Here is a 57,671-nt window from a genome sequence, read left to right as displayed (position 1 = left end):
AGCACCACGTAGAATACCGGCGTCAGGAACAGGCCGAATAGTGTCACCCCGAGCATGCCGCAGAACACCGTGACACCGGTGACATGGCGTACCTCGCTGCCGGCACCGCTGCTGACCAGCAGGGGGACGGCGCCGGCGATGAAGGCCACCGAGGTCATTACGATCGGTCGCAGGCGCAGGTTACAGGCCTGCAGCGCTGCGGCAACGGTGTTCTGACCCTGCATCTCCAGTTCGCGGGCGAACTCGACGATCAGGATGGCGTTCTTGCAGGCTAAGCCCATTAGCACCAACAGACCCACCTGTACGAAGACGTTGTTGTCACCGCCCACCAGCCAGACGCCGCTGAGAGCCGCGAACATACAGACCGGTACGATCAGGATCACCGCGAGCGGTAACGTCCAGCTCTCATAGAGAGCAGCCAATACCAAGAAGGCCAGCAGCACCGCAATTGGGAAAACGATCACTGCTGTGTTGCGCTGGTTCACCTGCTGGTAGCTCAGGTCGGTCCACTCCAGTTCAATGCCTTTGGGCAGCGTAAGCGCGGCGATCTCCTGCAGCTTCTCGATGACTTCACCGGAGGACAATACGTGGGGGTCGGCGTCACCGATCAGGTCCGCTGCGGGAAAGCCGTTGTAACGCATCACTGGATCGGGGCCAAATGTTGGTACGATATCGACAACGGCGCTGATCGGTACCATCTCCCCGTGCACATTGCGCACCCGCAAGTTACCGATGTCGGCTGGGGTCTGGCGGAAGCGGCTGTCAGCTTGTGCCACTACCCGATACACGCGACCGAGTATGTTGAAGTCGTTGACGTAGACCGAGCCCAGATAGGTTTGCAGGGTCTCGAAGATTGCGGTCAACTCCACCCCCTGAGCCTGCGCCTTGGTGCGGTCCAGCTTTACTTCAAGTTGCGGAATGTTCGACTGATAGGAACTAACTGGAAAGGTCATTCCCGGCGTCCTGCTCACCTCTGCTTGGAATGCCTCCAGTGCTTTCTGTAGGGCCGCATAACCAAGTCCGCCGCGGTCTATCAGAAACAACGAATAGCCCGAGCCGTTGCCGAGGCCCTCGATCGGTGGCGGCAACAGTGCATAGGCACTGCCGTCCTTGATCTGAGCGAACTTTCGGTTGAGTTCGGCATTGATGTCCTCCGCAGTACGCTTACGCTCCGAGAACGGCTTGAGCAATATATAGGAAGACACTAGGTTGGGCGTTGTGGTGCTTTGTATCGCATTCATGCCAACGCTGGATTTGGTAAAGTCTACCCCGTCGACGGTCGAGGCTATTTCCGCCATTTCACGGGCGACCGCTTCAGAGCGGGCCAGCGAAGCCCCTGGAGGGAGCGTGGCGCCAGCGAATAGGTAAAGCTTGTCCTGGTTCGGGATGAAGCCGCTGGGGATTGCGTTGAACAGCGCACCGGTTGCGAGCAGCAATACAGCATAGATCGCGAACACCAGTCCGCGCCGTGGCAGGATTCGAGCAATGCAGCCCTCATAGCGGTGCGAACTGCGGTTGAAGAAACGGTTGAACGGGTGCAGCAGCCAGCCCAGGGCAACGTTCATCCAGCGCGTCAGGCGGTCCGGTGGTACGTCATGGCCACGTAGCAGCTTGGCTGCGAGTGCCGGCGACAAGGTCAACGAATTGATCGTAGAGATCACCGTCGAAATTGCGATGGTCACGGCGAACTGCTTGTAAAACTGACCGGTGACACCGCTCATGAACGCCATCGGAACGAACACCGCACACAACACCAGCCCGATGGCTAGGATCGGTCCCGAAACTTCGCGCATAGCCTGGTGGGCCGCCTTTAGTGGCTTGAAGCCCAATTCAATGTTACGTTCGACGTTCTCTACTACCACGATGGCATCGTCAACTACGATGCCGACCGCCAGCACCAACCCGAACAGCGTCAGCGTGTTGATCGAATATCCCAGCAGATAAAGGAACGCGAATGTACCTACGATCGACACCGGTACCGCAATTAGTGGGATTATCGATGCCCGCCAGGTCTGCAGGAACAGTACCACCACCAGCACGATCAGCATCATTGCTTCGAGCAGGGTATGCTGCACGGAGTTGATCGACTCGCGCACAAACACCGTGGGGTCCCAGACGCTCTTGTACTGCACACCTTCGGGAAAGTCCTTGGACAGGCTATCGAGTTTGGTGTACACCGCACTGGCCACTTCGAGGGCATTGGCACCTGGGGTGAGGAAGATGCCTACCGCTACTTCCTGTTCCTTGCCGCGGAACACGCGCATCGTGTAATCGCCCGAATCCAGCTGCACTCGTGCCACATCCGAGAGCCGGGTAACCTGGCCGTCGCTGCCGGTCTTGATTATGACGTCGCCGAATTCCTTCTCGGTCTTGAGGCGTCCCTGGACGTTGATGGAAATCAGGAATTCGTTATCCTGCGGCGATGGTTCAGCGCCCAGCTGACCGGCAGAAACCTGCACATTCTGCTGGCGGACCGCGTTAATTGCGTCCTGCGCAGTGAGGTCGCGCGCGGCCAGTTTGTTCGGATCCAGCCAGATGCGCATTGCATAGTCGCCGCCACCAAAGAGCATCACATCGCCGATGCCGGGGATGCGCGACAGTTCGTCCCTGACATTTAGGCGCAGGTAGTTGCGTAGGTATAATTCATCATACTTGTCGCTGTTCGAGAACAAGTCGATGTACATCAGTGGCGTCGGCGACTGTTTTTGGGTAGTGACACCATACTGGCGCACTGACTCGGGCAGGCGCGACAGTGCCTGGCTGACGCGGTTCTGCACCCGCACCGCGGCGGTATCCGGATCGACCTTGGCATTGAAGGTGGCGACCACCTGCAGGGTGCCGTTGGAGCTGGAGACGGACTTCATGTAGATCATGTCTTCTACGCCGGTGATCGCCTCTTCGAGGGGCACGGCGACCGAGTCGGCAATTTCCTTGGGATTGGCACCAGGGTAGGTGGCCTTCACTACCACGGTGGCGGGCACCACTTCGGGGTATTCACCCACCGGCAACAGCGGAATTGCCACCAAGCCCGCGGCAAAAATGATGATCGACAGGACTATCGCGAAGATCGGCCTGTCGATGAAAAACTTGGAAAAGTCCATGGCTGGAACCCTTGACTGTTACTTAGCGCTTGGCGCGAAGCTGGGAATGTTGAGTTCGCTTTTGTCTGCTGGCATGACATGGGGTATGACGGTCGTGCCGCTGGCATGGATGTTCTGCAGGCCGGAGACGATTACGCTGTCGTCGGGTTCTAGGTCAGCTGTGATGACGCGTTGCCGGTCGATCAGATTTCCGGTTTTGACATAACGTTTTTCCGCCGTGTTGTCCCTGCCTAAGACGTAAACATAATGCTTGTCCTGGTCGGTCAGGATCGCACGGTCGGGGATTAGCATGGCCACTGCAGGCTCACCAACGGACAGTTGCACCCTGGCGTACAGGCCCGGAATTAGTAGGCGATCGGCATTGTTTACTGTCGCGCGGGCATGTACCGTACCAGTGCTCGCATTGACCTGGTTGTCGATAAAGCTCAGCTCGCCTTGGTACGGGAAGTCTTCGCTGTTGGCCAGGCCAATCCTCACTGAGGCCTTTCCAGAGTTTTTCAGCGCCTGCTGATAGTTGAGGTAACTGTGTTCGTCAGGGTCGAAATCGACATGTACCGGATTTTGCGACACCAATGATGTCAGTACCGACTGATTTGCTACGGCCAAGTTGCCAAGGGTCAACTGGGCTCGGCTGGTGCGGCCATCGATGGGAGCGCGCACCTCGGTGAACTGCAGGTTCAGCGTGGCATTGGCCACCGCCGCCTCGGCGGCGTGCACCTCCGCCAGACCTAGCTCGTGGGCGGTATGCTTCTGCTCAGCTTCTTCTCGGGATACCGCATTGCTCTTGAGCAGTTGTTGGGCCCGTCCGTCCTGCTGGTCGGCGAAGGCCAGCGCGGCGCGGGCCCGTTCTAGTTGGGCTCGGGCGCTGTCCAGCGCGGAGCGGTAGGGACGCTGGTCGATCACGAATAGCAGGTCGCCCTTTTTCACCTCGCTACCCTCGCGGTAGCCCACTTGAGTTATATAACCATCCACCCGTGGCAGGATGGCCACGGTTTCCACGGCGCTAACCCGACCATTGAAGCTGTCCCAGGTCATGACCTTCTGCAGGCTGACGTGTTTGGCCTCGACGACTGGGGCACTGTTGGTGGTGGGCGGGTTGGGTTTTTGGTTGCAAGCACTGAGCAACAGCGCGGTGGTGATGATTACGGGAATGCTGGCTGAATTGACGCGCACAGGATCATCCTAACTCATAGTGTATGGAATAATAGTGTTAGTGGCTGGGAAGTCTGTCGTTGAATGGATTTATGCCGGGGGCCTGTTTCTTTTCCTTTTCCTGTTTGCTGACTTCCTGTTTGCTGACTTCCTGTTTACTAACATCTTGTTGTTGAGCTGGTTGTTGCTGGGTGTCTTCAAGTTGCCTGGCGAACATCGCCCGGGTTCTTTCGTGAAAGCGTTCCAAGGCTTCGGCGCCATCGGAAGCGTGGGCGAAGATAGGGAATGTGCAAATAAGCACAGCAGCCAACTTAGGAATTGTATTCATCGGTCTTCTCAAATGACGCGCACAGTGAGGCGCTAAATTGAATTCAGTTCGCAGCGAAGTTCGGTTTATTCAGGTGTACAGGTAAGGTAAGAGGGTTAGGGTCTCCTGGATAATGGCGCCTCGCCAGGCGGCGAGGTGGGTAATAGTAGGCGTCTGTTCGGTTATACCTATAGCAAATTTCTGACAAAACTCGCTGACCAATCGGCGCCACTTTGGCTTAAAAAAATCCCGCGATTAGCTATCTGCGTTTTGCCTGCCGGCACTTAAGCTAATGCCCTACAGTCCATTCGTGGCCACTCTGGTACGAGCTCCCGTGGGCGACTCTGCGTGTGCTGTGGCGCACTTTAGGAAAAAACCGCCACTGGATAAACCCCGCCGGCCCGTTTTATTCTTACGGAAATTCGTACAGTGGAATTTGACCGATTGGAGGCGATGCCGGGGTTCTATCGGATCATCGAAGTGGACTTGACCCCACATTCCGGACATCGGCACTCTATTAAATTGATGCCTCAGCCATGCCCCACTCCGGCGCTGATTGATCATGAAGGTTGTCCGGGGACAGCGTGCTTTTGGTAGTGAACTGTTGAACACTAGCGGTCGCCACCCATGGTGCGATACGTATCGTGTGGGCCCAATGCCCACTGCAGTAAATGCTTGATGTAGATGATGGTTCGAACGATCGGTAGCTTCATGACGCTGTACTCATGGCCGGATGCACTGGGTTCTGGTTGTCCCGCCGGCGTCGAAGGTTTTCTCTTCGCTCATCTACTACCTTGAGGCGTCAGGTGCTGTCACTGATCACCTCGCCTGGCCGAGTCAGGTAGATATGAATCAATCGCGTGCTTCCGGTGGGGGTAATAGACAGGAAGGGGCCTGCGCCTCGGTGTTCGAGACCGACCAGCTGAAGGCTGAGGGTCTTGCAGGATGGGCGGGGCTTTTATCGGTGCGAGTTTCGATTTATAGGGAGGGGCTTTGAGGGCGGTTGGGATCGCTTGAGCCTGAGGTATGCTCATTTTCTGCAGTTTGCCGTCAAGCGACTCAAGGTTGGCTTCCACTACCAAGAGATCGCCAGCAGTTTCGAATGAACGAATGACGTAAGTTGCAGCTTCTTGGGCCTGCGTTGTCCTGCTTTACACAGCGTCGATGCGGCTCGATAGCGCTTGCTGGCTGCCATACGCCATGTCGAGTCCATCGTCGATCGTACTCACGCTGCTCTGGAGGGCGTCGATGGACACTTTCTCTGAGGGTCCATCCAGGGTGCGAGACAGAGTCGGCAACTGGTACTCGGAGCGCGATGATAGCGCGCAGAATGAGCGGCCCCGCAGCAATGGGCGGATATCACGGATCGGTCATTTTATGGGGGGGCACGAGATCGAGTAAACCCTCGCGCAACTATGATTCTGTTTCAGCAGGAAATACGTAGCCGTCCGACCAAGTCCTCTACCCAGCCGCAAAAAGCAAAGACATGGTGTAGCGGACGATATGGGGCTTGCGGGATATGTTACTGGGAATGAATGGAGAAGGTTTATCCTGCAATCGAGTACTGTCTTATCAGCCCGCTGTCACTGCCTGGACATGACTAGCGCAGTCAAAGCGGAGCCCCCACGATCTATTGGGATGAGAACGGTAAATAGAGGTATCCGTCCGACCAAAACATCTTCCTGACACAACCGCCGAAAGCCTTGGTGTCCACTTAAGTGGACATTATATTTGATCCATCAAGCGAATTTTTTATGCGCCCTCAACGCCGTACCTACAGCAAATCTTTCAAAGCCCAGGTCATTGGAAGTGCTCCGAATCCAGGCCTCCACCGCAAACATCGTCTTGAGCTACAGCCTCAATGCCAACGTCGTCCACAAATGGATTCGGTTGTAGAATCAAAAAGCCTTGGCTCTTCAGCCTACGTTCATCCCGCTGCATCCTCAGATGCTTGATGCTGGAACGCGTGCTCAGCCGTCCGGTATCAGTTTTCCAATCCTGCACCGCGCACTCCCATAAAGATGAATTGGCCAGTGGAAAAAGCTGCCACCTGCACGAATTTTCTTCGAGAGCTGTTGCGATGATTCGCATCGGTATCACCTGGCTCACCACCGAGCCGATGGACATGCATGCAGGCACCGGCGCCGTCAGTGCCCGAGTGATTTCAGTGTTCGGTGCGGCGCAACCGCACTATGCTTATCTGTTCGCCAATTGCCGCGCTAACCGCATGAAAGACCTGGTGCGCAACGGATTGGGCATCGGGTTGGCGGCACGGCGGCTCCACCTGGGCAAACTCGCTTGGTCTGGTATGCCTCACGGTTCACAAATGGAGCTGAGCACCTGACAGCTGCACGCTTTGATACTGGGTCTGCCAAGGCAGAGAGTTGGCCTCGGAAACGCAATTTCCATCCTCTAAGCTGAACCATGCCCTGTCCGGTTGCGTAATTGTCTGATCAGGCTATCGTTGTGTTTACGCTGATCTGGCAAGATCGGCTGCATAACTTTGATCCCCTACCTCTACCAACTGAACCCCGAACAATTGCGTGCATTTGCGGAGCATTTGCTGCAACGCGTCTCGGGGCTCGACGAGCAGTTCGAAACGATGGGCAAGACCTCCCAGGTCATGGACAAGAAGAGCGATCACGACAAAACGGTGATCGAAAAATTCAGCCACGAGATCGCCCAGCTCAAGCACTCCAAGTTCGCCAAACGTAAGGAGCAAATGAGCCCGGAACAGGTTGGTTGACTCAGACGATCTGATCGATACCGATTTCGCTGCCATTGAGGCGGAACTGGAGTCGCTGCAAGTTGCGTTACATGCAGCCGCTGTAATAGAGCGAGGAGGAAATCAAGGGTCTGGAGTCGGACATATGCCGCCGAATACTGCAAGAAAAGGCAGTTCCGGTGATGGGTGTGTTGTGTGCCTTGATGGTTGCCCTGCGCGATACCGTTCACAACGGTTCGACCAATGGCAAAGCCTTGGATAACAGCTTGAAACGCTGGATGGCGCTATGGCGCTACCGCGATGACCGGGCCGTGCCCATTGATAATAATTGGTGTAAGAACCAGGTACTGCCTTGGGCGCCGGGGCGTAAGGCCTGGCTCTTTGCAGGGTCGCTACGCAGCGGCAAACGCGGCGATGCGATCATAAGTTTGATTCAATCGGTGCGGAGCAGTGGGCATGATCCCGATGCCTACCTGAAGGATGTACCGACACGCCCGCCTACGCAGCGGACAGGTGAGATTGCAGCGCTGCCGCCGCAAAGGTGGCTTCCGGCTTAATCCTGCAAGACGGTTTGCTCGTGCATTTACTAATAGAGCTCAAAAAAAAGCCCGCGGGAACGGGCAAAAGGGATGCTTCCAAAGGAGATTGCATTACAGCCATCCAATGTTAAGGCATTGTTAAGTATAGCGATTATTATCTAGTGACACCCAACAAGCTAGGACCGCCAGTCTAGAGTTCGGCTTGACCATTACAAAGGGATGCCGTGCGGTGAGTATTCAGGGGAGCCTGACCTATTCATTGATGAAGCTTAGATCACCTGGCCACAAGCGCCTTTGGCGAATTTCAGACAAAGAAATGCCCGCGATGGGAGGAGCGGTCTTAAAGGGGGGGGGGGGCTCGGAACTCAGATAACGATATTCGCTTCGATGTGAAAGATTTGTGAGATTACTACCGCTATATTTCCTAAGGTATCAGTCAGCAACTTCGGGCTAGCCCCCTTTTTGAAACGCGAGACTCCAGGCTCTCGCAAAGCGGCGGATTCTGACCATCGACGCGCTTCGCGATGGCTATCAGCGTTTGACGATATGTTGAGCTTCGCGTGAACACAAGCCACTTCTCGGCTAACGACATGTGACAAGTAGGTCATGCTGGCTTAAATGCTCAGGAGAGCGATAATTTTGACGAGGCTGGTTGTAGCGGTCTACTAACCCCGGACACCCATTTAGGCAAGAATGCTCGCCACAGAGAGGTTTCCGATGACCAAGCAGCACCGTACCTTTACCCCTGAGTTCAAGCGCGAAGCTGCCTGCTTGGTGCTCGATCAAGGTTACAGCGATGCCGAGGCGGCCCGTTCGCTCGGTTTGGTCGAGTCGGCACTGCGCCGATGGGGTAATTAGCTTCAGCAGGAGCGCGGCGGCGTTACGCCGGCCAGCAAAGCGTTGACGCCAGAGCAGCAAAAAATTTAAGAGTTGGAAGCCTGGATCACGCGCCTTGAACGCGAGAAATCGATACTAAAAAAGGCTACCGCGCTCTTGATGTCGGAAGATCTCGAGCGTACGCGCTGATCCGCCAGCTCAGCGATCATGAGCCCGTTAATTAAGGCGAACTCCGGACGTTGAGCGACTGCGGTTGCCCAGTCGAGTGAATGAGTTGTTCACGAGAAGTCGAAGTGCGTCCGGCAGCCGTACCATCATGGCAATGATGCAAGAAGAGGGTAAGCAAATCGGGCGGTTCAAGGTACGCAGCCTGATGCGTGAGCTGGCGTTGATCAGCAAGCAGCCAGGATCACATGCATACAAAATGGCCACAGCGGAGCGGCCAGATATTCCGAATACCTTGAACCGAGCGATTGATGTCGAAGCGCCAAATCAGGTCTGGTGTGGAGACATCACTTACGTCTGGGCACAGGGCAAATGGCACTATCTGGCAGTTGTCTTGGATCTCTATGCACGCAGAGTGGTTGACTGGGCCTTATCAGAAAAGCCGGATGGAGGCCTGGTGGTCAAAGCGCTGGATGTCGCTTACGAACAACGTGGAAAGCCTCAGGGGCTAATGTTCCACTCCGATCAGGGATCGCAATATGGCAGCCGCCAGTTCCGCCAGAGACTGTGGCGCTACCGCATTCGCCAGGGCATGAGCCGCCGAGGCAACTGCTGGGAAAATGCACCGATGGAGCGCGTATTTCGCAGCTTGAAATCAGTGTGGATACCGACCACGGGCTACCTGACCGGGCAGCAAGCTCAACGAGACATTGGCCAATACCTGATGAGCCACTAAAACTGGATCCGACTTCATCATTTCAACGATGGACTGGCTCCGGCGAAAGCTGAAGAAAAACTCAAAACTGTGTCCGGGATGGATTGGCCACTACAGTGGCTCAAAAAAATCCCGGTTGATAAAAAGGAGCATTCAGCTGGGCAATAGAGCGTCGCACTCTTGGCGTACAAGGTGTTGTCGCGGACTTTTCTTGCGACCGCGCTGCTTTTAGGAGAGGGCTCGGGCTTGACTCAGGGAGTGTCCAGAAGCGCCAACAGATCGACGGGAATTTCTCCGGATTCTTGAAGGTTGCCTGGTTCGGCTTTCCTGTAAACATGCAGCGCCGCGTCATTGATGGCATGGCTCATCCATTGCAGACTGCCCAGCCAATCGCTGTACTTCCCTGTGAAAATCGCCGTTGAAACATCAATTTTGAATTGAATGACGTCTCGCCAATCGTTCGTGGCATGATCAAAAAGCATGGCTCCGCAAGCGCCATGTCGACGTTCACAAAGCCTGCCTCAGGCTTACGACGTGTGAAAGTAGGGTGATCCTTGGGCCGTGGCCCGCTCAATCCCCCTCCGGCTTTCCGAAATCAATCTGCTGGTAGGCGCCATGTTGACGCGGGCGCGATCATGCGTTCAGGCGAGGTGGTGAAAACCCCTGCTTCCAGTCGTTATTGTTCTGTCCAGTCGGCATGGCAATAGATCAAAGAAGGGGGGGGCGGCCGATGGGTGGCTCTCGGACAGCGGCCTGGTCGTAGGCCGTCGACGCCCTAAAGGTTCATTCTGTGTGGCGTGCCGTCTTACTCGAAAGGCAAGCCTGCGATTGAAATACCGTGGGACCCTCAGTCCCATGAGTGCCCGGGGTTTTCATATATTGAGCTGCGTACCCATTGGATGTTTAACGCAGCTGAAGGGAAGGTTACTGTTCCGGTGGGCAGCCGGTTTATCGCGGCGAGCCACTTCTGTGCGCTGGCCGGATTGGGCAGAATGCTTCAACCCGTGGAGCTTATGCGCAAATCATAGCAGCAAAGTGAACTGATCGCGTTGCCGCCCGACTACCCGCCGCCGAGTCGGCCCTTGCATTTACTCTTCACACCCGACCGCAGATTGACACCTAAAATCAGTGGTTTTTTCGACTTCGCGACGCGACCTTTGACGTGATGCGGTGGTGACGGAGGCCTTTTGAAGTAGGCTGCTGTAAATCACCATCAGCAATGGATATTTATGAGTGCGTGATCAGTCAATAGAGTGCCCCCTTGGTTGTTTACCTCACCGTAGGAGCTACAGGTGGGCAGAAATGCTCGCTCATCCTTGACGAAGTAATGTTGAATATCCAGCTGAACACGAAACGCACCTTAGTGACTACATTTGTTGGCGATGGCGACATAAAACCGTCGGCCCGGGCGTCGCTGCGATGGCTCGTTGGGTTGGGTGGAACGGACGACAAATGTTCTTGATCAACTTGTCCGAAGCTTTCTTACCTGACGAAGAATACGGCTCAGTTGACCACACTGTACGCCCAGCAAAACCGTGGATGGCTCGAAAACAGCTGATGGGGCGGGCGAGCTGCGCGCTCAAAACAGAAAAGCCAGCGAGCACGCTCGTCGAGATGCTATCAAACCTGTTTTTCGAAAATACTGATGCATTCAGACGAACTTTCGACTTTGCGACGTTTTGCGGCAAGTTGATTGAAGTCCTTCGTGAGTGAGTATCATCCATATGCTTATGGCTCACACGCCTGCCTCTCAATTGGCGTGTGAGATCGATTAGTTGTTGCCGCACAAATGGCAACCGGTTTAATCGCGTAAGGCGTGATTGTTGGGTGCATAAGTTTTTGCCATCACGTCGCATAGATATAGTATTTACTAGTGTCTTCATAATTGCAGCTAGGTCAATATAACTCTTCTCTTCTTTTTAGCTCTGTTTATTGAAGATTATAACTGCTTGGCACTATTTCCTCGTTAAAATAACTTCGTTGGCAGTGGCGTGAGTTGAAAAATGACGGGCTGGCTCCTCGTCCGTCTGAAGCTTTGGCTGGTCGATTCGAATACAACATGTCAATACCGCGCCCACCAGATACAGCAAAGCATAGACCCACACCACCCCTTGGACTCCAAGCCAGGAAATCGTTAGCGTTGCAATGGCCGGCCCCATAAAGTTCGACATTCCAGCGGCGAGGTTGTGGGCGGACATAGCCGCCCCTTGCTGTTCCGGGGCAATGGCAAGAAATACAGGTCCAATGGGAACGAACGCTGAGACGCAAATACCCAGTGCAATTGCGGCGGTACTGGCCAGTCCGAAGTGAGCGCCATACATCAGAGGCAAGTAATAGAAAGCCAGGGTCGCCAGCGCGCAGCCAACACAGCCGAACCAACGCATCTGCCATAGCCAGCCGATTCGGTCCCCGATCCATCCCCACATCACGTTAGTGAAAATGGTGACAACGAACATCAGCCCCCACAGATACAACCATTGCTCCATGGTGAAGCCTACGGCTTCCGAAGTGAGGTAAAGCGGCATAATCACAGGGAATCCAAACAAGGTCAGGTTGCAGATGACCCGTACAATGGCTGCAATCAAAATGCTGCGTTGATCGAAGAGGATGGTCACCCCTCGGCTCAGGTCGCGCAAACGGTCGGCGAAGCTTGCCGGCGTGCCTTCCCGTGCCTTGCCTTGATCCTCAACTACGAACACAATCAATACCGCAGCCAGCGCGACCCACAATGTTGCCATCCAAAGTGTACCGATAAAGCCAATCCGCGAAATGCTCAGGCTCGGCAGATACATCCCGAGAAAACCGATACCGATGGAATACATGGTCCAATACCAACCCATCGCTGAAGCAAGGCGGGCCCCGGGCGTCACTTGAGCAATCCAGACCAGGAATGCGTAGATGAACAAGGGGTAAGCAAGCCCACGAATTCCATAAAAAAGCACCATTAATGGGTAGTTCTGTGCGCTCAGGCCGAGCGTCAGAAATAGCGCATGGAAGATCAGCCAGGCCACGACGCCGATCAACATGATTCGACGCGGACCGAAGGTTTCGGCCAGCACGCCGGAACTCCAGCTGGACAAAGCGGCGAGCAGACCATAAACAGTAAAAAGAAAGGATGCTCGGGTGGGGGAGAAGCCGAGATCGACAATGTAACGAGACAGGAAGGCGAGTTCAATGCCATCCCCAGACATAAATAGGGCAATGGCGACGTAACCCCAGATAAGACATATAGGCATGCCGAACAGCAGCCCTCGGGACGCTTGGCGAGTGGCCATAACGCTTTCCTTTATTGTATTTGTAAGTTAAACAACGCCGAAGAGGCTGTAGCGAAATCGGCAGGTAATACTGCAAGGATCTCATCGTGTAAAAGATAACTGCTACTAAGTATGAGCACGAAAACTGATACTATTTTGTAGTTGTGGAATTGGAGCCGCTCCATAATTGCATGCCCTTATACAGGCCCTGCTCCTTCGTCATCCCGTGCAAGGAAATGTCTTCGTCCGGTTGCGGACGCATGATCAGCTTGTTGCTGATCTGCTGGCGTTGCTCGGGGGCTAAGGTATAGTGCGATGGTTCAATGTAGTGGAGGATGATCTGCGATCTCTTCTGCGGCATGCGTTTGTCGCGAGCTATACTGGTCGAATACTGACATCTAGCTAACGTGCGGATTTCCGCGCCCAAGCGCGGCTTTTGCTGGAGCTAATGCGCGCAATCAGAGTTTTTTGCAAATAAGATTAGACGCCGCGAGGAAATAGTAAGTCCCGTTGATCGTCGGTTGAAAAATGCGATGACGTGCCCAAGTATTGGACGGCAGGTTCCTAGGGGAACTCTGATGAAGATTTCTTGAGCTTGGCAAAATGGCGGAGCTTCACCCGCTACCACTCCGATGAAGCAAATTGCCTTTGCCCCTGCCGAGTACTTTGGAGTGCGCAAGCAGGCCGCAAAGTATTATTCCCGCCGAGATGGATAGGATCGTCCTGTGTAAGGATTTATTTGCCCTGATCGAGCCGCATCATCCGAAGGGGAGTGGTTAGCGTCCGACCTATCCCCTGATGACGATGCTGCGTATTCATTTGATGCAAAACTGGTCGGCTACAGCGTTCTGGCGTTGAAGGAGGCGCGTATGAAATTATTATTTTCAACTTCCGTCGGTTGCTGGAACCGGAGTAGAGCGCGCTCTGAGCGTTAAGGTCGCCATGTGGTAGATTGACGCCCGGCGTGGCGTGTACGGGAAGCTGGGCAAACGCTGTATTCCGTACGAAACCAAATGCTAAATCAAAGAAGCAAAGCTAGTGCCGTCAGAGCGAAGGTTGAGCTCCGTTCTGGGCAATTAGGTGCTAATTCAGTCATGTGAGGAGCTTTTTCGTGGTATGGGCAAAGCTGCGGCACTGTTGGTGCCGCCGTTCATGTTGTCGAGTCTGTTGATAAAGCGTAGATATTTACTGGCGGGTGTTGGTGAGGTGTGTCTACGAGGCGCTTGCGGTGGCTAAAAAATCCAGAAATTAACCGGTGATCTGATCGTCTTTGATCCATCGTTGTGTTCAAAGCTGACGGTATCTGAAGAAAGCTAGAAATGCTTGGCTGTTTCAGGCTATCCCTAGAGGCTCTCCTATAGTTTATCATGCTTGTTAGCCCGTTAGGCTAAGCGTTGTTACTCTGTGGCATATGCGCGATTGGATGAATGGTGTGGCTATAACTGTCGCGAAAATAGACCTTGTAAGATGCAATAAAACAAAAAGCAGTCTAATGTGAACCGCTCAGCGAAAATTACTGACCCTTCCTTCGAGCTGATGGACGACCACAACGGGTTGTCCATCATCTATCGCCAGCACGGATTTCCCTGCCCGCTGGTGCGTTGGCATTTCCACAAGGAGTACGAACTGCACCTGATAGTCGCGAGTTCCGGCAAGGTGTTCATCGGCGATTACATCGGCAATTTCTATCCGCAAACCCTGTTCCTGACTGGCCCCAACCTACCTCACAACTGGATCAGCCAGATTGTCGAAGGTGAAGTGGTGCCCAAGCGCGACATGTTGGTCAACTTTTCCGATGAACTGTTCGACAAAGGCCATCAGGTGTTTGCCGAGCTCAAGATCCTGGTGCCGCTGTTGAAGCGTGCGCAGTACGGCATCGAGTTTCGTTGCAAGCACACGATTGGCATGGCGATGGACCTGATGCAATGCATTGCCAGCACCCGAGGTATGACCCGCCTCGGACACTTTTTCATGCTCCTGGAGTTGCTCGCCGCCTGCGAAGATTATCAACTTTTATCAGGTGCGACGACGCTGCAATTGGCCGACGAGCACCACATCGATCGTACCAATCGAGCGGTGGATTACATCTTTGCCCATTACGCCCGGGATCTGCCGCTGGAGGAAGTGGCTGAGCACCTGGGCATGAAACCGACCTACTTCAGCCGGGTGTTCAGGCAGGCCACCGGGCGCTGTTTCATCGAGTTTGTCAATCGCCTGCGAATCAGCAAGTCTTGCGAGCTACTGGCCGATGGCGTTAAATCGGTGACTGACGTGTGCTTCGAATCAGGCTTCAACAATATCTCCAATTTCAACCGGCGCTTTCAGCAGCAGAAGGGCATGACGCCTTCGCATTACCGGCGGTTGGTGGTGCAGCGGTTGACCGAGCAAAACCAAAGTTGAGTTCGCTCCCACGAGTGCTGTATTTCAACCCGATAACCTATACGAATTCGATCGTCTGTCATCGCTGTACAGCCCTTCCCTGTGTCGTTCGCTGTAAAATTAAGTGCAAAATAATATCAATCTAAATGCGAAGGATGATTTGTTTTGCCCGCAATTGAAGTCTGTAATTAGCGCATATTCTGCCAACCGTCGAAAGATACGAAAACAACGTCAACACCATGAAAAAATCCGGTACACAGGTGGCGTCAAGCAACGGTCTCAACGAAAACCTTGCGCTGTTCAACAGCGAAAAATGCGTAATCTGGGTCGATGCCAGTGTCGCCGGCTCGTTCGTCACCGACAAGAACCAAAGCAAGGTCAGCGACCACGTCGGCTTGAGACATGCGCCCCACGAGGTTACCGACAAAGGCTCGGCCTGGTTGTACTTCTGGGCATTGGCGATCCCTACCAGCTACAAGGCCAAGGAGGCGGCAAAAACCTTCAGTGCCTGGGCTACGTTCAAGGAGTTCGGGGCGTTGGTCGCGGAAAAGATGGCGTCGCCAACGAGCCGCCCGGTAGCCGAGCCTCGGCCTACAGCGAGGCGTGCTTGAACGCCGCGCCATTTGTCAGAGTCACGCTGGAGTTGCTCATAGCCGCGGCCCCGAGCAAGCCGAGCGCCAAACCGGTGCAGTACATCGGCATTCAGTTAGTGATCATCCCGGAGTTCCTGGGCATTGGCATCTAGGTCGGCAAATTGTTGTTCTCGGCGCTGATCGACCAGGCCCTGGCCGCTGCCCAGCAGGCCACCGAACGGGAGATGAAGCGCGCCGGGTACCCGAAATAACCACGCAGTCCCGCTCCCACATTGGAACTTCACTGGTCTACACGACTCGGTTCTTACGCCATGAATATTTCAAATGCCAAAGCTCACCCGGATATTAAGTCGCGTGGCCAAACTTGGCCGGTTTCTGGTCAGTCCCTCGGTGGCCTTGTTGCTGTTGTGGATGATCGTGCCGCTGGGCATGACCCTGTACTTTTCGCTGACCCCCTACGACCCGATCAACCTGCCGATTGTGGTGTGGATGGTTTACACCTACTTCAAGGACATCCTCGAAGCTGCCCCCTGGATTGCGCACACTCTGGCAGGAGATGGTCCGCGTTCTGCTGCCGATTGCCAAGGGCGGCCTGGCCTCCACCGTGTTGCTGTCGCTGATCCTGTGCTGGAACGAGGCATTTTAGTCGCTGAGCCTGACTTCGTTGGCCGTTGCGCCGTTAACTGCGCTGATCGCCTCCAACTCCAGCCCCGAAGACTTGTTCTGGGCCAAGTTGTCCGCCGTGTCGTCCCTGGCTTGCGCGCCGATCCTGAATTTTGGCTGGATCAGCCAGAAACAGCTGGTGCGCGGTTTGTCCTTCGGCGCAGTGAAATAAGCCCGCTGTTCATAAATCCCCTTGTGGGAATGGGCTTGCTCGCAATAGATGTCAATGATAACCCGTTGTCTGAAGGATAGTCGCGAGCAGGCTCGCCCCCACAAAAATCCTGCACGGCGCACCAAATAAGTTCAAATGGAGGCCCACCATGGCCAAACTGAAAATCAAGAATCTGCAAAAACGTTTCGAAGGCTTTTCTATCATCAAGGGCATCGGCCTGGAAGTGACCGACAAGGAGTTTGTGGTCTTCGTCGCCCCCGCGGGCTGCGGCAAGCCCACCCTGTTGCGGCTGATTGCCGGCCTTGAGGAAGTCTGCGGCGGCACCATCGCGCTTGGCCGCGACATCACCGAAGTCAGCCCGGCCAAGCGCGACCTAGCGATGGTGTTCCAGGCCTACGGCCTGTATCCGCACATGAGCGTGCGCAAGAACATGTCCTTTGCCCTCGACCTAGCCGGGGTGCCAAAAGCCGAAGTGTTAAAAAAAGTCAGTGAAGCGGCACGTATTCTCGAACTCGGGCCGATGCTTGAGCTTAAGCCGAAGCAACTGTCCGGTGGCGAGCGGCAACGCGTTGCGATTGGCCGGGCCATCGTGCGCAACCCGAAAATTTTCCTGTTCGATGAACCACTGTCCAGTCTTGACGCCACGCTGCGGGTGCAGATGCACCTTGAACTGCTACGCCTGCACAAGGATTTGCAAGCGACCATGATCTACGTGACCCACGATCAGGTCGAAGCGATGACCATGGCCGATAAGGTAGTGGTGTTCAATGGTGGCAGGATCGAGCAGGTCAGCTTGCGTCTGGATCGTTACCATCAGCCGGCCAACCTGGTCGTCGCCGGTTTTCTCGGCACGCCGAAAAAGGGATTTCTCAAGAGCAGCGTCAGCCTTGTCGAGCGCCAGGGCTGTGAAGTTTTGCTGGATGCCGGCACCCGCATCACATTGCGAGTGAGCTGCGCCAGCCTGAGCGTCAGTGGCGCGGTGACTCAAGGTATTCGCCCGGAGCATTTAGAACTGGCCATGCCTGGTGACTGCACCTTGCAGGTCACTGCCGACGTCGGTGAACATCTGGGCAGCGACACGTTCTGCCACATGCGCACGGCGTCCGGCGAGGCCTTGACCATGCGCGTGCTTGGCGACCTAGCCAGCCGCTACGGCGAAACATTGAGCCTGCATTTGAATGCCGACCACTGCCATTTGTTCGATGGCAACGGCGTGGCTGTTACCCGACCACTGCGCGCTGCCGCCTGATTTCAGGGATCCTGTATGAAACTCACTAAAAAAAACCTCAACCGTTTCGCCCCAGAGGTGATTCTGCCCGCCTACAACCTGAGCGACACCCGTCAGGGCATCGCCCATATCGGCGTCGGCGGCTTCCATCGCGCCCACCAGGCGTATTATACCGATGCGCTGATGAACCTGGGCGAAGGCCTCGAATGGGCAATCTGCGGCGTCGGCCTGCGCGGCGAAGACCGTCGTGCCCACGACCACCTGCACGGCCAGGACTGTCTGTTCACCCTGTTCGAACTGGGAGACAACGACGCCACCGAAGTGCGGGTAATCGGCTCGATTCGCGACATGCTGTTGGCTGAGGACAATGCCCAGGCACTGATCGAAAAACTCGCCGACCCGCAAATCCGCATCGTGTCGCTGACCATTACCGAAGGCGGTTATTGCATCGACGACAGCAACGGCGAATTCATGGCCGATCTGCCGCAGATTCAGCACGACCTGAGCAGCCCGGCGGCCCCGAAAACGGTGTTCGGCTTTCTCTGCGCCGCTCTGGCCAAACGCCGTGCCGCCGGCACGCCAGCCTTCACCTTGATGTCCTGCGATAACCTGCCGCACAACGGCGCCGTGACCCGCAAGGCTTTGCTGGCCTTTGCCGCTTTGCTCGATGCCGATCTAACGGGCTGGATCGCGGCTAACGTCAGCTTCCCCAACGCCATGGTCGACCGCATCACGCCGATGACCAGCGTTGAACATCGCCTGCAACTGGCCGACCAGCACGGTGTTGACGACACCTGGCCGGTGGTTTGTGAACCCTTTGCGCAATGGGTGCTGGAAGACAAGTTCGTCAACGGGCGCCCGGCCTGGGAAAAGGTCGGTGTGCAATTTACCGACGATGTCACGCCTTACGAAGAGATGAAGATCAAGCTGCTCAACGGCAGCCATCTGGCCCTGACGTATCTGGGGTTCCTGAAGGGTTACCGGTTCGTCCATGAGACCATGAATGACTCGCTATTCGTACGCTACATACGCGCTTACATGGAGCTGGATGTGACCCCGCAGTTGGCGCCGGTGCCGGGAATCGACCTGACCGAATACCAGAACACCCTGGTCTCACGCTTCTCCAATCGGGCGATTGCCGATCAGCTGGAGCGGGTGTGTTCGGATGGCTCGTCGAAGCTTCCAAAGTTCACCGTGCCGACCATCAACCGCTTGATTGCCGAGGGCCGGGATACCCGGCGCGCGGCGCTGGTGGTGGCGGCCTGGGCTATGTATTTGAAAGGGGTGGAGGAGAATGGCAATATCTACTTGATTGCGGATCCGCGGGCGGCGTTTTGTCAGGTATTGGTGGCCGATGATGCATTAATCACTCAGCGATTGCTGACAGTTGAGGAGATTTTTGGTGTGCAGATTCCTAACTCTCCCGAGTTCGTGGCGGCGTTTGAATGGTGCTACAACAGCTTGCGGGATGTGGGAGTGACACAGACGTTGGAAAAAGTTCTCACCATTCCCTGCGGTTCTCCAGAACCCATTGTGTAAGGCCAGTCGGCCGAGAAATCTCTTTAATCAGAAAGGAAAGGACGATGGTATTGCCTCGGGCAATCGTATTTGGTGAAGCCCTGACTGACATTGTACAGGGCGTACCCGGACAGTGGCAGGGTTTTTCGGGCGGTGCGCCTTGGAACGTTGCACGAGCGCTCAGTCGCCTGAGTGTCAGCAGCTCCTTTGCAGGGGCCGTCAGTACGGACTCGTTGGGCGACGAGATAGCCCTACAGTCAGAGGTGGCAGGGCTAGATATGCGATTTATACAACGAGTGGACCGAGAGCCCTTGGTCGCCATCGTTCCGTCAAGCCGCCCGCCTAGGTACTTTTTTGCCGGGGATGCCGATCTGTTTTTCGATACGGGCCTGCTGCCGCAAGGTTGGCTTGACCATACCGAAGTTTGTCATTTTGGCTGCATCAGTCTGGCTCGACAGCCATTGGGAGATCGTTTGGTCAGCCTCGCCGAACAGGTGAAACGCGCTGGCAAACGAATTAGCTTTGATCCGAACTGGCGCAATTTGATGGACAGATATTACCGGGAGAGCACTTTCCCAACGATGACCGCCCTGGCTGACATGATCAAGCTGTCCGATGAAGACCTTCGTCACCTCTATCCCGGATTGACCGAACATCAGGCCATGGATGAGTTACGTGCGCTCAACTTTAGGGCGCAGATCCTGTTCACCCGAGGTGCAGACGGAATGATTCTTCATACGTCGGACCGTCAATACGAACAGCCCGCGATTCTTGGGGACGTTGCCGATACTGTGGGGGCGGGCGATGCGAGCATGGCGGGTTGGTTGGCTGCAGATTTGCTGGGAATCACCGATCTGAAGGAGCGTCTGCGTTTTTCAACTGCTTGCGCCTCCCTATCGTGTCGACATACCGGAGCCTATGCACCAACGTTGGCAGAAGTTAAAAATCTACTTACCTCGCTACCCAGTGGCTGAAGAAATGGAAAAGAGGCTGACGTATCGATGCGTATTTCAGCATTACACTAATGTCGAGCAAGCATGTTTCCGTTAGGACGCGTGAAAGAAAATAGTTACAGAGATGCCTATTTCTTGATTCAGTGCTTGCTCTTCAGTTTAATGATCTGTTGGCGCCTACGCCGAATTTCCCCAGTTGCTGAGATTTCACTGACCCAGTCTGACTCCTCGCGAATCCTTGTCTGTGCTGGACTTTTGAAGGTTTGGAGGTGGGGCAGTCTTGTCTCGGCACGTAGGTCAATTCATCGTCGGCGTGAACAGCCCAGCCCGAAGAAGTAAAAGCCTTGCCACCTTGGTGGCGAATTGCAGCTTGTAAATTTCCAGAGCGTCATACCTGTGATAGCCGAGTTTCGCATCTCGAACGAGAAGATTGATCATTTCGTTAATCGACTCTTGCACGTACCTCTGCTTCCAAGGCATTCAAGATTCAAAATCTGGCTGATTGCATAAGCACTGATTGGAGCCGCCTCCATCGTGGTGGAGAGTGCGTGTAGCCTGCCGCATCAGCCTGATGCTAAATCGAAGTAAATAGGATCATGTGGGTGCCTACTAACGGATAGATGTTAAATGGCCACTTTTTAAGTATAAAGGCATTTGATTTGATATCTGGTAGCGATAGTCCTTGATCGTGATGAGGGCCTTCGTTAGCAAAAGGATTTGTTGGAGCTCAGGGATGGTTGCGGTAAAGCATAAGGTTTTGGTCAGTTGGATCGGCGCTAACGATTTGAAAGCGGTGATCGGCGAGGGGGCGGGGCCTGTCTGTTCGGCCCTCGCTGCTGTCGATTTCGATGTCGTCGAACTCTTGTGTGCGTACCCTGCGGAGCAGGTTGAGCGTTATCTTCGCTGGCTCCGCGAGCAAGTCGATATTCCCGTCACGGCCTATGTCGAGCCGTTATCCTCCCCTGTGCATTTCGGCGAGATTTATCACGCGGCCAATCGGCATCTGCAGCGGTTGGTGGGAGAAGGGGCACATCTTTCCATCTTGCTGAGCCCCGGAACACCTGCGATGCAGGCGGTGTGGATCCTGTTGGGCAAGACCCGTTACCCCGCAGTCTTCTATCAATCTTCGTTGGAACAAGGTGTCCAGCAGGTTGATATCCCCTTCGAAATCGCTGCCGAGTATGTTCCAGCGGCCAGCGCAATCAGCGGCAACCAGTTGGCCAAACTGGCTGAGCAGCAAGTGCCGGTGGATGCCGCGTTTGACAGCATTGTCGCGGAAAGTGGTCGCATGCTGGCCATCAAGGCACAGGCCCACGTTCTTGCTGAGAAAGGCGTGCCGGTCCTTATCTATGGAGAGACGGGTACCGGCAAAGAGTTGTTTGCCCGAGCCATCCACAACGCAGGAACGCGCGCTAGCCAGCCGTTCGTAACTGTCAACTGCGGTGCTATTCCCTCTGAACTGGTTGATTCCGTGCTCTTCGGCCACAAAAAAGGTGCGTTTACCGGCGCGATTGCAGATCGGCTTGGGGTGTTCGAACAGGCTCATGGCGGGACGCTATTTCTTGATGAGTTCGGTGAACTGACCTTGGCCGTGCAGGTGCGGCTATTGCGTGTACTGCAAGAGGGCACATTCACGCCGGTCGGTGCCAGTCGTGAAGTGCAGGTGAATGTGCGCCTGATCACCGCCACTCACCGCAATCTGATGGCAGACGTCGCACATGGCAGTTTCCGTGAGGACCTGTTTTATCGCATCGCTGTAGGTGTCCTGCATCTGCCGGCGCTGCGCGAGCGCGAGGGTGACCTGCGGCTCTTGACCGATGCGCTGCTGGCCGGTATCGGCAGCCAAGATCCCAGCCTGAAGGAAAAAAAGGTTTCGCTGGAGGCCAGGGAACTCATCCAACGGCACCCGTGGCGCGGCAACGTTAGGGAGTTACACGCCACCTTGCTGCGCGCTGCGCTCTGGTGCCAGGACTCGCTGATTACCCGGGGCGATATTGACCAGGCGTTGTTCAAACTGCCGGCGCAGGACAACGACCTGATGACGATGGATGTGTCCCAAGGGGTGGACATCAACCACATCATTTCCAAAGTCGTGAGCCACTACGTGCGTGGCGCATTGGCCTCAACGGGCCAGAACAAAACCCGAGCCGCCTTGCTCCTGGGGCTCAAGAGCCAGCAGACCCTGAGCAAGTGGATCGAAAAGCACTGTGTCGAATAACAAGCGAGGGTAAGAAAAATTACTTTGAAGTAATGAATATTATTTTTTTCGGGCGTTATTGATCCTTGCATTTCGTAACTTATTGTTTTTAAAGAAATAAATTATTCTGGCACGAAGCTCGCTATAACCAGGACGTCACTTACTGATTACCAAGGAACCGTTGAAATGTCAGAGCTCAAGAAATTCCAGATCCAAGCTGCCCGTCCTTTGCCTGTGATTGTGCTGGCGGACACCAGTGGCAGCATGTCGGAGGGCGGCAAGATCGAGGCGTTGAACAGCGCGCTCCAGGACATGATCGCCACCTTTGCCCATGAAAGCCGCCTGCGCGCTGAAATCCAGGTGAGCGTGATCACCTTTGGCGGCAGCAGCGCAGAGTTGAACCTGCCCTTGACCCCGGCCCATCAAATCCAAAGTTTCAGCCAGCTCACGGCGGATGGCGCCACGCCCTTGGGCGGCGCATTGCGCCTGGCCAGCCAACTGATCGAAGACAAAGACATCGTGCCGTCCCGCGCCTACAAACCGGTGATTGTGTTGGTCTCCGATGGTTACCCCAATGACGAGTGGGAGACGCCTTTTGCGCAATTGCAAAATGGTGAGCGCTCCTCCAAGGCCACGCGCTTCGCCATGGGCATCGGTGCCGATGCAGATGTGAGCATGCTGGCCGACTTCGCCAATGATCAGGAAGCGCCGCTGTTTCAAGCCTCTGAGGCACGGGATATTCATCGCTTCTTCCGTGCCGTGACCATGAGCGTCAGCGCCCTTAGCCAGTCGTCGACCCCCAATCAAACGCTCCCGTTGGAGCTGCCGTCTGCCGATGATCAAGACTGGGAATTCTGATGCGCCTGGCAGCGTCTGGTGCCAAGGTCATCGGGCCGGGGCACCTGCAGGACGGCGTGGTCAACCAGGATGCCATGGGGGTCTATGGCGTGCGTCAGGGGTGGTGCATCGCGGTCTGTGACGGCCTGGGCAGCCGGCGCCTGAGCCACATCGGCTCCAGCAAGGCGGTACGCCTGGTCAAGCAACATACCAGGCAGGCCTTCGCCGTTTCTGCACAAAAACTGGGCCAGGCCATTCGCTTGTCCTGGCTTGAGCATTTCGGCACCCGCTATCGCGATTACGAAACCACCTGCCTGTGGGCTCGGGTCGATGCCCGCGGCCGTGGGCAGGCCGGGCAGATAGGGGATGGGCTGCTGCTGCTCAAGAGCCGAGGTGCCTTCCGGGTGATCAGCGCGGCGCGCCAGGGGTTCGGCAACCAGACCGACACCCTGGCCCAGGCAGGCGAGGGGCTGTGGCAGACTTGCGAGTTCGAATTGGTACTGCCCGGCGATGGCGTGCTGCTGATGACGGACGGCATCAGTGACGATCTGATCCCCGAGCAGTTGGAACCCTTTTTCGATGTGATTTACCGCCGCCTTGCGCGCAGCAACAGACGCCGCATGCGCACCTGGCTGGAGCGAGAAATGCACGCCTGGTCCACGCCACTTCACGGTGATGACAAGAGCATCGCCGGTATCTTTCGAACGGATCACAAACAATGACCGCTACCCAGCGCAGTACCAAGCATGTCCTGGATGAAAAGGGCACTCGCTACGACTTGTTGAGCGAGATGAGCCGTGGCGGGCAAGGTGTGGTGTATCGCACACAATTGCCCACTGTCCTGGTCAAGGGCTTTATCCATACTGACCTCGATGCCAAGCAACGCTGGCATCGTCATATGGCATGGTTGATCCGCCAGGACCTCAGCGACCTGAAACTGGCGCGACCGCTGGCACTGCTCAAGCCGCCGCGCTTTGGCTATGTCATGGAGCTGATGGACGGGCTGGTTCCATTGCAAAGCCTGTTGGACAGTTTTGTCGCCGCCGAGGACGATGCCGCCAGTGATTACCTGGCCCAGGGCGGCCTGCGTCGGCGGGTGCGTATTCTGTGCCAGTTGGCCAGGACCTTGAACCAGCTGCATGGGCGCGGCATGCTCTACGGCGACCTGTCCCCGGCCAATATTTTTGTGTCGGATGATCCCGGGTTTGCCGAAACCTGGCTGATCGACTGCGACAACATCAGCCTGCAGGCCCACAGCGGCCTGACCCTTCACACCCCCGACTATGGCGCGCCGGAAGTGGTGCGCGGCGAGGCCATGCTGTCGAGCCTGACGGACTGCTGGAGCTTTGCCGTCATCGCCTATCGCGTGTTGACCCACAACCATCCCTTTAAGGGCGAACTGGTCGAACTGGGTGAGCCGGAGGAAGAGGACGCGGCACTGCGAGGGGAGCATCCATGGATCAATGATTCGGATGACCCCGACAATGCCTGCTTTGCCAACCTGCCGTTGCAATTGGCCGAACACAGCCGCTTGCCCGCGCTGTTCAGTCGCTGCTTCGAGCAGGGCAAGCAAGATGCAATCGCCCGCCCGGGTATCGCCGAATGGTTGGAAGCCCTGGTGGAGATCGACGAACGCATGGTTGAGTGCGCCGAATGCACCTCCACCTCGTTGATGCCGGGCACTGGCGTTGACCCTGCGCACATGGCCTGCTTTTTTTGCGATGCACCGGTCGACGCCAACCTGGTGGTGTTCGAGGAGTTCATCTGCCTGGCGCCGGAAGAAAGGGACGCCGAACTGCCTGACCACCGCATCGCCACCGGTCGCCGTGTGTACCTGCAACCGGGGGCAAACCAAGAGCTCAAGCGGTTGTTACCCTCGTTCAGTTATGACCGTTGGCCCACCGACCATGTACGCCTCGAATACACCGGCAAGGGCCTGGGGATCCACCAGTTGCCAGACGGCGAGCTGTACCTGCAAGGCGAGGGCGATCCCAAGCAACTCGGGGAATTCCAGGGGCTCAAGGCGGCACGTCGTGGCCAGTATGACCAGCCGTACCAGTTGCATATCGGCCCTCCCGGGGAAACCCATGTCGTCTGGCAATTCCGGTGGTGATGAACGATGAACCTTCAAGAATTCCCATTGTTTTGCGCGGATGTGTTGAGCCTCTCGACGACTGAGGAAACCCAGTCCTTGCGCGTGAACGAAGCGATCACCGTTCAGCGCTACCAGGATGATTGGCTGGTGGTGCAGGGCGACGAACGTATCGTGGTGACCTGCAATCCGTCGCAAAGCACCCTGTTCGGCCCTTTGGCGTCACGGGACCAGGTGCGCTGGATGCTGGCAGCGTGCAAAAAAAACCGATTGCAGGTGCAGTACTGCGCACCTGCCGATGTATCGGCCATGAACCTAGAGTTCAGGGTCGACGGGCTGATTGCCGACAGCCTGTATACCCATCAGGAAATCGGCCAGAACGATGTCGAACAGGCCTGCCAGTGGATGCAGGAGCAGTTTGTGGTCAAAGGTGCGCTCGAAGGTGATTGGCTGGCCCTTTCGCGCTTCAACAACACCGCAGCCAAGGGCAGCTTCCAGGTGTTGGGCATGGGGTGGCGCGCCGATATCGAGCGCACCGCCGACGGTGCGCTGCTGGTAAAACGCGTGGCTCGCCATGTGCGGCGCAGCGATTCGTTTTCGTTACTGGTGGGTGACTTTGCCTTTCGGGACGCGTCGGTCGCGGCGCAGCTCAATAGCCCTGCCCAGCAAGTGTTGCTCAACGCTATGCTGCGCGACAATGCGGGCTACCTGGAATTGTGGAACCTGTACAACGACAAGGAGTGGCAACGCGCGCTGCAACAGGCCCAGACCCTCAAGGCGTTGCGGTTTGTGCGCTATGAAAGTTTTCAGAACGGGCGAGAAAACGCCTGGCGCTTGTGGCCCAAGTCCCCAGAGGCTTACCAACTATTCTGCGAGCGTCACAAGGGCCTGGACTTGTCCCGCGATACCCAGTTCGACCTGGGGGACGCGCCGCCGGACTGGTCGGAAGAATTGAGCAATGAAGCGCCGTCCGCCTCGTTTGCCCCGACACCCCGTGGGCGGATCCGCTTTGAAGCACAGTGTCTGGTGTTCACGCCGGTGTCGACCCATAACGACGTTAAACCCAAGAGCCCCGAGGGCTGGCTGTACCTGTCCGTTGCCGGTAACCGCACCGTTGGCAAGCGACGCCTTATCGCCAAGCAGTCCATTGATTCCGGCAGGCGCTTGCCGTCACTCAGGTGGTTGCTCGAAGGTTTGGCCATACCGGCGGAGCGGCGCCGCACGCTCAAGGGCCTGACAGCCTACGCCAACGAGTCGTTTAAAGGTGGCCAACCCACAGACAAACAGATCGATGCGTTGGACAAGGCACTCAATACGCCGGAACTGGCGATCATCATCGGCCCTCCCGGTACCGGCAAGACCCAGGTGATCGCAGCCTTGCAGCGCAGGCTGGCGGAAGAAACGCGCGAGCAGAACATTGCCGGGCAGGTTCTGATCAGCAGCTTTCAGCATGATGCCGTGGATAACGCCCTGGAGCGCAGCGACGTGTTCAAGTTGCCGGCCACACGCATCGGCGGCAAGCGTCGAGATGTTGAAGAAGACAATCGCATCGATCCCTGGCTTGAACGCCAAGTCGAGCATGTCCAGGGCAAAATTGCCCAGGAGTACGAACGCTATCCGGAATTGGAGCCCGTCAGCCGCCTGTCACAGGCCTTGTTGATGACCCGTGTCTCAAACCTTTCACCAGCAGAACGGGCCGATGCATTCAAGGACATGTTGGCGACGGCCCGTTCACTGGTGCAACACGGCCTGCTCCTGCCGGCGCGCTTGGAACAGGCGTTGCAGGACTATATCGATCAGATCAACCCTCTGCCTCGCGGACGCGGCGCCGACGCAGTCGACAGCGCAACCCTGCGCCGCATTCGCGCCCTGCGGGTTAAGCCTGGCGCCTTCAGTGATGACGGTGCCGACCGTGCGTGGGACTTGCTCAGTTGGTTGAAGCGCCACGATGTAGCGCTCGGTGAGGGAATGCGCGAGCTGCTGGAGCAAGCCGCCGATTGCCGGCAGGCCTCGCAGGATTTATTGCAGCGCCTGGCCGAGGGCAAGAACCGCTTGTTGGATCGCTTCCTGCCGGATTACCGACCTGCGCAACTCAAGCACCAACTCGATGCCCTGGGCGTCAGCTTGATCGACCAATTGGAACAGCATCTGCAAGACAAGATTTCCCAGCGCAAGCTGGGGGTGGCCTGGGTACTGGAGCAACTGGCTGGCAGTTTGGAAATGGACCGTGCCGCCGCCGTGGCGGCGGCCCAGGAATACTCCATGGTGGTGGGCGCCACCTGCCAGCAGGCGGCCGGACGCCAGATGGCCAGCCTCAAGGCCGTGTCAGACCTGGACAGCATGGACATCGAGTTCGACACCGTCATCGTTGATGAGGCCGCGCGTGCCAACCCGCTGGACCTGTTCGTGCCCATGGCCATGGCCAAGCGGCGCATCGTGCTGGTCGGCGATGACCGCCAGTTGCCGCACATGCTGGAGCCAGAAGTCGAGAGCCAGTTGCAGGAGGAGCATGCACTCACAGCGTTGCAGCTGGAGGCCTTGCGCTCGAGTCTTTTCCAGAGGATGCGCCTGATGTTGCAGGACCTGGAGAAAAAAGACGGCATTCGCCGCGTGGTGATGCTCGACACACAGTTTCGCATGCACCGCGTGCTGGGGGATTTTGTCAGTGCACAGTTTTATGAAAAAGTCGGGTTAGAGGCGGTCAAGACCACGCGCAAGGATGATGATTTTGCGTTTGCGCCGGACTTTATCCGGGCCTTGGGCAACGACGGTGGGCATTACGAAAACAAGGTCTGCCAGTGGATCGATGTGCCGGCCAGCGCGGGCCTTGCGCAACGTCTGGGAGGGACTAGCCCCATGCGCGAGACCGAAGCCGAGCGGGTCGTGGAAGAGGTTAAGCGTTTGATGATCGCGGGCGGTGAAGCCCTCTCCGTGGGGGTGATCACGTTTTATGCCGCACAGCGTGACCTGATCATGGAAAAACTGACCCAGGTGCAGATCGATGGTGTGCCCTTGATGGAACGCAAGAGCACCGGCATCGAGCCCCATGAGCAATTCAAGTGGGCGAAAAAAGTCCGCAGTGATGGGTCTGAGTACTCAGAAGAGCGGCTGCGGGTTGGTTCGGTGGATGCCTTCCAGGGCAAGGAGTTTGATGTGGTGCTGTTGTCCTGTGTACGCACCGGCCCGCAAGGTCGGCGCGGGCCGGCCGGGCGTGCCGAAGATAGCCCGGAGAAGTCCCGGGAGACCCTGCTCAATGAGCAATACGGCTTCCTGCGGTTACCCAACCGGATGAACGTGGCCATGAGTCGCCAGCGCCAGATGCTGATCTGCGTCGGTGATGCGGCACTGGCGACCCATGTCGATGCAGAGGAAGCCGTGCCTGCCCTGGTGGCGCTGCACCAACTCTGTGGAGGTGCGCATGGCAGCCTTCGGTGAATCCGGAACCTACCTCAAGTTCGGCGAAAGGCCCCACGGCAGCGCTCGTGCCGTGTTGTGGCCGGTATGGGTGCATCGGGTGCTGTACCCCGAAGTCACGCGTGCACGGTTGAACCTGTTCCAACGTGCCGTATTGGGCCTGATCAGGGCCCAAGTGGTGCGGGCAGAGGCGATTGCCGAGCTGACCAACCTGCATGAAGACCTGGTCAAGCTGATCCTCGCCCAAGCCGTCAGCAATGGCTGGCTGGTGACCCGTGCGGATGCCGTTACCCCTAAGGGCTTGCGCATGCTGCTGGACGAGGAGGAGGCCAGTGCCAATCTCAAATCCGGGTACCTCTTCCAGGACGCGCTCGGCGGTGAACTGTGGCCGCGCTTCGAGGCACAGCTCAAGGACATCGTCCCGACCGAAACACGTGGACAGTTCCCGGTCTTTGCCCTGAACAGGAAAACCGGTCAAACGACTGCACCTTTTCTGCTTCTGCCCAACCAGCGTGTGCAGCCGGCCTGCAGCACGCCAGCGTTGATGAAAGCCTATCGGGATTATCGCGAGGACTACCGGGCAACGCTGCAGCTGTATGGCAAGGCCGACCTGCCCGAGCAGATAAAGCTGCAAGGGGTGGAGCGCCAGGACGCCCAGGCCCGACTCGCTCATGTACTGGTGTGGATTACGCCAGACCCGGATGGTGGGCAGTTGTGGGCAATCAGGGACCCGTTCGACCTGCGTGACCAGGCCTGGTGGATGGACAGCCGCTTGTTACCGTTGGTGAAGGCAAACCAGGGGCTGCTCAAGTACCTGTCCAGCCTGGTGGAGGCACCTCGCGGCGACGAGCAGAGCGTCGAACAGTGGCTGGCCGATCTGCAAAAGCAGGCGGATCTTCGGGTGTTAACCGAGTTTCCCTGGGTCGAGCGCCAGACGGATATCAAGCGTTACCTGGCAGCGCTGCTGTCCCGCCAGGAAAAACTGGCCCAGGGCGATACCGCCGAGAATGAGCTTGAAGCGGCCATGACCGAGTGCCAGAAGCTGTTGGAGGTGGTGATGCAATGGCTGATCGGCACGTTCCCGGTCGATCCTGCCCTGATGCCCAGGGGAGAGCAGCGTGCTGACTATCGCGTCACTCGCCAAATCCTGACGTCGTTTCGGTTGCCCGCGTTCAACGCCGAGGTCGTTGGGCAATTGGCCCGGCAAAAATTGGATCAGGTCATCTCGGCGTGCTCCAGCCCCAGCAGCTCCCTAAAGGCACTGCTCTTTGCCGCCGGTTGGGGCGCCAGCAGCCATGCCGGGCATCCCTTCAAGACGCTGACCGAAGAGCAGCTGCAACTCGAACAGCTCCTGGCGCTGGCCACCCTGCGTAACCAGGGCAGCCACGCCCACAGCAAATTTACCGGCAAGAAAGTCACCCCCGTGACCGTGCCGATGGCGCAACAACATATTCAATACGCCCTGGGCTTTACCGAACGTTTCAAGGAATGGATGTAATGGCCAAAAATAATCGTAACGCCCCTTACAGCGCCCCGATAGGCGGCGCATCCGCACCAGCCAAGACTGCCAATCGCGTGCAATTGGAGAAGCAGGTGCCAATGTGGAGCGCCTCCTTCGGGAATGCCTCCAAGCTGTATTCCGGTGTGTCCCTGGCCCCTGATTTTTCGGTGGATGAAGCCTTCTTGAGCAAGCTGGTCGCCCACATCAGCGATGACGACAGCAAGGCGTTTTCGACCTGGATCGAGCGCTTCGCCCAGTTCTGTAAGGACCTGGGCAAGCGCGCAGATACACTGCTCGAAGAGTATGAGGAGCGCTGGGAACTGACCAACCAGGCCGGCCGGGAATGTGATGCGCGGATGCAACAGCTGGATGAACGTCAGGCCGTCCTTGAGGTACAGCATGAGGCCCAGGCTCTTCGCCAGGCCGAGTTTGAACGCGTGCGGCAGCGACAGGCGCAAGCCGATGGCGAATTGGCGCAGCGCGAGCGTGAGGTCAAGCTGCGTGAGGTCAACGCCGAGGCCGGGTTTGCCGAGCAGAACCGCCTGGCGCTGGTGGTCCTCGAAGAGCGCCAGCGCATGTTGGGCGAACAGCATGACAGCGAAATTGGGCTGCTTCAGGAAGAAAAACAGGCCCTGAACCAGGAATTGCGCCAGCTCGCCAGGCAGCTCGCCGATGTGAAATTCCGTTGCACTGAAGCCGAGGCTGCCCGTGCCGATGTGTTGGATACCCGTGAAGATGCGCTTGCACAACGCGAGCAGCAGGTGGAGGACCGCACGCGCCGCCTGGACCGGGAGTGGGCCGCCGTCAAGGAGGCCAAGGCGACCCAGCAGGATCAGGTTGCGCGCGAGATGGAGCAGGAGCGCAACGGCTTCGCACGCGAGGTGGAACGCGTGGAAACGCGCGAGCGCAAGGCCTGGGCAATGGTGGATAAGAGTGCAAACGAGCTGTCCGAGTTGCAGTTGTTGAAAGCTCAGTTGGGGGATCAGTCGGCGACGGTCCTGCTTGACGAACTGAGTGCACTGCGTGAAGACAACAGGGCGCTGCTTACCCGGCTGGAACAATCCGATGCCGCAGAGCTGCAGGGCGAAAACGATAAACTTCGCCAGCATGTGGCGGACCTGGGCATGCAGATTGCCGACATCATGCCCAAATACGAGAAGGCCAATCGCGAAGTTGGCATGACGCGTGTCGCGGCCACTGACCTTGAATGGAGCGAGCGAAAAAGACGCGTGCTGGAGACTCATGCAACCGTCCTGGACGCCAGGATAAATGACCTGGCCACCACCGTTGAGCAACTGACCAACGCACAGAAAACCCAGACGCCATTCCCTGCCATGTCCTTGATGGACACCCACAAGGACTACCGTGCTGGCGCTGAGTTGGAGGAGGTGCAGGACCTCGGGCCGTTCGCGGTTGAATTGCAGCACCGCATCGCCACTGCAGAAGCCTCGGTCAAACTGTTCTATCCCATTGAAGACATCCGGGTGTTGTTGGGCGGCTTGGCCATGAGCCAGCTTCATGTGTTCCAGGGCATTAGCGGCACAGGCAAAACTAGCTTGGCCAAGGCGTTCGCCAAGGCCATGGGCGGCTTCTGCACGGATATCGCCGTACAAGCGGGTTGGCGTGACCGGGATGACCTGCTGGGCCATTACAACGCCTTTGAGCGGCGTTTCTATGAGAAGGATTGTCTGCAAGCCTTGTACAAGGCGCAGACCCCTCGCTGGGACGACGCCTGCAACGTGGTGCTGTTGGACGAGATGAACCTGTCCAGGCCCGAGCAGTATTTCTCCGAGTTCCTTTCGGCGCTGGAGAAGAATGATCCAAGGGAGCGCCTGATCAGTCTGTCGGAAGTCGCGCTGTCGGGTGCGCCGCTCAACCTCAAGAACGGCCGGAAAATACTGGTGCCGAATAACGTCTGGTTTATCGGTACCGCCAACCATGATGAATCCACCAGCGAGTTGGCCGACAAGACCTACGACCGTGCCCACGTGATGACCCTGCCCAAGCAGGATGCGGGGTTTGTCATCCAGCCTTACGAGAAGAAGCGGTACTCATTCTTTTCGTTGCAAAAAGCCTTCAATCGGGCGTGCTTGCTCCATGAGATGCCTGTAAAGGACCTGCTCGGTAGGCTGACCCGCGATGAATTTACCCAGCAACTGGCCAGCCATTTTGACCTAGGTTGGGGCAACCGCTTTGAGAAACAGGCACTGCGGTTTATTCCGGTCATGCTGGAGACCGGAGCGAGTGAGGGGCAGGCCCTCGACCATCTGCTGTCCACCCGTGTGATGCGCAAGGGCAAGGTGACTGGGCGCTATGACGTTGGCACCACAGATGTAACGGAGTTGATGAGCGCGCTTGAAAGCTTCTGGATCAAGGCGAACCTCAAGGGCGACCCGGTCAAATCCCTGGACCTGCTGACGGCGGACATCAAACGCCGGGAAGGGCATCGTTGAACTGGTTTGACCGACTGCTGGGCGAGCCCGTGGCCACGCTGCCCGGTCTGGTCGAGCCCGGGCGCTTCTGCTGGGCCGGCAAATCCGGCGTGACGATCAACGGCCACACCCTACTGCGGCAAGACATCCTGGTGCCCGATGGCAGCGACCGCTGCCTGCTGGACGAAGCGCTGCATGGGTTCGTGCCGTCGAACGCCCTGCTGTCTCCTCAGGCCGAGCTGTTTGCCAGTGCGCTTGAGTCCCTAGATCCAGAGTTTTCGCGGCAGGCAACCTTGAGGTCGCCGTTGATGCCGGCCGAGGTGATCAATGAGCAAAGCCATCTGTTGCCGTTCGAGGTGTCGCTGCTGGACGTGATCAGCAAGGGCCACTTGCACCAGGTATCACTGCGCCCGCGCCTGGATCTTCACTACGAAAATGAGGTCACGGATGTAGCCCGAGCCAAGCGCATGGCCAAAGGCGCGCTGGTGCACCTGGCGTCTCACTCGGAGTGCTGGCAGCGGCAAACCTTGAGCGGTGTCATCCCAAGGAAAGTGTTGGCGCGTTTCAGCGAGGACGACTACAACACTTACGAAAACCGTGTGTATGCGCGCCTGCTGGACCGTATCGAGCGGCATCTGTGGCGACGCATCGCGACCTTGGAGCAGATCCAGGGCACCCTGAGCAAGGCGCTGGAATTCTATGGGGCCGATGGCCTTGATCATCGCCTGGCCATTGCCATTTGCGCACTCTGGGGGCAAACCTTCAGTAACCAGGAAATGACCAGCGAAGCTTCACATTTACTGGGTGAAACCCTGCGGCAATTGAAGGCGGCCTCCAAGGCGATAGCCGGATTGAAACAGACTGGGTTGTATCCGCTGGTGCCTCGGTCGGCGCAAGCCAGCGGTGGCCTGCACTTGACCAATATCCTCAGTCACGACGCGCACTATCGTCATGTGGCGGTCTTGTGGGAGGAACTACGCAAGGTACAGGGGCGTGCAGGCAAGCCCCCCCAGGAGCGCCTTCAGCAAAATCGCCAGTTGGCGAGTGCTTACTCACGCTATGCGGGGCTAATGTTGCGCCACGCCCTGGCCCCTTACCTGGATGGCAAGGATGAGGCGCAATGGGCGGGACGAACCCTGAGCCTTCGCAGTTCAGGCCTGGAGTGGGAACTGGTGAGTTCCATCCTGGGTACGGACGCCAAGGTGTTGCTGACGGTGGTGCCCTGGTTCAGCTTTACCGACCGCCCGGACCATACTCCTGGCCTGCCCCAGAGGGTCATTGCCTGGCCCGCATTGGGGCAGGTGAACAACGAGGCGGCGCTGGAGGCGGGTTGGATAGCGCTTTCGCCCTTTGATCTCTACGGCGTGGAGCGCTTTGGCCATCTGGTTGATGCGATTCTCTGGCAGCCGCTGCTGCAGGCCTATGGCACGCCGATTACCAAGGTGCCGGGCACCGTGATGCGCGGGGCGGGGGGAGCGATGAGCGCCATCAGCCTGGAGATGGGATCGGCCCAGATGGTGCTTCGCGAGGTCTTGTCGGAAAAACACCTGGCCCAGTTGCAACAGGCACTGACCGCTGCGAACGCCGGTCAGCAGGCCGAGGCCCTGGGGCTGCGTCAGCAGGAACTCGTGGCGCTGCAGGCCTGCCCGGTCTGCGGGTCGTCCGTGCGGCTGGTATTCCAGCAGCCGGCCGGCTTCAAGGCCAACTGTGGCGACTGTGCAACCGAGCGCTACCTGCGCCACCAGGCAAGCCAGTGGGTGTATGAGCAGAAACTCAACGCAGAGATAGATTTCCGCAAGGTCGGGCGCCGGGCGACACACATCCAGGGGCCACGGCGCCCTTGACTTCATTTTGCTCTTCGTACGTATAAGGCAATTCAGGCATGGATCTGCAAGGTCATCTCCTTTACATCGACATCACCCAGATATGCGGAATCGGCTGTGCATTCTGCATGTATGCCGACAAGCACAAGACCGGCATCGGCATGGAGCTTTCGACGCTCGCCCGGGAGAACCTAGCGGCCCTAATCAATGCCCCGCAGGTCAAGCGCATCTCTATCAGCGGGGAAGGCGAGCCGCTCAATAACATCAAGGTATTCCACGAAATCCTGCACCTTTCTAATGGTGGGAAGGCGTTCGAGTTCATCACCAGCGGGTTCTTTCCCCATGACAAAATGCTCGATTTTTATGACACCACCGTCCAGATCGTGTTGAGCCACGGCGACACCTGCAACATCCGCTTGAGCGCCGACAGTCACCACATCGAGAAAGTCAAATGGCGCGCCCATGGGCTGAGTCTGGATTACCTGCGCACGCGGCGTCCGGGGGGCTTGAGCTTTTCGTTTCGCTCCATCGACACGGACCGGGTATTCACCCGTGACTTTCTGGTCGCCGAATTGGCGCGCTGGGGTATTCACGCAACCATTGAACCCTGCAATGCGCTGGAGGATGTGTTGAAGGTGGACGGCGAATCATTCGGCATCGACTACAAAAACCTCGTCCATCCCGCGCCAGGCACACCCGAAGGCTATCTGGATCTGCTCGACTACATCCAGGCCATCGAGATCAAGGTCAAAAAGCGCTTTACCTTTGGCAGCCTGAACAAACCGCCGCTTGCCAATGGCATGGACCTGACGGTCAAGCCCAACGGTGATTTATATCTCTACGGTATCGAGAATCAGCGTCTGGGCAACATCCATTTTGATCACGTACGCTGGGAGCACCTCGCCAGCCATATCAGTGAAACCCCTTTGGCCCGGGCGCTGTATACCCAGCCGCTGACCGACCTGCTGGCACGGTTTGATGACCGCGAGTTGGTGCAGGCGATTATGGCGAAAGCGAACAACCCTTACTGGCTGGTCAAGGAGTTGGCGAACCATGATGGCCTGCTTGAACAGATGGTGTGCCCATGATCGACTCCCACAGCCATACCTTCTATTCCAAACATGCCATTGGCACGGTCGACGAACTTGTCCGGGCTTCAATCAAAGCCGGTGTGAGGGTATTGACCATCACCGACCACGCACCTTTTCCGGTGGACTCCGATAACCGTCTGCTGGAGTCCGAACTCGACAGTTACTTTGCCGATATCCAGCGGGCGCAGGCGGCGTACCGGGGTGAAATCAAGATCTTGCGTGGCCTTGAGTTCGACTATATGCCGGGCTCCGATATCTATAACCGGGCCTTGCTGGCGCGCCACGAACTGGACTTTGTGATTGGCTCCATTCACTACGTCGAAGTGCCCGGCGAACCAATGGTAAAGGTGTGGGAGCTGCCGCGCCTGGCTGCCCAAAACTTCCTGGATCGTTATTTCGCGGACCTGGAAGCACTGCTGAGGAGCGGCCTGTTTGATGCCGTGGGGCATGCGGACACCCTGTTGCGCGGTGTCGACGAAGAGGTCGTACTGCGCCATTTCGAGCCTTTACTGCCGCTGTTTGCGCGCAACGGCGTGGCGTATGAGCTAAACGCTTCGGGCATTCGCAAATCGAGCCTGGACAACGCATCGGGGCGTGAGGTGCATGGGCGCTGGTCCTATCCGTCGCGCGCCCTGTTGCCTCACCTGATCGAGCACCAGGCGGCGTTCACCGTCGGCTCTGATACCCATGACCCGCGAGATGCCGGTGCTGGCATCCGTGAACTACTCCAGAGCCTGCAACCGCTTGGCTTACAGAGCATTTGCTACTACGAGAGCCGCCGCCGAGTCGATGTCCCCCTGGGAACCTTGACTGCGACCGTGGCTATTTCCGATGGATTGATTCAACCGTGAACATGATGACCGAAGCACCGCTCCCGACCTGCTGGCGTGAGATCGCCAGCGCTCCCGTAGAAACCCAGTTGGGTCAGTTTGAACAGGCGCTGGCATCGACCCGCTTCGAGGATGCGAAACGGGGTTTTCGCGCTTTCGCTGCCGACCTGCTGGCCCGCGGGCTGATCAGCATGCCCCGCTATGTCTCGGTACTTGGCGGTCATGCTTTGCACTGCCTGACGCAGGATGGCGCGGGCTCGTTCCGCGACATGACGACCGGGGCGGATGCCTCGGCGCTGGTGGCGATCTACAGCCGCGCCAAGTATGGAAGCATTGAGGATATTCGCCACCTGGCCTGGTTGGTCATTGACTACTGGTGCACGCAATTGGACGACCCCTACTCCCATTGGGCCCGGCTGTTTCTCAACGCCAAGGCCAGTGGTGACAACGTGGTGTTGATGACCACCGGCTGGCGCAACGTGCCGTCCACGGCGAACGTGCTCTATGAGATCGTGGTCAGCGAGATCAATGTCAAACTGGCTCATATGCATTTGCCCACGATCATCAACGTCAAGCTTCCACGGATCGCGCCGCCTTGTGAGAACTACGCCAGCTTGAGCACCGAAGAACGTGAACGCGTCAACCTGGTCCAGGACCATGTCATCCCCGCAGAGAACTTCTACCGCTGGAGTGGGGTGCATGTGATCTTTGGCGACGATGTATTGGTAACCGGTTCGACGGCGGACAAGGTGCTCTACGAGTCCATGCTCAGTGGCGCGAAGTCGTTTCAGTCGATTTACCCGGTGGCAATTGACCCACGGGTGGCGCTCGGGGACGCCAAGGTCGAGGAGCGGCTAAATAAAGTCGTGATTACCCACCTGCTCGATGACACCCTCGCTGCGCTGCTTTCTGCGCCGGATTACCAGCCGATCCTGCGTACGCTGCGTCTGGTGTTTTCCAGCGATAATTTCGCTGGTTTGGCCGCGTTCTTACCAAGGGTGCCCGCCCGCAATTGGCTGCGCCTGTACACGTCCGCGCTGGGCAATGAGTTTCTCGCACAGCCCGAGTGCACGCCGTCGTTGCTCATACTCAAACGCTATCTTGTCGACGCCGGGCTATTGAGGCCCGATGGTATGGCGGTCTGGGGTTGAGCGGCAGCGAGGTGGAGGACATCCGTTTTGTGAGCTATTGGGAGACGGCACCGGGGCATCGCGCTCAGAAGAAACGTTAAGGAAAGAAGGGCCATGAGCGTTAACAATAACGAATTTTGCGATCTTTCCCACAAGGAAATTCGCGCTTTGCAGATCCCGGATACGGTCGCGGGCTTCTTGCTCTCGCCGTTCCACCTGAACGAGCGCGATGGTTACATTCTGGTGCCCACAGAGGCATTCAAAGAAATGATTGACCTCATCACTGCGCACGCCCAGCTGATCCACGCCGAGGCGCTGGCTCAGACGTCCAATTAACTCGGAAAACGCCCAGGTACGCCCAAGCCCAGCCATGTGCTGGGCCGAAGCCGTAGGAGAGGGACGCTTTTCGCTCCCCTGGGCCGAGTAGGGAAACATGAAACGAATTTTGGTTGCCGCATTGCTATCGCTTACGAGCTTAACGGCATTTGCTGATGGGGAATCGTTACTGAAAAAGTGCTCACTCGTAAGTGAGCCCCGGCCTGTTGCAAAGACTACAAACGCTGAGTTTATTCTGATAGGTCAATGCCTCGGGATGGTAGAGGGCGTTGGTAATACAATCGCGGTGTTGGGTGAAGCTCTGCCTGAGGCGCGGCTCTGTTTCCCAAAAGCGTACACCACCAAAGATGGTGTTCGTGCAGTTGTTGCCTGAATCAAAAACAATCCCAAAGATTGGTCTGACTCAGATACTGGGATGGTAATGATCGCGCTCGCTACCGAGTATGGATGCGGATGAAGCCATTCGACTATGATCAAACAATTCTTGGAAAATGCTCAACTGCCCCCCAAGCTCTGGCCTAACAAACTGGGGCCGAGGACATAGAAGGACACCAATCTTGGCGTCTAAACAATGAAGGCTAATTAGCATGGACGATATGGACGAGCTTGAGAAAATTGACTTGGCCAAACTGGCCCTACCTGGTCACATCAATGATGCGGTTGTCTATCAGCTGAGGGAAATCAGTCGGGTAGGAACTGTCGGCCAAATCCCATTTGAGGAAGGGAGGGCCGATGGTATTTGTGTTGGTCTGCGTCTGGCCGGCGCACTGGACAATGAGCAGGAACAAGCACTGAAAATGACGCTCACCAAGGCAATCATGCGCAAGCAGCGTGAGCTACGTCCGTCGTAGAGGAAAACGACCAGGTACGCCCCAAGCCCCGGCCGCGAACCGGGGCCGTAGAGATAGGCACGATTCAAGCGTCCAGAATCGTTGCGTTCATTTTGAACGCATCTCCCCGTGTTAAGCCCAGAGAGGAGTAGTTTTATGACGAAGACCATAGACAAGGAGTTTGTGCGGCAACGCGACGACGAACTGATCACGCAGGGCTTGAAACTGCACCAGCGGCCGTTTCACGTGGTGGTGGCCTGGATGAAAGCCAATAGCATTTCCGGCGATGTGTTCGACAAGGCGATGTGGGACCCGCTTATGGCGATCTACCATACGCTCTATCCCGCAGGTGATTTCTCGATGCCAGCGATGCTCAAGGGCAGCGTGGCGCTGCGTGACCAGATGTACCCGGTTCTAATCGCCATCGGATATGGGTCCGTTTCAGTTGACCTCCTCGACTGCATCGAGATACCGCACGATGAGCTGGAGTTTATTTTCCAACAATACCCAGAACAGGGTTGGCGTGCCTTTTATGGCGTCGCCGACCTGTGGGATTTCGCCTATGGGGTTAGTGATCTGGAGCATGGGACTGGGGATGCGCCTCAGCTACTCGCTAACGCGCGCTCGTCCCTCGCGGCGACCGCTCGTATCCTCGCCGGTGACATCGATATCGACGCTGCCGTACAGACGATCTGCTTGACCGCCGAACTGGCGCTCAAAGGGGCACTTGCCGCGCGCGGCTGGACCGAGGCGCAATACCGGAAATTGTCGCACCACCTTGTCAAGCTAGCCGACGCGCTGATCGGCGAGGTTTCGACTGCGCACGACGATCGCCTTCGCGGCGCTATCGCGCATTTCCCTGACTATGTCGGTACCCGATATGCATCGCACGGCATGACCCGGATCGAGCTGATGGTACTTGCGATGCGCGCTCAGTTTGTGGCTGCCGAGACGTTGCGCCGTGTGTCTGATCGCGATCTCGCGTCGAAGCTAGAAGCTGATCCTAACAACTTGCCGCGACCAGTTCTTTGGTGCTGATGAGGTTGCGCGCTGCGCTGTCGTTCAATGAACGTCAGATGATCAGGTCATTCCTGGCCGTTTAAAAAGGTCTTCTACTGACAATCACTGATAGAACGGAAATCGTGCGCAGTATCGCGAAACGGCTTAGGGTGTCATTTCGCCTCCAGCCGGAACCGACCTCAGGTAGACCCATGATTGATGACAGCTCCGAAAAAATAGTGATCGATGCCGGCCTGTTTAGATTTCCCGGGCAGGACTTGATGAAGAACATCAATAAGGCCTACACGCTGTATTACGACGAAACGAACAATATCCGAAGCCTACCCTTGACTGGAACCGGATTCAATCATGAGGTTCTGGATTGCTTTGTACTCGGGGGTGTAGCGCTGGGGCCAGGGGCCAGCCTGCCTGATATTATGCCCTGAGGGCACAATTGAGAATTCAGCCATCAGTCAAAGAGTTGAAGCTAAAGCACCTGGCCCAGGGGGATTACATCACCTGCCTCAGCTCCAACAAGCTGGAGCAGTTCCTCACATGGCTTCTGGAGTCGCAAGCTTACATTCACTTCTCTAACTTCAGCATCTTGAACTGGTCGATAGTCGACCTGATTGACTCGCTGCTAGATCATGATCAATTCGAGACCTACACATCCATTCGGGACGATCTGAAAAACGATCTGCACGCCATAGTGAGGCTAGAGCCACTTGGGTATTTCCGGCTACTAAAGACCTTCGACTACCCGAACGTACCGTCAGCGCGAATACCCGAATTCCTAAAAGCTGTACGCCAGTTTCTCTTCAGTGGCGGCTTCACGTTCAGAAACATGGCAAGAATTGCGCTCTCAGACCTTCTCCAAGAGGCTTCCAGGGTCACTACGCTGTTGTATCTTTGCGGCAACGAGAAGGATGAGCTGGTGAGTGGTTTTGATACAGCCTTCATCCATAGACTTGCCACATTCGTGAGATCGGTTCACGTATTTGACGAAGAACCGCGGGTCCGGGAAAGCCTTGAGCGCAAAGAAATTTCGTGGGGTGGCCAGCCCGTAAGCTACCGGTTCGCAATTTCACACAATGAACCTGCCATACAGATCTCGGACATTCTCTGCGGGCTACTGGGCAAACATTTCAGCTTTATGGAGAAGTGCAGCATTGATCACCTGGAAGAAGCGAGTGCAAAGCTGTCAGTGCAACAGCGCCGCAACGCTGATCTGGTGGCTAAGCTGATCGACAAAGCAGATAAGGAATGCCCTGCCTTCATCTTTAATCAGGCACCTCATGAGAGCAATGCCAAAAGTCTATGGTTCTTGCATGGGGTGCTAGGGGTCGAGTGTTCGAATCACTCCGTCCCGACCATATTTTTCAATGAGTTAGCCCAATCTGAAAAGGTTGGGCTTTTTCATGTCTAAAAAATACTCCCACATTTACTCCCACGGATATCTTGGATCTCGGTAGATATGCCACTTGAGAGGCGTTCGACTCTCGTATCCCCGGGCAGCTCGTATCAGTGCAAGAGCCAGAAGGTGCGAAGACGCTTGTTAAAGGGGTGCCGATTGTAAAGCGGTTGCGGTTGATGCTAAGTCGCGCCGCAAAGCGTGGTAAGCCCAAAGCCTGTAAATACAGTCAAGGTCGTTCTCTCCGAAGAACATTTCAATAGGGCTCTACCTGGGGTTTAAGGGCAGTAGAATCATAAATTTGCCCCCAAATATGCCCCCTGTCGCAGGTGATGGATGGGAAATCGCTATTAGGGAGTTATCGCCATTTTGTCGGCCATCCACAGTCATCCAGCGCTCGGTGTCGGGACGTTAACATTTTACCATGGCCGTCTGGTGCAAGGTTTTGATCTACTGGCGTCATCACACGTCTCGTGCTGCTGGCGATGGTGGTTGAGTCGGGATCGTGGCTCCATCGCGCGTTTCAGAATACGATATGGCCAGAGCCTTACAGGGAAGAGCGAATGGGCAGCACTATACAGCAGCATTTGGACGCTCCAGAGGTCTCACTCGATCAGCACGTGGATAGTCGTCGAGCCGAACTCGCACTCGCTTTAGAGTCACGCCAAGCTATTTACCTAGATATTAAGTTTTGGATTTTACTTAGGAACGTCGTAGCAGAGCAGGGCAGCACAGAGCGGCAGCGCGAGCTGTTGACGATTCTGAAGGAGCGGGTCGCTAGCGGTTTGGCGTTCTGTCCCATCAGCGAGAGCACGTTTGCCGAGCTACTCAAGCAAAGCGATCATCGCACAAGGGGGGCTACGGCAGAGTTGATTGACGAGCTGAGTCTAGGCGTTGCGCTGATCCCGTTTGACACGCGTTCATCTATGGAGCTTGAGCGCTTTATCTCATCGACAAGCATGACAGGGAACTCTCCGCCCTTGGGAGGGATGGTATGGTCCAAGCTGAGCTATGTGCTGGGAATTGTTCATCCAGCAAACACCGGTTTCGATGCAAATACTGAGCTGGCGGTTCAAAAGGCATTCTTCGATCATATGTGGGATATTCCATTATCCCAAATGGTGGAAGTTCTTGGTGATGGCATGCCACTTGGACCTGAATACCGAGATCTCGCTGACACCTTAAATGCAGCTAGTGCACACCATGCCCGGGACCTTCGTAGTTTTCAACAAACTTACCAGATTGAGCTGCGAGGAGCCCTTGACTTGTTCGCGCCAGTAGCCGCTGACATAGCTCGAAAAATTGCTGAACGGGCCATGAGCCAATCAATGCCGAGAGAGGGATCTGAGTGGGATGGTCTTGTTCGACAGTGGTACGCACTGCTGATCGCAGCCTTCAAGAAGGATGAAGTCAAAGACGCCCTTAGGACGATCCACATCAACACTTGCCTTCACGCGGCCGTGCGATGGAATAAAACGCAGCAACTGGAAGCAAATGACTTCTACGATTTTCATCATGCGGCTGCGGCCCTTGGATACTGCGATGTGTTCCTCACTGAGCGAGGCCTGAAGTCGATGGTCACAGCCAAGCACATTGCTCTTGATGCTCGATACGCTTGTAAGGTCGTAGCGAGTGTTGATGAGGCGATTACGGTGCTTCGTAGTCAGGTTTGATTGTCTGAATCAAGCATATCGTCATTCCGCATCGTGCGCTCCTTGATGAAGGGATACTAAGTTACAAGGCGCTGATGCGCTTAAGTGGATCGGAGAGTAACCATGGCAGGAGCTGAGGCGCAGGCCGGCTTTTATTACCAGAATTTGGTCGCAGCACTGCAGCTGCTTGAGTTGATCGACATTGGCTCCAGGGTACGCAGTGTCACCTTAGAAAACCCCGCTCGCGCGAAACACATCGATGACCTCATCATCGACACAGATTCGGGGGCCCGATTCGTTCAGGTTAAGTGGTCAGAAGATCAAAGTACCTCATTCACCTTGGCTAGCTTGGTCGCGGAGGATGAGGGCGGCTCACTTTGGGAAAAGCTGGCACGCGGATATCAGCAGATTCACTCTGAGCAAGGGGAGAAAGTCGTAGAGCTCTTATCTACGCGAAGGGCTGGTATTAACAAACAGCCTGCGCAGGGCTTTGTTCAAAGCCTGCAACAGTTCATTACTGAGTTTCATGAGCCCTATATATCGAGTGCTCCGGGCATGTCGATAGAGTCTGTTCCAGCATATCAATATTACGAACAGACTATTGAAAAGCTCAAACTAGCGTCAGGCATCTCCGACGCTGAAATATTCGCAGCGTTCTTGAGGTCTTTGCGATTCAAACTCTCGCAAGATGACCGCGATACAGTTTCGGCTCGTGTTAGGACTCGTTTGAGTCAGCTCGGTATCGAGCAACAACAGTTCGGCGTTTTGCTAGATGAATGTGTCAAATGGTCTATTGGAAGCGCGAGGATAACGGCAGACCTTGTTTTGGAGAAGTTGGGTCTGTCGGATCGCTTTGCAGAGCGCTTGAGCCATCGGTTCCCTGTCGATGAGGAATTATGGGTGCCAACCCCAGAACTTTTCATGGCTCTGGACAGGGCGCTAGAAAGTCTCTCCTCTGGTTTCATTGTCGTGGTTGGTGAACCAGGGGCTGGAAAGTCAACGGCGTTGACGAAATTTCTCCGTGCAAATTCGAGCATAAAGTTTGGATACTATTGTTTTATCCCGGACGAGCGGGCCGTGGGAAATGAACGATTGCAGGAAGATGCCTTTGTTCGTTCTGTATGCTCTGGTCTGAAGGATGCATATCCTGACTTTAAGTTCCCCAAAGCCTATGCGCCAGCATCGGTCGAACTGTTGAACGATTGGTTGCAGGAGCTTTCTAAAAGCAACGAGCGAGTTGTGTTTCTGATTGATGGGGTTGACCATGTCGATCGAAAAACTCGCGAGTCCCTACTATCCAAGCCCTTAACAAGTGTTTTGGATGGGCATCTTCCAGATAACGTATTGATCATAGTTACAACAAGATACGAGCAGGCGCTACCTTCTGCCATTGTTAGTCACCTTAGGCGGGAGTCCGTTAGACGAATAGTTGTCAAGCGGTTTGATCGTCTGCAAGTGTCTGAATTTATGCTGCATAGAGGCGTCTCGCATGACAGTGAGTTGCTAGAGCAAATCTTTGTTGTTTCGGCTGGCGTGCCAATCTACTTGGAATATTTGGCAAAAATACTATTCGATATGAATATCGCGGAGCGCCGAAAGTATCTGCGACAAGCGCCCACGCTGCGGAACGACAGGATTGATCACTTTCATGATCACATGTGGCAAGAATGGTCTGCGGACTTAGACACGGTTTATTTGATTGCCATATTGGTCGTTCGGCAAGAATACACCACACCAGAAACGCTAAGAAAATTGCTCGGAAGCGTTAATCATCCACTTTCTCTCGCGGTGGTAAAACAGAAGTTACAGGCAATCAGCTACGTATTGAAGGTGTCAGAAGCAAAAGGGTTTGCGATCAATCACGCTAGCCTTGCCGAGTTCGTAAGCGAGCGTACTGCCGATTATAGATCTGAGATCACACGTGCAATTCTGGATTGGTATGAAGCGGAGCCTACAACTGATGAATCTTGGCGTCATAGATTTCGGCATTTATTAGATGAGGGGCTTCACGAAGAGGCGCTTAATGCCTGCGATGACGATTGGGTGAATCGGGCTTGGAGTTGTTACAGACCAATGAGTGAAATCCAGCGGAATCTGGATCTGATTTGGCGAGCAAGTATTCAATCTAACGATCTCGTTTCCTTCATACGCATCGGTTTCTTAAGGCAACAGGCAGGGTTGATTGAGCAGAATGTGGAACTCAAGCCTGTCGAAATGGCGATGACTCTTATGGACATCGGGCTGTCGGATGGCGCGTTGAGTGCGGTTTGGGACGGCGAGTTTTGCATGGTCTCCCCCGCTGATTTTGCGCTATTTGCTGAGCATTATGCATGCCGGATCGGCCGTACGCTCCCTACAGCTATCGTTCGCGAGTCACTTGCCACCCGCGGCAATTCTGGTTACCCAGGAACCGCTGCTATATATCGTGTGGCTAGTTTAGTTATGGAACCTGCGGCGCTGTTAGGAGAGATCGCTCAATTGCGTTGGCAGTCAAAGCGCCAAGGAAGTCACGCGATTGCGGCTGCGGAGGCTATAGAGAATGGCAAACTCAATCTTGAGTTGCAATTAAAGGTACTGCAGAGCCTTGTTGATCGCGTCTCAATCGACAAGCTAATTGCTATCTCTAGCCAGAAGCTGCCAGATTGTATCCTAGGCGCTGCATGCCAAGCAGCATTGGCGGTGGCATATTCAAAGTCTGGCTCTATCCCCGACGCCATCGTTGTTGCGGAGGGCATAAAACTAGAGTGCCTACCCCATGAGTTTCTAACGTGGGTGCAAGTTCAGTTTGCGCGTTACCTTATTCCTTTTGTCGGTGTAGAAAGCATTTCCATCCCCACAGTGCCGAACACACTGGCTAAGAATCACCATTTTAATCCAGATCTGATTGGGATGTTCGAAGCGTTCCGAAGCTTCATGCTCAATCGAGTCGATGGTGCAGCCGCACTTCGTGCGAGTTGCGTCCACTTGAGGGCGCCTATTGGTGACATCGTTACTTCGCTGATTTCATTGGCTGAGTTTTGGGTGAAATCAGCCTCAGGGAAAGCAGTGGGTGATGGCCTTGTATCACTTAAGGCAATTTGCGATCGGCTTGCGATTCATCCGGAAACTTTCCAGAGTGATTCAGACACCCACTACCATGGTCACTTATATGCTGGTTCTGCCCACGAGCTGTATCAGCATGTATGGGATTGTGCCGCCGAGTTCTTAGACAAAGAAGACCAAACTGCTCTGGGCTCTTACTGGCTTGAGGTTAATGGTGGTGAACGATGCAGGCGTTTTCCATCCGCTACCCGCAAATTGGCCGAGTCCCTGATTGGTAACCGTGCAGCAGTCGCTGCCCAGATTCAGCGCAGGCTCTTGGATAGTGTTGAAGCAGCAGCACGTGCAGAAGAGGAGACGATGACGCTCGTGCCAGCTCTTCTTGACGTTGCGCGTACTTGGGGTGCCTGCGGATTCAGGGAGGAAGCCGTCCGTCTTTGGAACGATGTCGCAACCGTTGCATGCGGTGTTCACAACCGCAAGGACTATCAGTTCAGTGAAATACTCATCCCCCTGAAGCTTGCTCACGATAAAGACCCTGAAGGCAGTCGACATCGTCTAGCGGAACAGCTCGAACTTGCCCACCATTTAGAGGACACGGGGGCCGGGAAACAGGTGGCGATTGCTATCGAAGGTCTGTTGGGCCTTGTTGCGCAATGGTGGCCAGCTGAAGTCTTTCGGGGGGTGGTAGCCGAGGAGCGACAAATATTTCGTGAGCGTGCACTAGGTGGTGTGTTGTCGGAACTTAACGCCGTGTCGTCATTCGATAAACGGATATTGCTGGCAGTCCTGAAAACGATGTCTCGCTGGCAGAACTATGGGCACTTCGATGATGAGACGCTGCCCGCAATGCGGGGTTTCTTTGCGGCATTACTCAAACAACGCAGTTATGACGTAGCAGATGAGACCTATGAGTTCGCACGTCAAATGTTTTTGGTCGAGAAAAATCGGCCTCGGCTGTTAAGCGAATGGGCCGTGATGCGAAACGCTATTGAACCTGCCAACGAGGATGCGCAGCGTGACGAGGTGATGTATTGGGAGCCTGAGGAACCGTCGGAGGAGCAGTCAGAAACAAACTATTCCGACGATTTCAGAACGCAAGTTAAAGCAACATTGGAGAGACTTGACCCGGGCGACACCGCAGCATTCCGAGTGAAACTGGAGGAATTTGCTCATCAAGAGCTGAGGGAGAGGACAGCGACCAGGTTGTCTCAGGAGCGTGATGATTGGCGCCGAGCGCTGCTCGCCACGTCTTCGCTGAAATCAGTTCCCCCCGACCTTGATCAGGAATTTGAGGTATTCCTCGAATCATTCGAGCAGCAGATTCTTGGTCTATATGGAAGGGACGATGCACATTTGCGCGAGGCTGCCGAAGAAGTCGTTCGTGAGACTGTTGACGGGTTTTCGCTATTCGTTGGAGTACCACAACTGAGTTTCGCGCGATTTAAGGAGGCTTTCGATCTTGATGCCTGGCTTGACAAATTGCTTCGCCCAGTCGGCATTGGCTACCGTGTTGAAGGCGAGCTTCGTGCGTTGCTGCCAGACAGAATTCAGGGGGCTTCGTTTACTCAACTGCCCAGTTGGTTGGCGCTCGCTCGAGAAAAATTGACATCTGACGCACGCGCGCTGGCCTTGGTTGAGGTCGCGAAACGCTATCGTCTGGCGAACCCGGAGGAAGCATTTGAGTTACTTGAAGAGGCACGGGACTCCATCGCGGATTTCTTTTTCGAGCACTTGGATCTGTGCCGTGAAATATGTGAGTTGTCACTTGAAATTGATGCAAGTAGGGGCTGCCGCTTCATGCTCGACAGCTTCAGACATCAGTACAACAAGTACCCCACGTCACTGGTGTACAGGCTTGGAGGGCTCATTGATAGCTTGAATTCGGCAATGGCCTTGGACGGCGTTGCACTGTATGACACTTGGGCTCTTCACAATCGGCGCCTCACGGCCGGTCTGATATCAAAGCCTATAGAACATCACTGGATATCTGCCGAGGACGGGTTCGGTTTCGAGGGAGAGGCTGTCGGCTATTTGTTGGCGCTTCTAAAGTACCCTGAGATTGATGTTCGGCTACTGGCCGTGGAAGCCTTGGTGGAGCTGTGTGGCAAGAGACCCGATCTGATTGAATTCATGCGTAGTTACTGGCACATCCTGACCGACGGGCAGCGAGAGTACGTGATTTCGATGCTCGACTCGTTGGGTCGGTTGCACCCAGAGCTGGTGGAGCAATGGGCGTCGTGGTTATATGACGCAGCTTCTGGCGAGGCGCATTACAACATCCGCGCTTCGCTGGCTTTGGCGCTTAGTGGAGATAAGCGTCAGACAAGCCCAGCTCACCCCTTGGCTGAAAAGGCGCATGCGTTGCTTTTGCACCCTAGTATTCCAGAGGTGCTGAGTCCGCAACTTGTTGGTGGCGCCCTTTTTCCAGTTCCTTGGACCCAATACCAAGGTTGGGTGATCAATACTCTTTCGAAAGGCTTCGCCCACCCGAAGTTGATGCGCTCGGAGGCGTTGCGAATTCTCCATGAGACGTATCCCGACGCCCACGAAGGGTTGGAGCAGGAATCTGCGGTACATCGAGCGCATAACATCAATACCAACTTTGATGAGTTGGAGATTGCGGCGACGTTTGACGAGGCATGCCGATCATCGGTAAATCGCGCTGTTTCTCGCCTCATGGATGCGCGTGAGATCAATCCTACTTACCTCTCAGAAGCAGCAGAGGTATTGAGGTTGCGGGACCCTACCGATAGCTTGGTCAAGCCTGTCTCCCGTCCCGAGAAAGTAGACTGGCTGAGTGTCGCGGCATGTGATGCAGATTTCATGGAATTCGCTGACCTTGATGCTTGCGTAGAGGCCGCCCTTAGCGTTGAGGACGGCTTCGCCCGGTTGTTTGAGTACACTGAGCAGCGCAGCGGCGGCGAGATAGGCAGTCAATGCCAAAGGGCATGTGTTGTCCGAGTCGAAATGTTCGGTTCCCTCGCGACTGGGATGGAGCTTCCTAGCGCCACATTGTCTGCGTTATACGCGGACTCACGGATTCGCAATCGCAACTTGTACCGATTTGAGTTGCCTTGGCGTGAAGGGGGCGTTACGGAGCCGATCGTGCCGCTAGTGTCCTCTTCGTTGCGCGTTTTTCGAGGTAGGCACACTCGTGAGCTTGCGGCACTTTCTGGTGTCTGGAGGACGTGTTTTCCAGATGTTGAAGAGTGTGCCGACTATCTTGGTACGCGACTTAGGGGAGCCATGTTTAGCCGTGGAGTCGAGTGGCAGGAGGCCTTTGATCAAGGACGCCGATTGCACGAGCCTAAATCATCGGGTTTTCTTCTCGAAGTTGATGCTAATGCTCTGAAGAAGCTTGCGTTGGCAATGAATCTTCGGTTGTTTGCTCGGGTAGAGGTTGAGAGAACAACAGACAAGTACAAGCGAGAGGCAGAGATGCAGTGGGAACGCCGTGTTGGCGTGGTTGGCTTGTTCTAGGCGGTGTCCCAGGACTTTTATGCATCAGGGAAGGGCTGCACTTCGCGCTATTTACTGGGTAACTGACACGGTTGATAGATCGCAAATTGACTTCGCTGCCCAGCTCCTACGCTCATAAGTAAACATCAAACAGGTATGTGCGTACTGCCATCATGCAGAGAATGTCCGCCTCAGCCCGTGAGTGGGTGAGGCAGGAGAATCTCCTCGACTATTACAGGAAAGGACTCGAATGTATCTCCGCGCCTTGGAAATTGATGGTTTTAAATGTTTCAACACAGGCTTCACCATTGAGTTGCATGATGGCCTCAACGTCCTGGTAGGGGAGAATGGGGCTGGTAAAACGGGGATCATCAGTGCAATTCGGCAGTTGTTCAATGACTCCGAGTCGGGAAAGCGAAACATCCATGAGCGAGACTTCTACCGCGGCTTCGAGCCAGGGGCATTAGCTACCGAGGCTATTCGTATTGAGGCCACGTTCAGCGGGCTGGACCAAGATGAGAGCACAGCCTTTATCGATTGGTGCGGCCAGGAGCCTGAGGCCAAACTTACCTTCACTGCAACGAACCGGGAGTCGCGCGGCCGATATCGATACTCCATCTGGGGTGGGCATCAGCGGATCAAGCCTGTAGAGGTCGAAATCCTCGATCTGATCCACTGCGTCTATCTCCCGCCGTTGCGTGACGCCGAAGTCAAACTTCGCGAAGGTCGCCAGTCACGGCTTGCCCGGTTGATGAAGGCGCTTTGCCGCAAGGAGATCGACGAGTGCCGCAAGGCAGGAGTGGCTCATCCGCTCGAGCAGCGGGTTGGAGAATTCAATCAAGAGTTGGCCGAGAGCGATGACTACGCCATCAAGCAGGCCAACCAGCGGATTGGAGACAACCTCAAGGAAGCCTTGGGCATGAATCTCTCTCAGGGCACGCTCATCCAGTTTTCGGAGGTCAATTTCTCGAAAATTGTTGAGGGTCTCAGACTGCTGTATTACCCAGACCTTAATGGCGCCGATGCTACTCAATTCAGGTCACTCGAAGAGAACAGCCTCGGGTACAACAACTTGCTGTACATCGCATCGATTCTGGCGGAGCTGATCCTAGAGGTAGATGAGGACCGAGGTGAAGAGACGTTCCTGCGCCTACTACTGATCGAAGAGCCAGAGGCGCATTTACATCCTCAATTGCAAATCCGTTTGCTGAGGCACTTGCGAACAGTCGCGGCAGCGAAGGGGATCCAGGTCATTGTTACCACTCACTCCACCGTCATCTCGTCAGCGGTGTCCGTCGACAACATTATTCATCTGTCCCGCAAAGACCAGCCGATCGCAGTCCCTCTGCGTAAGTGCGGGCTTTCCGATCCAAGCCGTCGATTCATTGATCGCTGGTTGGACGTTACCAAATCGAACCTACTGTTTTCGAAAGGCGTTATCTTGGTTGAGGGTATCGCCGAAGCGATCGTTGTACCGGAGTTGGCTCGTATCGTGCTACGAGCATATGGGAAAGGCCGAGATTCCCTAGACGACTACGGCGTATCGATCATCAACTTGAATGGCATCTACTTCAATCACTTCATGCAGCTGTTCTGTGACGCGGATGAGAAAGTCCAAGCCAGCAATGTGCCGGTTCGATGTGCAGGGCTCACCGACAATGATCCTCCCAAGTCGGTCGAAACCATTGAGGACGATGAGGGTAAAAAGACAATTGTTCCTTACTTGCCTCATCAAGAGAGCTTTATGGCAGGCAGTAACCATGCCCTCAAGCTTATTCCGATCATTGCAAAATCCGAGTACGGAAGACTTTACGCCGGTAAGTACAAGACCTTCGAGTATGACATCGCCCTCGAGAGCAACAACCTGAGCAGGATGTTTGCAGTCGCCGCGAATCATTGGCCCACTCAAGGCACTGTCAAAAAGGGACTGGACGAGGCATCGGAATTGAATTTTGGCGACATGCCGAACGCTCAAAAGGCAGAGTACGCTGGGCAACTGCTGGATCGCATCGACTCTGATGACATGGGTAAAGGCCTCTATGCTCAAGTCCTGGCAGATGCCTTAGCGGAAAACTTGGAGGATTTCGTGGTGCCCGAATACATTCGTGCAGCCATCCTCTGGGCTTGTGAGGCACAGCCAGAGGGCGCCGAATGACGTTCCCCACCGATGAGCAGCGGGCTTATATAGGCGCTTCGCTGGAAGAGAATATCTACCTAAAGGCTTGTCCGGGAAGCGGCAAAACTGAAGTCCTTGCCGCCATGGTGTGCAAGTCGATTCAGAAATGGCGGCGGTTTCCATCCGGAATCGCTGTGTTGACCTTTTCCAATAGCGCGACTGATGAGTTGAAACTTCGGCTCACCGAACATTTGGGAGAGCCACTGGCACATCCCCATTGCGTCTCTACGTTCGACAGCTTCCTTCTCACCCATATCGTGGCAAAAATAGCGAGTCAGATAACAGGTTATCCGGGGAGGGATGGTGACTATCGCATCCGGCTCATCGATAAGACAGCCAACATTTTTCGCACGAAGACCAAGATATGTGGGAGGACGATTTCAGCGTGCAAATATGACTACGACCTGGACAGTAAGCGCTTCGTGTTCGCTACAGGAGAGCTGACGGATGTCCAGCTCAATGCTGCGGAGCTGAGTGCTGAGACCAAGCAGGATCTGGTCGATACCAAAAAGCGGTTTTGGAAGGGCGGGTTCGCAACCTACCGGGACATCGACATGATTGCCCTCATGGCTTTGAGAGGCACTCAGTTCGAAGAATATCTCGCCAAAGTCGTTCGCCGGTTCCCTATTACGGTCGTTGACGAGTGCCAGGACCTGTCCGCGGAGCAGTTGGACATTGTCAGGCAATTAGCTAGGCGAGGAATGAAGTTTCATTTTGTGGGTGACTTGAATCAGTCTATATACGGGTTCAGAAAATCAAATCCAGAGCGCGTACGGAAACTGCTGGATGATCTGCAATTCACTGAGTACGAACTAACTGCCAATTGGCGAAGCGGCCAGGCGATTGTCGATCTTTGCAGTGATCTGCTGAATGTCGCAAAAAGTGCTGGCAACCCAAACATCGAGCCATTGAAGCCGAAGCTGATTCAGTATCAGCAGTGCCCATCGGAGCTAACTCCCCTGATCATCGCCCTTGCTCAAGGCTATCAAGATGTGGTGATCGTTGCTCGGGGGCACAGCACACTCCAACGTTTCTCACGCGGTGGAAAGTTCAGTGTGTTGGAAGACTTGGCTTTGTCCTGTGTATCGATCGAGAGCCAAAACCTAGAGGAGGTGAGGCGCGCACTGAAGTCTTTCGCAGGATGGTTGGCTTTCAAGCTGAATCTCGAAGTCACTCCCGCGAGCCTCTATTGTCCGATTGAGATAGAGTCCAAGCTTGCGTGGCGCCGATTTGTTTTCAATTGCCTCAAATACCTGAGTGTTTGTGGGGCATCAGATATTGGTCTGACTTGGAAGCAATGGGCAGCACTCGCGAAACGTGCAATTCGGCAGATCCCTGACCAACCTTTCGCGTTGGAAGCTATCGCTGCAAAGCTTACAGGCCTTAAGGAGGTAAGCTTAGTCGCACCAGCGGGTTTGGGGTCCCAAGCGCTATCCGCTCGACTATCCATGGCGCATCAGCAACCGGCATCGACACGCCGCTACGCCACGATCCATCAGGTGAAGGGTGAGACTCATGATGTGACTGTTGTTGTCTCGTCGCTCAAATCGGGTTCCCAATCGCATTGGAAGGATTGGCTTAAAGATCCGCTTTCAGAAGCCGCGCGTTTTGCCTACGTCGCTAGCTCCAGGCCTCGTCACCTATTGATTTGGGGCGTGAAGGTGCGTAACCGTCCGGCCAGCACCCTCTCCTGACAGCCCTCCAAATTGGCCAAGATAGTGGACACCATTTTTTAGTGGACACTATCTTGGATACAGTTGCCCCAGCCCGTCGAGCCGGTCGCCGCCCCAACTTTCCGCTGGACTTTAAACGCCAAGTCGTCGAGGCCACCTTCCAGCCTGGCGCCTCCGTGTCATTGATCGCTCGCGAACATGACGTCAATGCCAATCTGGTCTTTCGCTGGCGGCAGCAATACCAAGAAGGGCTATTCGGCCCGGTCAGCCAGAGTGCTTCGTTTTTGCCAGTCCAGGTGATCGAGGCGCCAATGGATCTGCCGCCAGTCTTCCAGCCACAGGCAGAGTGTCATTCCGAGATCGCAGTTGAGGTAGGAAAAGCCAAGTTGCGTATCACCGGAGCACCAGACCCGCAGACGCTGCAACTCGTCTTGCAGCAGTTAGTGCGATGATTGCCCCTCCCGCTGGAACCCGTATCTGGATCGCCGCTGGCGTCACGGACATGCGTCGTGGCTTCGACGGTTTGGCGGCCATGGTGCAGACTCAACTGGAAGCCGATCCCTTCTCCGGTCAGATCTTCGCCTTTCGCGGACGGCGTGGTGACCGGATCAAACTGTTGTGGTGGGATGGCGACGGCTTGTGCCTGTTTTGCAAACGGTTGGAGCAAGGACGCTTTGTCTGGCCGCAAGCAACCAGCGGCAGCGTGTCGCTGACGACCGCGCAGTTGTCGATGCTGTTGGAGGGCATTGATTGGCGCCGGCCAATTCGTACAGCACCCGTCCTCGCGGTCTGACTTGCCGCGCTGAAAAAATCCCCAGTAATATTCGGGCATGACCCTCGTGACCGACTCCCTGCCGAATGATCTTCAAGCCTTGAAGGCGCTGATCGCTGCCCAGCACGCAGAGATTGAGCGCTTGAAGATGATGATCGCCAAGCTGCGTCGTACGCAGTTCGGTCGCAGCTCCGAGCAACTGGAAGCGATGATCGACCAGCTCCAGTTGAGCCTTGATGAGCTGCAAATCAGCCAAGCCGAAAAGACACCTCCAGTCGAGCCGGCACCTCGCGCAGTTTCGCGCCGTAAACCATTGCCTGAACACCTACCTCGCGAAACCCACGTTCATCAGCCCGAGTCGCAATGCACTGGCTGCGGTGGGACGCTTCGCCATTTAGGTGAGGATGTGTCCGAAGTGCTGGAGTACGTTCCGGCACGTTTCAAAGTCATTCGCCATGTCCGTCCGAAGTGGGTTTGCCGCTGCTGCGAGCACTTCGCCCAGGTGCCGGCACCGAGTCGCCCGATCGCCCGAGGTCTTGCCGGCCCAGGGTTGTTGGCCCATGTGCTGGTCTCGAAGTTTGTCGATCATTTGCCGTTGTATCGGCAGTCCGAGATCTACGCCCGTGAGGGCGTGGAGCTGGAGCGCTCAACCCTGGCCGACTGGGTTGGCCAGAGCAGTCAGTTGCTGCGACCACTGATCAACGCCCTTGAGCACCACGTCATGAGCGGACACAAAGTCCATGCCGACGACACGCCGATTGGCGTGCTCGCGCCGGGCAACGGCAAGACCAAATCGGCGCGCCTGTGGACGTACGTGCGGGACGACCGACCTACGGGGGACGCGACACCGGCGGCGGTCTGGTTTGCCTACTCGCCGGATCGCAAGGGGCAACATCCCCGCGCGCATCTCAAGCGCTTCAGCGGGATCTTGCAGGCGGACGGCTATGCCGGTTTTGCTCAACTATATGCCACGGGCACCATTGAGGAAGCGGCGTGTTGGGCTCACGCCCGGCGCAAGTTTTACGAGGTCTACAAAGACCTGGCTTCACCACTTGCCGCCGAGGCGCTGCAACGGATTGCGGCCCTGTATGCCATCGAAAGCGAGATTCGAGGGCAACCGCCCAACCTGCGAAAAGTGGTTCGGCAAAGCCGAGCCAGTCCGCTGCTGGAACAACTCCACGCGTGGCTCAACCAGACGCTGACTCAACTGTCGAAAAAATCGGCATTGGGCGGTGCGATTCTCTATGCCCTCAATCGGTGGCAGGCCTTGGTGCGCTATTGCGATGACGGGCGAATTGAGATCGACAACAACGCTGCCGAACGCGCGCTACGTGCTGTCGCGCTAGGCAGAAAAAATTATCTGTTCGTCGGTTCCAACGCCGGCGGCGAACGAGCGGCTGCGATTTACAGCCTGGTGGGTTCAGCCAAACTCAACGACCTGAACCCGCAAGCCTATTTGACACACGTGCTGGAGCGCATCGCCGACCACCCGATCAATCGGGTCGACGAACTGCTGCCCTGGAACGTTTCTCTCGCCTCCACGGAACTCTGCGAGGCCGCCTGATCCATGGTCAAAACTGTTCGCTTGCCAAAACCCGAACCTGATTTGTTGCTACTGCACATTGAATTGAAGTGGATCGAACCTGCCATCTGGCGCCGTGTGGCGGTGCCCGAGAACATCACCTTAGGCAAATTGCACGCGGTGATCCAGATCGCAATGGGCTGGCACGATGACCATCTGCATGAGTTTGAAATAGCTGGTGAGAGTTACGGTATTCCCGACTCCGATGGATGGGGGCCTCCCGTGAACTCGGAGACCCGCAAGACTCTGATCAAAGCGTTGAACGGGAAAAGGACATTCCGCTAGGTCTATGACTTTGGCGATGGCTGGGATCACCGGATCAAAGTCGGAAAGAGAAATCCGATGCCCACTCCGTAGGACATTGAGTCGAAATCCAATCACGATGTTCTCATTGGAAGGGTCTGCAACAGATGTCGATTAAGCTCCTGGCCCACGCCGAACGCCTCTTGGACGCTTACGATAGTCAATCCTTGATGCTTGGAGGCCCAATCTTCTGCCGCTGGGATAGATGCGAAGAAATGCACATGGCAACAGAAGGACTGACGAACGTCGGCCGCCTCCTGCGGCAATACCAGTGACACTGCCACGTCGGCAGGTTCAACAGCCTGTATCTCGCTGGGTGAAACCGTAAGCGAAACGGGTGCTCCAGTTGCAGCGCAATGCGACGAGACGCGAGCTGTACGGCCGATTAACGCCGGGAGCATCAGGGTGTCCAGCGCGCACCAGGCATACAGCCGGCGGTTGTCAATTTCCAAGACATGCGACGTCTCGCGCAAGGTGAGGACATAGCCGATGATGTTCCCATCGTTGTCGTATTCGGTACTGGTGGCTTGTTCGAGCACAGCCGCCACTTGCTCAGCGGGCCAGCCAAGAGTCCTGGCAAGCGTAGTTCGCGAAATCGGGCGTCCCTTGGCAAGTTCACCCAGTAGCGCGACCAAGAACTCCGCAAAACCTTTGGGCCGGTTGGTCGGGGTGAGACGTTCGGCGATCTCGGTAATGTAGCGGGCAAATTTCATGGTGCTCTCCATTCATCCAGCGCAGCAGGACAATTGCTTTACGTCCTTGGTGAAAGTCTGCGCCGCGAGCTTCAGGCCCTCGACCATGGTTAGGTAGGGGAACAACTGGTCGGCCAGCTCCTGCACGGTCATGCGGTTGCGAATAGCCAGCACCGCCGTCTGAATCAGCTCGCCCGCTTCCGGGGCCACCGCCTGCACGCCGAGCAACCGACCAGAACCCGCTTCGGCGACCAGCTTGATGAACCCTCGCGTGTCGAAGTTGGCCAGCGCACGCGGCACGTTGTCCAGGCTCAGCGTGCGACTGTCGGTTTCGAGGCCTGCGCGCTGTGCTTCCGCTTCGCTGTAACCGACGGTGGCCACCTGCGGATCGGTGAACACCACCGCCGGCATGGCATCGAGATTAAGCGTAGCTTCGCCGCCGGTCATGTTGATCGCCGCACGGGTGCCAGCCGCCGCCGCGACGTAGACGAACTGCGGCTGGTTGGTGCAGTCGCCGGCTGCATAGATATCCACTGCGCTACTGCGCATGCCCTGATCGATCTGAATGGCGCCGCGTTCATCCAACAGTACACCCGCCGCTTCCAGGTTCAGGCTTTGGGTGTTGGGCGTGCGGCCGGTGGCGACGAACAGTTGGTCGGCGCGCAGTTCACCGTGGTTGGTGGTCAGTACGAATTCGCCGTTGGCGTGGGTCACCTGACTGGCTTGTGTCTGCTCAAGCACGTCGATGCCCTCCATGCGGAAGGCTGCGGTCAGCGCCTCGCCGATGGCCGGATCTTCGCGGAAGAACAGCGAGTTGCGCGCCAGGATGGTGACGCGGCTACCCAGCCGGGCAAAGGCTTGCGCCAGCTCCAAGGCCACCACGGATGAGCCGATCACGGCGAGCCGTTGCGGAATACTGGCGCTGGCCAGTGCCTCCTCCGAGGTCCAATAGGGGGTGTCTTGCAGCCCGCGAATCGGCGGCACGGCCGCACCGGCGCCGGTAGCGATCAGGCAGCGGTCGAACGCGACTTCGCGCCCGCCCCCCTCGACCAGTTCGACGCTGAGCGTGTGGCCGTCCTGGAAGCGAGCGGTGCCA

The 57,671-nt window shown here is 56.1% G+C and carries 39 protein-coding genes and 8 pseudogenes (1 of these 47 running past the window's edge); 37 read left to right on the top strand and 10 right to left on the bottom strand.

The window, feature by feature from the left end; translation table 11 throughout:
* The 4 genes from HX803_RS15945 to HX803_RS15930 all read right to left on the bottom strand — a co-directional run.
* Nucleotides 1-3,101, bottom strand: partial view of an efflux RND transporter permease subunit gene (locus HX803_RS15945; protein ID WP_016978935.1) — the 5' portion only. It extends 79 nt beyond the left edge of the window; only the first 3,101 of its 3,180 coding nucleotides appear in the window; it begins with the start codon at nucleotides 3,099-3,101; its stop codon lies beyond the left edge, outside the window.
* Nucleotides 3,102-3,119: 18 nt separating this feature from the next.
* On the bottom strand, nucleotides 3,120-4,274 hold the full coding sequence (locus tag HX803_RS15940; protein WP_016978934.1) for an efflux RND transporter periplasmic adaptor subunit: 1,155 nt from the start codon (nucleotides 4,272-4,274) through the stop codon (nucleotides 3,120-3,122).
* 37 nt (nucleotides 4,275-4,311) lie between these two features.
* A complete protein-coding gene (locus tag HX803_RS15935) occupies nucleotides 4,312-4,581 on the bottom strand; it encodes a hypothetical protein (RefSeq protein ID WP_016978933.1) in 270 nt (89 codons plus the stop codon).
* A gap of 1,130 nt (nucleotides 4,582-5,711) precedes the next feature.
* The gene (locus HX803_RS15930) at nucleotides 5,712-5,858 is read right to left on the bottom strand and encodes a hypothetical protein (protein ID WP_157741979.1); all 147 of its coding nucleotides are present in this window, start codon (nucleotides 5,856-5,858) and stop codon (nucleotides 5,712-5,714) included.
* A 656-nt stretch (nucleotides 5,859-6,514) separates the two neighbouring features.
* Between HX803_RS15930 and tnpB (HX803_RS15925) the strand changes: the two genes are divergently transcribed.
* The 4 genes and pseudogenes from tnpB (HX803_RS15925) to HX803_RS15915 form a co-directional block, all read left to right on the top strand.
* A complete protein-coding gene (tnpB, locus tag HX803_RS15925) occupies nucleotides 6,515-6,904 on the top strand; it encodes an IS66 family insertion sequence element accessory protein TnpB (RefSeq protein ID WP_256262540.1) in 390 nt (129 codons plus the stop codon).
* Nucleotides 6,905-7,063: 159 nt separating this feature from the next.
* Nucleotides 7,064-7,306, top strand: coding sequence for a hypothetical protein (locus tag HX803_RS32785; RefSeq protein WP_016978928.1), 243 nt, complete (start codon nucleotides 7,064-7,066; stop codon nucleotides 7,304-7,306).
* 92 nt (nucleotides 7,307-7,398) lie between these two features.
* Nucleotides 7,399-7,842 (top strand): annotated as a pseudogene (locus HX803_RS32780) (transposase); the annotation flags it as partial.
* A gap of 699 nt (nucleotides 7,843-8,541) precedes the next feature.
* A pseudogene (locus HX803_RS15915) lies at nucleotides 8,542-9,646 on the top strand (IS3 family transposase); the annotation flags it as partial.
* Nucleotides 9,647-9,792: 146 nt separating this feature from the next.
* On the opposite strand, the gene HX803_RS15910 reads toward HX803_RS15915, so the two are convergent.
* Entirely contained in the window at nucleotides 9,793-10,023 is a 231-nt protein-coding gene (locus HX803_RS15910; RefSeq protein ID WP_025999951.1) for a hypothetical protein, read from the bottom strand.
* Between the two features lie 970 nt (nucleotides 10,024-10,993).
* On the opposite strand from HX803_RS15910, the gene HX803_RS15905 reads away from it, so the two are divergent.
* Complete coding sequence (locus tag HX803_RS15905; protein WP_038847194.1) at nucleotides 10,994-11,254, top strand: hypothetical protein; 261 nt, start codon at nucleotides 10,994-10,996, stop codon at nucleotides 11,252-11,254.
* 242 nt (nucleotides 11,255-11,496) lie between these two features.
* On the opposite strand, the gene HX803_RS15900 is transcribed toward HX803_RS15905, so the two are convergent.
* Nucleotides 11,497-12,816, bottom strand: a complete 1,320-nt coding sequence (locus HX803_RS15900; protein ID WP_016978924.1) for an MFS transporter — start codon at nucleotides 12,814-12,816, stop codon at nucleotides 11,497-11,499.
* Nucleotides 12,817-12,970: 154 nt separating this feature from the next.
* Nucleotides 12,971-13,222: pseudogene (locus tag HX803_RS15895) on the bottom strand (glucose-6-phosphate dehydrogenase); the annotation flags it as partial.
* A 205-nt stretch (nucleotides 13,223-13,427) separates the two neighbouring features.
* On the opposite strand from HX803_RS15895, the pseudogene HX803_RS32775 reads away from it, so the two are divergent.
* The 8 genes and pseudogenes from HX803_RS32775 to HX803_RS15865 form a co-directional block, all read left to right on the top strand.
* Nucleotides 13,428-13,691: pseudogene (locus tag HX803_RS32775) on the top strand (IS5/IS1182 family transposase); the annotation flags it as partial.
* 598 nt (nucleotides 13,692-14,289) lie between these two features.
* Complete coding sequence (locus HX803_RS15890) at nucleotides 14,290-15,195, top strand: AraC family transcriptional regulator (protein WP_016978922.1); 906 nt, start codon at nucleotides 14,290-14,292, stop codon at nucleotides 15,193-15,195.
* Between the two features lie 209 nt (nucleotides 15,196-15,404).
* Nucleotides 15,405-16,018: pseudogene (locus tag HX803_RS15885) on the top strand (sugar ABC transporter substrate-binding protein); the annotation flags it as partial.
* A gap of 73 nt (nucleotides 16,019-16,091) precedes the next feature.
* Nucleotides 16,092-16,229, top strand: a pseudogene (locus HX803_RS32770) (hypothetical protein); the annotation flags it as partial.
* A pseudogene (locus tag HX803_RS15880) lies at nucleotides 16,224-16,602 on the top strand (carbohydrate ABC transporter permease); the annotation flags it as partial. The pseudogenes HX803_RS32770 and HX803_RS15880, both read left to right, overlap by 6 nt.
* A 148-nt stretch (nucleotides 16,603-16,750) precedes the next feature.
* Nucleotides 16,751-17,851 (top strand): ABC transporter ATP-binding protein, encoded by a 1,101-nt coding sequence (locus HX803_RS15875; RefSeq protein ID WP_016978921.1) that lies wholly within the window; start codon nucleotides 16,751-16,753, stop codon nucleotides 17,849-17,851.
* A gap of 15 nt (nucleotides 17,852-17,866) precedes the next feature.
* Nucleotides 17,867-19,369 (top strand): mannitol dehydrogenase family protein, encoded by a 1,503-nt coding sequence (locus HX803_RS15870; RefSeq protein ID WP_016968898.1) that lies wholly within the window; start codon nucleotides 17,867-17,869, stop codon nucleotides 19,367-19,369.
* Between the two features lie 44 nt (nucleotides 19,370-19,413).
* On the top strand, nucleotides 19,414-20,322 hold the full coding sequence (locus HX803_RS15865) for a carbohydrate kinase (protein ID WP_016978920.1): 909 nt from the start codon (nucleotides 19,414-19,416) through the stop codon (nucleotides 20,320-20,322).
* Between the two features lie 276 nt (nucleotides 20,323-20,598).
* Here the strand turns inward: HX803_RS15865 and HX803_RS15860 are convergent, their stop codons facing one another.
* Complete coding sequence (locus HX803_RS15860; RefSeq protein ID WP_231124392.1) at nucleotides 20,599-20,760, bottom strand: hypothetical protein; 162 nt, start codon at nucleotides 20,758-20,760, stop codon at nucleotides 20,599-20,601.
* A gap of 274 nt (nucleotides 20,761-21,034) precedes the next feature.
* Between HX803_RS15860 and HX803_RS15855 the strand changes: the two genes are divergently transcribed.
* The 24 genes and pseudogenes from HX803_RS15855 to HX803_RS15740 all read left to right on the top strand — a co-directional run bounded on the left by HX803_RS15855 (nucleotide 21,035) and on the right by HX803_RS15740 (nucleotide 55,865).
* Nucleotides 21,035-22,519 carry a sigma-54-dependent Fis family transcriptional regulator gene (locus HX803_RS15855; RefSeq protein WP_025999948.1) on the top strand — a complete coding sequence of 495 codons (1,485 nt, stop codon included), beginning with the start codon at nucleotides 21,035-21,037 and terminating at the stop codon, nucleotides 22,517-22,519.
* A 165-nt stretch (nucleotides 22,520-22,684) separates the two neighbouring features.
* Entirely contained in the window at nucleotides 22,685-23,356 is a 672-nt protein-coding gene (locus HX803_RS15850) for a VWA domain-containing protein (protein ID WP_016978918.1), read from the top strand.
* Nucleotides 23,356-24,057, top strand: a complete 702-nt coding sequence (locus HX803_RS15845; protein WP_016978917.1) for a PP2C family serine/threonine-protein phosphatase — start codon at nucleotides 23,356-23,358, stop codon at nucleotides 24,055-24,057. The genes HX803_RS15850 and HX803_RS15845 overlap by 1 nt, the downstream gene beginning before the upstream one ends.
* Nucleotides 24,054-25,448 (top strand): protein kinase, encoded by a 1,395-nt coding sequence (locus HX803_RS15840; RefSeq protein WP_038848920.1) that lies wholly within the window; start codon nucleotides 24,054-24,056, stop codon nucleotides 25,446-25,448. The genes HX803_RS15845 and HX803_RS15840 overlap by 4 nt, the downstream gene beginning before the upstream one ends.
* Nucleotides 25,449-25,454: 6 nt before the next feature.
* Nucleotides 25,455-28,862, top strand: a complete 3,408-nt coding sequence (locus tag HX803_RS15835; protein WP_016978915.1) for a DEAD/DEAH box helicase — start codon at nucleotides 25,455-25,457, stop codon at nucleotides 28,860-28,862.
* Complete coding sequence (locus tag HX803_RS15830; protein ID WP_016978914.1) at nucleotides 28,846-30,339, top strand: hypothetical protein; 1,494 nt, start codon at nucleotides 28,846-28,848, stop codon at nucleotides 30,337-30,339. The genes HX803_RS15835 and HX803_RS15830 overlap by 17 nt, the downstream gene beginning before the upstream one ends.
* Nucleotides 30,339-32,795, top strand: coding sequence for an AAA family ATPase (locus HX803_RS15825; RefSeq protein WP_235165486.1), 2,457 nt, complete (start codon nucleotides 30,339-30,341; stop codon nucleotides 32,793-32,795). Before HX803_RS15830 ends, HX803_RS15825 begins: the two co-directional genes overlap by 1 nt.
* On the top strand, nucleotides 32,792-34,618 hold the full coding sequence (locus HX803_RS15820) for a hypothetical protein (protein ID WP_016978912.1): 1,827 nt from the start codon (nucleotides 32,792-32,794) through the stop codon (nucleotides 34,616-34,618). The genes HX803_RS15825 and HX803_RS15820 overlap by 4 nt, the downstream gene beginning before the upstream one ends.
* Nucleotides 34,619-34,656: 38 nt before the next feature.
* Complete coding sequence (locus tag HX803_RS15815) at nucleotides 34,657-35,685, top strand: radical SAM protein (protein WP_016978911.1); 1,029 nt, start codon at nucleotides 34,657-34,659, stop codon at nucleotides 35,683-35,685.
* On the top strand, nucleotides 35,682-36,539 hold the full coding sequence (locus HX803_RS15810; RefSeq protein WP_016978910.1) for a histidinol-phosphatase: 858 nt from the start codon (nucleotides 35,682-35,684) through the stop codon (nucleotides 36,537-36,539). The genes HX803_RS15815 and HX803_RS15810 overlap by 4 nt, the downstream gene beginning before the upstream one ends.
* A 5-nt stretch (nucleotides 36,540-36,544) precedes the next feature.
* Entirely contained in the window at nucleotides 36,545-37,669 is a 1,125-nt protein-coding gene (locus tag HX803_RS15805) for a hypothetical protein (protein ID WP_085984535.1), read from the top strand.
* A 93-nt stretch (nucleotides 37,670-37,762) separates the two neighbouring features.
* Nucleotides 37,763-37,984, top strand: coding sequence for a hypothetical protein (locus HX803_RS15800; protein ID WP_016978908.1), 222 nt, complete (start codon nucleotides 37,763-37,765; stop codon nucleotides 37,982-37,984).
* A gap of 587 nt (nucleotides 37,985-38,571) precedes the next feature.
* Nucleotides 38,572-38,835 (top strand): hypothetical protein, encoded by a 264-nt coding sequence (locus HX803_RS15795; protein ID WP_016978907.1) that lies wholly within the window; start codon nucleotides 38,572-38,574, stop codon nucleotides 38,833-38,835.
* Between the two features lie 135 nt (nucleotides 38,836-38,970).
* Nucleotides 38,971-39,852 carry a hypothetical protein gene (locus HX803_RS15790; RefSeq protein WP_016978906.1) on the top strand — a complete coding sequence of 294 codons (882 nt, stop codon included), beginning with the start codon at nucleotides 38,971-38,973 and terminating at the stop codon, nucleotides 39,850-39,852.
* A gap of 173 nt (nucleotides 39,853-40,025) precedes the next feature.
* Nucleotides 40,026-40,259 (top strand): hypothetical protein, encoded by a 234-nt coding sequence (locus HX803_RS15785; RefSeq protein ID WP_038848925.1) that lies wholly within the window; start codon nucleotides 40,026-40,028, stop codon nucleotides 40,257-40,259.
* 8 nt (nucleotides 40,260-40,267) lie between these two features.
* Entirely contained in the window at nucleotides 40,268-41,239 is a 972-nt protein-coding gene (locus tag HX803_RS15780) for a DUF3800 domain-containing protein (protein WP_025999945.1), read from the top strand.
* 548 nt (nucleotides 41,240-41,787) lie between these two features.
* Nucleotides 41,788-42,897, top strand: a complete 1,110-nt coding sequence (locus HX803_RS15775) for a hypothetical protein (protein WP_016978905.1) — start codon at nucleotides 41,788-41,790, stop codon at nucleotides 42,895-42,897.
* Between the two features lie 102 nt (nucleotides 42,898-42,999).
* A complete protein-coding gene (locus tag HX803_RS15770; protein WP_016978904.1) occupies nucleotides 43,000-49,398 on the top strand; it encodes an ATP-binding protein in 6,399 nt (2,132 codons plus the stop codon).
* 229 nt (nucleotides 49,399-49,627) lie between these two features.
* Nucleotides 49,628-51,532, top strand: coding sequence for an ATP-dependent endonuclease (locus tag HX803_RS15765; RefSeq protein ID WP_016978903.1), 1,905 nt, complete (start codon nucleotides 49,628-49,630; stop codon nucleotides 51,530-51,532).
* Nucleotides 51,529-53,247: a UvrD-helicase domain-containing protein gene (locus HX803_RS15760; protein ID WP_178921864.1), complete on the top strand. Its 1,719-nt coding sequence runs from the start codon at nucleotides 51,529-51,531 to the stop codon at nucleotides 53,245-53,247. Before HX803_RS15765 ends, HX803_RS15760 begins: the two co-directional genes overlap by 4 nt.
* 134 nt (nucleotides 53,248-53,381) lie before the next feature.
* A pseudogene (locus tag HX803_RS33130) lies at nucleotides 53,382-53,478 on the top strand (transposase); the annotation flags it as partial.
* A 196-nt stretch (nucleotides 53,479-53,674) separates the two neighbouring features.
* On the top strand, nucleotides 53,675-54,019 hold the full coding sequence (gene tnpB, locus HX803_RS15750; protein ID WP_003425037.1) for an IS66 family insertion sequence element accessory protein TnpB: 345 nt from the start codon (nucleotides 53,675-53,677) through the stop codon (nucleotides 54,017-54,019).
* 37 nt (nucleotides 54,020-54,056) lie between these two features.
* A complete protein-coding gene (locus HX803_RS15745) occupies nucleotides 54,057-55,562 on the top strand; it encodes an IS66 family transposase (RefSeq protein WP_178921863.1) in 1,506 nt (501 codons plus the stop codon).
* 3 nt (nucleotides 55,563-55,565) lie between these two features.
* Nucleotides 55,566-55,865 (top strand): plasmid pRiA4b ORF-3 family protein, encoded by a 300-nt coding sequence (locus HX803_RS15740; protein WP_003425039.1) that lies wholly within the window; start codon nucleotides 55,566-55,568, stop codon nucleotides 55,863-55,865.
* Nucleotides 55,866-55,957: 92 nt separating this feature from the next.
* Here the strand turns inward: HX803_RS15740 and merB are convergent, their stop codons facing one another.
* Together merB and merA are read right to left on the bottom strand one after the other, a co-directional pair.
* Nucleotides 55,958-56,596, bottom strand: coding sequence for an organomercurial lyase MerB (gene merB, locus HX803_RS15735; protein WP_003425042.1), 639 nt, complete (start codon nucleotides 56,594-56,596; stop codon nucleotides 55,958-55,960).
* Between the two features lie 12 nt (nucleotides 56,597-56,608).
* A partial coding sequence (gene merA, locus HX803_RS15730) for a mercury(II) reductase (protein ID WP_178921862.1) occupies nucleotides 56,609-57,671 on the bottom strand: 1,063 nt, incomplete at its 5' end.

Source organism: Pseudomonas sp. P7548 (assembly GCF_013386585.1).
In the GTDB taxonomy this organism is placed as follows: domain Bacteria; phylum Pseudomonadota; class Gammaproteobacteria; order Pseudomonadales; family Pseudomonadaceae; genus Aquipseudomonas.
Note: the sequence above shows the minus strand (reverse complement) of the source record. Positions and strands in the feature narration are given on the sequence as shown.

Bases quoted from the DNA above. Each gene is read 5' to 3' on its own strand.
- HX803_RS15785 (WP_038848925.1), top strand. From the start codon at position 40,026: ATGATTGATGACAGCTCCGAAAAAATAGTGATCGATGCCGGCCTGTTT.
- HX803_RS15905 (WP_038847194.1), top strand. From the start codon at position 10,994: ATGTTCTTGATCAACTTGTCCGAAGCTTTCTTACCTGACGAAGAATAC.
- HX803_RS15740 (WP_003425039.1), top strand. From the start codon at position 55,566: ATGGTCAAAACTGTTCGCTTGCCAAAACCCGAACCTGATTTGTTGCTA.
- HX803_RS15805 (WP_085984535.1), top strand. From the start codon at position 36,545: ATGACCGAAGCACCGCTCCCGACCTGCTGGCGTGAGATCGCCAGCGCT.
- HX803_RS15815 (WP_016978911.1), top strand. From the start codon at position 34,657: ATGGATCTGCAAGGTCATCTCCTTTACATCGACATCACCCAGATATGC.
- HX803_RS15845 (WP_016978917.1), top strand. From the start codon at position 23,356: ATGCGCCTGGCAGCGTCTGGTGCCAAGGTCATCGGGCCGGGGCACCTG.
- HX803_RS15875 (WP_016978921.1), top strand. From the start codon at position 16,751: ATGGCCAAACTGAAAATCAAGAATCTGCAAAAACGTTTCGAAGGCTTT.
- merB (WP_003425042.1), bottom strand. From the start codon at position 56,596: ATGAAATTTGCCCGCTACATTACCGAGATCGCCGAACGTCTCACCCCG.
- tnpB (WP_256262540.1), top strand. From the start codon at position 6,515: ATGCTGGAACGCGTGCTCAGCCGTCCGGTATCAGTTTTCCAATCCTGC.
- HX803_RS15800 (WP_016978908.1), top strand. From the start codon at position 37,763: ATGAGCGTTAACAATAACGAATTTTGCGATCTTTCCCACAAGGAAATT.
- HX803_RS15775 (WP_016978905.1), top strand. From the start codon at position 41,788: ATGGGCAGCACTATACAGCAGCATTTGGACGCTCCAGAGGTCTCACTC.
- HX803_RS15810 (WP_016978910.1), top strand. From the start codon at position 35,682: ATGATCGACTCCCACAGCCATACCTTCTATTCCAAACATGCCATTGGC.
- HX803_RS15795 (WP_016978907.1), top strand. From the start codon at position 38,572: ATGGACGATATGGACGAGCTTGAGAAAATTGACTTGGCCAAACTGGCC.
- HX803_RS15900 (WP_016978924.1), bottom strand. From the start codon at position 12,816: ATGGCCACTCGCCAAGCGTCCCGAGGGCTGCTGTTCGGCATGCCTATA.
- HX803_RS15865 (WP_016978920.1), top strand. From the start codon at position 19,414: ATGGTATTGCCTCGGGCAATCGTATTTGGTGAAGCCCTGACTGACATT.
- HX803_RS15835 (WP_016978915.1), top strand. From the start codon at position 25,455: ATGAACCTTCAAGAATTCCCATTGTTTTGCGCGGATGTGTTGAGCCTC.
- HX803_RS15765 (WP_016978903.1), top strand. From the start codon at position 49,628: ATGTATCTCCGCGCCTTGGAAATTGATGGTTTTAAATGTTTCAACACA.
- HX803_RS15760 (WP_178921864.1), top strand. From the start codon at position 51,529: ATGACGTTCCCCACCGATGAGCAGCGGGCTTATATAGGCGCTTCGCTG.
- HX803_RS15870 (WP_016968898.1), top strand. From the start codon at position 17,867: ATGAAACTCACTAAAAAAAACCTCAACCGTTTCGCCCCAGAGGTGATT.
- HX803_RS15910 (WP_025999951.1), bottom strand. From the start codon at position 10,023: ATGCTTTTTGATCATGCCACGAACGATTGGCGAGACGTCATTCAATTC.
- HX803_RS15790 (WP_016978906.1), top strand. From the start codon at position 38,971: ATGACGAAGACCATAGACAAGGAGTTTGTGCGGCAACGCGACGACGAA.
- HX803_RS15855 (WP_025999948.1), top strand. From the start codon at position 21,035: ATGGTTGCGGTAAAGCATAAGGTTTTGGTCAGTTGGATCGGCGCTAAC.
- HX803_RS15830 (WP_016978914.1), top strand. From the start codon at position 28,846: ATGGCAGCCTTCGGTGAATCCGGAACCTACCTCAAGTTCGGCGAAAGG.
- HX803_RS15840 (WP_038848920.1), top strand. From the start codon at position 24,054: ATGACCGCTACCCAGCGCAGTACCAAGCATGTCCTGGATGAAAAGGGC.
- HX803_RS15850 (WP_016978918.1), top strand. From the start codon at position 22,685: ATGTCAGAGCTCAAGAAATTCCAGATCCAAGCTGCCCGTCCTTTGCCT.
- HX803_RS15745 (WP_178921863.1), top strand. From the start codon at position 54,057: ATGACCCTCGTGACCGACTCCCTGCCGAATGATCTTCAAGCCTTGAAG.
- HX803_RS15770 (WP_016978904.1), top strand. From the start codon at position 43,000: ATGGCAGGAGCTGAGGCGCAGGCCGGCTTTTATTACCAGAATTTGGTC.
- HX803_RS15825 (WP_235165486.1), top strand. From the start codon at position 30,339: ATGGCCAAAAATAATCGTAACGCCCCTTACAGCGCCCCGATAGGCGGC.
- HX803_RS15935 (WP_016978933.1), bottom strand. From the start codon at position 4,581: ATGAATACAATTCCTAAGTTGGCTGCTGTGCTTATTTGCACATTCCCT.
- tnpB (WP_003425037.1), top strand. From the start codon at position 53,675: ATGATTGCCCCTCCCGCTGGAACCCGTATCTGGATCGCCGCTGGCGTC.